This is a genomic window from Methylobacter psychrophilus, assembly GCF_025583945.1.
Classification (GTDB): domain Bacteria; phylum Pseudomonadota; class Gammaproteobacteria; order Methylococcales; family Methylomonadaceae; genus Methylobacter_C; species Methylobacter_C psychrophilus.
In genome coordinates, this window is sequence record NZ_JAOEGU010000013.1 from 1 (window position 1) to 57,671 (window position 57,671).

The following is a 57,671-nucleotide window of genomic DNA, read 5'->3' on the forward strand; positions in this document are numbered from 1 at the left end:
TTAAAGTGGCTTTATCGATGATACTCGCCGCGTTGTTGGCGTAGCTGACCGTGTAGTTGCCACCCAAGTTGCCGTCGTTCACCGTCACTGCATCTGTCGTTACCGTCTTGCCGGTGCCGGCATTGGCATTGGTGAAGGCAAACGTGCCGCCACTGAGGCTGTCAAGCGTACTGTTATTGGCGTTGGTATACAGCATGCCACTCGTGACAATTGCCGTACCCGCTGCTGCCAACGAGCCATCGTACGTCTTGGTTACAGCACTGGTACCAAGCGTTAAAGCGGCCTTGTTGATGGTCGCATTTGTACTCGCAGTAGTAGTTGACAAAATGTAATTGCCCGCATCCGTACCATCTAAGCTAATGCCTGAAATATTGACGACAGTCGGGGTGATGTTGGCATTTGCACTGGAGAATACTCCAGTGGCACCGCTGGCTACTGTCAGCACATCATTCGTGAACATCCCTGTAAATCCAGCTGAACCAGATTGGAGCGTTGCAGCAGTCGTTCCATTATACGTCTTGTCATCCGCCGTGATCCCGGTCACTGCACTGATGGTGGCTTTAGTAATATTGCCGATATTGGCACTGAGTGCAGTCGAACCAGCCGCAAGTTGATAACCGTAGACTGCAACGGCTCCAGAACTCGCTGACATAATAAGAGGATTTACCGTGATATTTTTGGCTACACCAACATTTTTGCTGTTAAAAGTACCGGCTGTGCTTAATATCACGGCATCACCGCTATCAGCTACCTGCCCGGATACGCTGTAGTTATCCTGAGTCAACGTTGCAATAGCAAATGAATCGTAGGCACGTGCTACGGTTCCCGTGAGCGTAACAGTCAGTTCAGGTGCCAAGGCGTACAGCAAGCCATTGCCAGTACCCAGAACGCTGGATGAGCCATAAATTGCGTTGTACTGTTTGAAGTTGGAACTCAAGCCACCTAGAGTGTCGCTAGCGGGTGCTGTTGACCAGACTTGCCAATTACCGGTGCCTACCGTCAAAGCTGATGCCCCGACGTTGTTAATAAAATTGGCAGCCGATGCCAGTGTGATATCCGCAGCTCCATTTACTGAAATACCCTTGTTCAGCATCAGGTTGCCGCTTGTTGTGTGCAGTGCCACGCTATTGGCACCCACCGCAATGCCATCGACAGCACTGGCAGTACCGACCGACAGCGACTGGTTGTTGGTAAACGCCAGGCCACCGTTCAGAGTGGCTGCCAAAATACCAACTCGATTGGCATTGTTCAGCGTGACCGCACCCGCATTACGCAACAGCAAAGAATCCGCTTGCACGATAGTATTGCTTGCCTGGGTAATGGCCAAACTACTAGTCGAACTATCCAGTTCAACAATTACATTCCTTGCGTTAATATTCCCCAGTACAAGTGGCGTACCTTCACGCAAGTGCACATCCATACCAATTGCCGTGGCTGACACAGTACCCGAGAAGATATTGGCAGCGTTGCTTAAATTCAACTTGCCGGCACCATTGATCACGGAAGCGGCATTCGTGGCGCTTTCCTGAACCAGGAAGTTGGCCGATGCCAGATTGACCGCACTACCCTGCAGAATACCAGTGGCAACCGCGATGCCCGAATTCGAATAGGTACCCTGAGTAGTGATCTTAACCAAACCACCAATGCTATTGGCCTCACCCAAAGTAATCGCTGCGCCGTTGTTCACTGCAGTAATACCCTTGCCGCCAGCATCACTGACCACTGTGATACCTGCTGCCAGATTAGCCGCCAAAATCGATGCCGTGTTTATCAATGTTCCATTGTCAGCAGATGCAACTAGGTCACCGTCGACATTCATGCTGAGAGTAATTACACCAAACAGCCGGATTTCATTGGCCGCTGAGGTTGCCGACCCACCACCAATCAAGTTATCAGGCGAGTTACCCTGAATAAATTGGCCAGTACCCGTGAGGTCAAAGCTGCCGCCTACTTGCAAGTAGGCATCAACGCCAGCACCATTGGCATCAGCCTTTTGAGTCACGTCACCGGTACTTTTCAACGCAAAATCACCCGCCACCAAACTATTGTCAAGCTTGGTGCCCGTTGCTGCTATATTCTGCAGCGCCACATCAGCTGCGTCGTAGGCCGTGGAATCAATCGTCAGATTGCCATTGATTAAAATTGGTGAATTAATTGCTTGAGTCAGCGCACCACCCACCTTGATGGATACATTAGACGCGCCAGCCCCATCAGAAATACCAACTATCTGCAAAGCGCCACTATCAATCTTACCTATCTCAACGCCATTCACGTCTACAAAGACAAGAGCAGCATCGCCGGACAACAGTGCTGCCAGGACATCAATATTGTTTCCAACATGGCTCATTGTGACATTGCCTGCTGACTTGATCGCCAGTTTAGCGGCCATGATGGGCGCAGAGCCACCTTGGGTAACAACCCCGGCAGACTCAATACGCAGTATATCCAAGGCATGGATACCACCCACGGCTGCAACAAAGTTTTGCCCCGCCGCGTTACCCGAAGTCAGACGAAGGCTGCGAGAGCTTACCCCATCGCCATCAACAGTGCTTCCAAAGCCGATTGCGTTGCCACTAGTTAGATCAGTAGTAGTCCCCAACGTTACCGCACCAGCATAGTTCTGGCTATCGGTCGTAGTAATCGTATCGGTGTTGATCTTGGTCGTACCGCTAACCGCCAAGGTGGTCAGGCCGGTAACGATATCTGTTGCTTGATTACCAAATACAGCATTGCCAGTGATAGCCAGACTATTTGTACCACCTGCAACCGTGCCATTTGTAGTAATGGTAGATCCGCTGAGCGTGGTGTTAGCGCCCAAGGTAATATTATCGCCAAAGGTCTGTGCGCCCGTGGTCGTGATCGCGCCACCGTTGATGGCTGTGTTACCAGCCGCATCCGTAGTCAGGCTGGCAAGTTCTTCGCCCGCCGTTGCGCTGCCCAATGCGCCACCAAACGTGGTGGTAGCACTGTCATTGACGGCCAAGCTACGGTTGGTGCCAGCGGATTTGAGCGAACCCGTAAAGGTAATACCTGCACCGGTTAAGGTGGTGTCGGCCCCCAAGGTGGCATTCTCGCCATAGCTCTGTATGCCGGACGTAGTGATTGCACCGCCATTGATTTCAACTGTGCCACCCACATTGGTGACGACACTGGCTGCCGTAACGGCGGACTGGAATTTGGTCGCACCTGTGCTGTTGACCGCCAACGCGCCCAACGTGCCATTCACTGCACCACCTACCGCACCAGTGAAGGTCACCGCGCCGCTACCTGCATTCACCGTCAGTGCATTAGCCGCAGATGCCAAGGAATTGACAGTACTACTGAACAGGATCGGATCGTCCGTCGCCGTCAGTGTGGTGCTGGTGCCCAGCGTCACTGCGCCGGTATAGGTTTGTGCATCGGCACTGGTAATCGTGTTGGTGTTGATCGCCGTGGTGCCGCTCACCGCCAAGGTGGTCAGGCCGGTAACGATATCTGTTACTGCATTACCGAACACGGCATCGCCAGTGATAGTCAGACTATTTGTACCACCTGCAACCGTGCCATTGGTAGTAATGGTAGATCCGCTGAGCGTGGTATTAGCGCCCAAGGTAATATTGTCGCCAAAGGTCTGTGCGCCCGTGGTCGTGATCGCGCCACCATTGATGGCTGTGTTACCAGCCGCATCCGTAGTCAGGCTGGCAAGTTCCTCACCCGATGTGCTGCTGCCCACCGCGCCAATAAATGCAGTAGTCCCACTGTCGTTTACGGTCAGATTACGGTTGGTACCATCGGATTTGACTATATCAGTGAATGTAATACCCGAGCCGCTGATAGTAGTATCAGACCCCAGCGTCACTGCACCACTATAGCCTTGGGTGTCACTGCTGGTCACGGTGTTGGTGTTAATGGCTGTGGTGCCACTCACTAACAGGGTGGTCAGGCCGGTAACGATATCTGTTGCTGCATTGCCGAACACGGCATCGCCAGCGATAGCCAAACTATGCGTACCGCCTGCAACCGTGCCATTTGTAGTAATGGTAGATCCGCTGAGCGTGGTATTAGCGCCCAAGGTAATATTGTCGCCAAAGGTCTGTGCGCCCGTAGTCGTGATCGCGCCACCGTTGATGGCTGTAGTGCCAAGTGCATTTGTAGTTAGACTGGCAAGTTTCTCACCAATCGTACCGCTGCCCACCGCGCCACCAAACGTGGTGGTAGCACTGTCGTTGACTGCCAAGCTACGGTTAATACCATCTGATTTGACTATATCAGTGAATGTAATACCCGAGCCGCTGACGGTGGTGTCAGCTCCCAGTGTCACTGCACCACTATAACCTTGAGTGCCACTGCTGGTCACTGCATTGGTGTTAACCAAGGTCGTGCCGCTAACCGCCAAGGTGGTCAGGCCGGTAACGATATCTGTTACTGCATCGCCGAACACAGCATCGCCAGCGATAGCCAGACTATGCGTACCGCCTGCAACCGTGCCATGCGTAGTAATGGTAGATCCGCTGAGCGTGGTGTTAGCGCCCAAGGTAATATTGTCACTATAGGCCTGTGTGCCCGTGGTACTGATTGCTCCGCCGTTGATGACTGTGTTACCAGCCGCATCTGTAGTCAAACTGGCAAGTTTCTCGCCAATCGTACTGCTGCCCACCGCGCCAGTAAACGTGGTGGTAGCGCTGTCGTTGACTGCCAAGCTACGGTTGGTGCCATCGGATTTGAGCGAACCCGTAAAGGTAATGCCTGCACCGCTTAGGATGGTGTTAGCTCCCAACGTGGCATTCTCGCCATAGGTCTGAATGCCGGACGTGGTGATTGCACCGCCATTAATTGCTACCGTGCCGCCCACATTGGTGATAACACTGGCTGCTGTAACGGCGCCATTAAATATAGTCGCCCCGGTGCTGTTGACTGCCAACGCGCCCAACGTGCCATTCGCCGCGCCACCTACCGCACCAGTGAAGGTCACCGCGCCAATGCCAGCGTTAATAGTCAGTGCATTGGCCGCAGAGGCCGAGGAATTGACGGTGCTGCTGAACAGGATTGGATCGTCCGTCGCCGTCAGTGTGGTGCTGGTACCCAGCGTTACGGCACCGGTATAGGTCTGCGCATCGGCGCTGTTAACCGTGTCGGTATTTATGATCGTAGCACCAGTCACCTCAAGGGTGGTCAAGCCGGTAACGATATCTGTTACTTGATTACCAAATACGGCATCGCCAATAACATGTAGGCTATGGCTGCCGCCTCCAACAGTGCCATTCGTGGTGATGATCGAACCCGTTAATGTGGTGTTATTTCCCAGCGTGAGCGCGTCGTTGTATGTCTGCGTTCCGGTAGTGGTAACCGTTTGACCATTGACTTGAACGGTACCCGCCGTGTCAGTGGTGAGCGAGGTTGCTGATACGGCTGCACTGAACTTTGTCAAGCCAGCGCTGTTTACTGTCAATACGTCAAGGGCATGTAACCCACCGACGATATCGCTGAAGGTTACGTTACCCGTACCCGAAGACAGGGTCAAATCACGCGCGGTGCTATCACTGTCCACTGTATTGGCAAATACGATGTTTCCAATCCCCGTGTCAGTACCCATTAACACATCGCCAGTGAGTGCAACGGCAGTGGCAAAGTTAATATTAGTATTGGTAGTATTGATGTTGCCGGCCAGTTGGTTGGCACCGATTCCATTCTGAGTGAAACCACCAGTCGCCGTTATGTCGCCAGCAGCTGCGGTGCTAAACAAACCCGCGTTGCCGACTTGCACATAACCACCGGCACCTACGCCCGCATTCACAGCAAGATTGTTACCGGTAAAAATCATATTACCGGACAGCGTTACAGGGCCACTCAGAGTCGTGCTGCCAGTACCGGCTTGTTGCGTCAAGCTGGCAGCGTTCACCGTACTATTTACGGTAACATCTTTGGCTGACACGATATTCAGCGCCCCAAGCGCTGAATTGTTACCAACTGCAGCGGCAAATGAGATATCCCCCGTACCTGCGGTGAGAGTCAAGCCACGAGCGGTACTATCACTGTTCAGGCTATTGGTAAAACTGATATTACCGGCACCCGAACCAGTTGCCAGGACTCGGTCGCCGCCAACGATCACGGCTGGACCGTTGATCTGGATAAATCCGCCTGCGGCAGCGGTGGAGCTGGTGTCTACAGAGCCTGAAATATTCACGCTGGAGCCGGTCAAGCTAACCGCACCACCGATGCCCGTGCCCTTACCCTGCGCCGTTGTCGAGCGTATCGTGAGGATACTGTTAGCATTCAGAGTAATCGAGCCTGCCGTTGCATCGGCCGCATTATTTACATCCCCGCTAGAGATTAACGTGCCCGTATCAATGGCGCCGCTGTTAGCGGTGGTTGCAATGGTAATGGTGCCACCATTCTTGTAAGTACCACTGGAATAAGTGATGTCCCCGGCCGTCGAAATCGTAACGCCGGAGGAATTAAAGCTACGCACCCCAGTCGCCGAAAAAGCCCCACCCTTGGTGATAATGACTTCTGTGGCAGAAACCCCAACGTCATTGCTACCAATATCGACAAATCCACCTTGTGTAGTGATGCCGTTGACGCCGCCTTCTCCACCGCCGACACCAAAGTTGGAGCCACTACGATAGGTGAAATTCTGTCCTACACCGTTTATCTTGGCGGCCACCTGAGCCACGGCATTACTGGTATTGAGCAGATTTGAAGTATTTAAAGCATTGACCAACAACAAGCCCGCACCGATTTGGTTGGTACCATTAAGCTGGCTAACCGCACCAGATAAAGCTGTCAACTTGACTTTGCCATCGGCACCAGTAACACCGGCTCCGTCGCCCAATGCACCGCGCGCGGTAATGGTTCCGTCCAGGCTGAGTGTATCGCCAGTAGCTGTCAGTGTGATATTACCCGCCGAACCGCCGCCACTACCAGTGGATCCGGCAGCAGCACTACCTGAGGTAAGGATATTACCAACAGTGAGATTGCCTGCAGTTGTGATACCGGTTGTGGTCAAAGTCACCGAACCACCAGCAGTGCTGGCGATACTACTCTGCGTATCAATGGTATACCCGGTCGAATTGATAGATGGCGCTAGAATAGTAATATCGGCGCCATTAGTCGTGATTCCGGTTGGATTCACTGCGCCAATCGTTAAATCCAAATAACTGGATAAATTAACAGCGCCTGTTGCATCCGAGGCAAAGGTGCTGATCTGATTAATCGGCGTACCTAGGGTGGCTGAGTTCAGGGTATAGGAACCGGTGCCTGACAGACCCAGCTTGGCTGAAACCACCGCCCCGGTCTGGACTACCGTAGCGCCTGCAGTAAGGATACTGCTACCGCCCGTTTCAATACTGCTGATGGAGAATCCATCGCTGTCGGTGAATCGAATCGTACCAGCCGGACCTGTGGTGTTGCCGGCAATGGCCGAATCGTCAGCATTACGCACCTTCAGAGTCAATGTATTGATGTCATTGGCCGCTGCGGTGAGCAGAATATCTGAACCGGTGGCATTAAGTGTCTTCGCTGTTAACGCATTCGCTACCACGGTACCATCGCCGAAAATCGTAGCATCCGTTGTAATCGCGCCATGGGCTGTCAAGGAGACATCGCCGGCAGTACTGATCTGACTAACCGCAAAATCATCGACATCGTTAAAGCTAATCACGCCGGAGCCAACATTATTATTGGCCGGGTTACGGCTCTGCAACTTAACCTTGTTCAGATCATTGCTGACGTTGGTCAACGTAATAGCGCCATTGTTGGCAGTCGTCACGCGCAGCGCATCCGCCAAAAGGACCGATCCTGATCCCACCTGCTGCACCAGGCCGATGGCATCTACCGTCAGCGTGTTATTGGTCGTGATATTTGCAAGATCAGCCGTACCGCCAGAGGTAATGGATATGGCACCGAGATTAGACTGGTAACGGTAATACTGACCCATCACGAAACCGCCAGTGCCACTGGCGACAACCGTAATTGTGCCGGCACTGCCCGTCTGTAACGTCAAAGGAGTGCCTGGGGCTCCTGTGGAGTGGGTAATAGTGGCACCACTAACGCCAATATTGCCGCTGGTTGAAATAATGCTCTTGGAAAGATTAACCTCTTTTTCTGCATTAATGGTCACATTGCCGGAACCGGTAGTGATGGCGTTGTTTACCTGTACATTTCCGGTTGTCGTTGTCGTCGCCGCATAGAGAACGATGTTTCCGCCAGTCGTAGTCAAGTTTCCAGGGGTAGAAAGATTGCCATCAAGGGAGCTGAGCTCAATGCTACCGCTGGTATTGGTAATGTCTTCAGGTGTCAGTACTAAAGACGAGCCAGCCCAAAGCTTGATAGATGTTGTGGGGGCAAGCTTGCCCGTGAGGGCATTCATACTGAGCTGATTAGCGTCCTGGAGACTAACTTGAGCACCAGTCGAGTTGAGTGTCACTTGGCCGCTAAAATCATTAAGGACGCTGAACAGGTCGATATTTGCAACACCACCATAAATATCGGCAGTGGTTGACTTAATACGCGAACCAACTTGCTGAGAAACACCAACACCACGCAAAGTAATGCCATAGCCAGTGCCACCACTAGCATCCAGGTTGTAGACATCAAAATCCAAGAGTCCATTGGTCGTCTGAATTTCTGTTGTGCCACCCACAGTGACATTACCCGTGAACTTCAGACCCGCCGTACCCGCACCACCCTGATCTTTGAGTGTCAACGCGCCAGTGGTGGTAAAGGTGCCCAGGTTATCGATGTTGGTCTTGTTCAGCGTGACGATACCAGCATTGCCGCTCAAGGTTTGGGCAGAAATAACGCTACTAACATCGTTGCCCGCAATAGTTCCGGTAAGTGGCTTGGCAATTGTCGACACACCATCCGTATTGGCAGGGATACCCAAGGCAACCGTGCCTTGGGTGGCCGAAATCGAATTGAAGGTAAGATTGCTGGCATTGACGATCTGAATCGCTGTGCTGCTGGCGTTATCCGTGGTCAATGCCCCCAGGAGGCTAATATTGTTGGCACCACCACCGTCAATACGAATGCTTCCTCCGATTGCCAAGGCCCCCTTACTGTCAGCATTGATGATTGAGCCTGCGGCCTGCGCGACACTTTCGCCGCCGAGGTAGATATCGCCTGCGCCAAGAACGTTCAAGGCACCCAGGTTAAAGACACCTGATGAACCACCGCCACTCTTTAGCGTGCGAACACGAATACCTCCAGCGCTGACAAGGTCTTGCGTTAAGATCAAACCATTGGTCGAGTCATAAATATCAAGGTCGTACTGAGTGTCGGCAACGTCACTGATATTGGCCGCGCCCAACTGAACGATTTTGTTACCGATATTGGCCAGCACGGCCGATCCGCCGATGGCGTTGATCGCCGTACCGACTTTCAGTGTGTTGATGTCAAGGCTCGTACCAGTGCTTTGTGTGATGTTGCCCGTGATTCGGCCGATCGTGGCTGTGTCGTCGCCCAAGACCAGACCGCCGCTGATGGCAACGATACTGGGCAGCACCAGATCGCTGGTACCCCGGATGGTGATCGCGGTCGCCGTTGCGTTGGCCGTCTGCACGGAGCCGGCCAGCGAAATGGTGCCCGACGCGGTGCCATCGTGACCGGTCAGGGTGATAGTGCCGCCGCCGTTTGTGCCTGTGCGGGCTGAGCCAGTGGCACCTCCTGTGGTTGTAATCTCGCTACCAAAACCTTGGTTAATACCTTGACCTGTCAAGGCAACGCTGGCGCCCCCAGTGGCCATTCCCCCTGCATAAACGTCATAACCGGTCAGATCAAGAAACCCGCCTTTGGTGCTGATGTTGATAGCGCCATGCGAGTTCTCAATGGTACCGGCCAGCGTCAGGCCACCACTGACGTCATTGACGCTGAAGGCCACTTGCGCTTCGTCATAAAGATAGAAGGGACCAAGGTTGGTGATGACGTTGTTGCCAGTCAGTGTGACTGCGCCACGCGCTGATGGCAAAGCTGAGCTGGGTGTGCCGCCGCTTTGATTGGCACCCGACAACGTACCACTAGTGAAAAGGATACCGCCAGTCTGATTAATGGTGCCGCTAGAGGTTAATTTGATGCCATCGTTGCCCGCAGTGACATTGCCGGCCAGTGTCAAGTTGCGTTTGTTGGTGCCATCCCAATAGGTCTTGATGGCCAACGAACCTGTCGCTAATAACGTGCCGCTACTGTTATTGCTAAAGCTGCCGGCGGAATTGATGGTGATATTATTGTTACCGCCAACGCCCGCTGAAACCGCAGCGTTGATCGTCGTCGTGTAGTTGGTATTCTGATTTGTATAGTTAGATGCGGAAGCAATGGTCACAGCACCGGTAGTGGTCAGTGTGCCGCCGCCGCTGGTACTGACATAGCCCTTAGACGAGGTTACCGTGATACCGCCACTTCCAGCGGAAATTGCTCCCTGAATATCGAGGGTGTAACCATAAGCACCGTCACTCCCGGTCAGCACAACCGATTTTCCTGTTGTGTTGGCGGCAACCGTGGCACCACTGCTGACCGTAAGACTGTTATAACTGTAGAGGCTTACATCGCCGGCTGTGGCTGTGACTGAACCAGTTGCACCGACCGTCAGAGAATTGTTTGTACTCCTAACACTAGCACCACCGGTGTTGGAAATAAGAGCCCCGTTAACAATCAGATTACGATCCTGGTTGTAAACGCTGAAACTTCCACCAGAAGTGAAATCGCCAATGCGGTAAAGCTGGTTCGTGTTGTTTAGCGTTACCGTTCCATTTACCAAACCGGTCAGGCTTACGGAATCGCTATTGGCACTTATATAGCTGGTCTGGGTAACGTTACCGGTCAGCGCTCCGGCAGTACCCGTCAGTGCGCCGCCAAGAATCAGCTTGCCGGTGTTATATATCTCAACCCGCTGAAGTTGAACATTATTGGCGTTCTGAATGACAATATTTTTACCAAGCGAATTGTTATAGAGGCGGTTGGTCAACGTAATGTTGCCGCCGCCAGCGTCGAGGATCAAATCGCCGCTGGCACCAAAATCAGCCCGAATGTCAGCCGAACTGGTGATGCCCGCAGCACCCGAACTCAATTGCACGCCTGCGCCATACATGTAACCAGACATTGTCATCGCACCTTTAGTCGTAGCCGTCAACAGGTTACTATAACCACCATTGGAGAAGTTACTCATGGCCAATCCGTTCGCTTCAGTGTCCTTGTCATAAATGGTGATGGCACCACCGCGTTCAACGTAGCCAATCGTTTGAATTTCGTTAGTGGTCACCGACAGATTAACGACACCGGAACCATCCAACTGACGAATATCGAGCGCACCTGTTTTTATATCAGTACCAGCAGTCTGGCCAATAACACCGTAAACCCTACGGTAATCAACGCCATTATGTTCGTGGTTGCCCAGTCGCAAACCACCCCGGGCACCACTGCTGCCAATGGTAATATTTGGCAGTGTCAGGTTAACCAGATCCGCCAAGGTCACTGCACTTACATTGGTACTCGTAGAAACAATCGATCCAGCCATCGTCACATTGCCACGTTGACTTAGACTGGAGTAGTCACTACCCCAAATTGTGATAAGACCAGTGCCGGATATAAGGGAGCCTGTATCTTGCGTGAGGCCCTTGCCCTGGAGGATCATATCCCCAGTGGTGGCGGTGATATTACGAGAGCCCAGCACCAGCGCCCCATTTCCGGTCATGATGGTAACGGCTGTTGCCGTCACGTCGCCCGTCAAGGCCATACCTGTCACCCGGCCTTTGGCACGCACATCAAGGCTGCTGCCGACTGCGAAACTACCCAACTGATCGATCACGTTTGCGGCACTGGTGATCGAAATAGAGCCAGTGGTAGCTGCCGACAAGGTCTTGATGTCAATCTGGTTGTCACTGTAGCTCCCATTGACATATTGATATAGCGACCCACTCACTGCATCATTCGCAGCCAGCCCGACGCTGACATTTCCCGCCGTAGCGCCACTAGTGGCAATGCTGGTGATATTTTTGAAGAGACCCGTTGTTGTCACCGAACCCGCGTTAGCCCCAGAAAGAGTCTCGACCAGCACATTACCGTTAGCCGCAGTGCCGGTAACCGTAAAAGTCAGACCCGCATCATTGCCAATACTGGTAATTTTGATCACTTTTGCCGTCAGCAGGCGAATCTCTGCGGTGGTGAGTGCAAGATTCGCGGAACTGCCAAGCGTCTGTGCGGCTGCCAGATTGGCATCGCCCGCAATCAACCCTATTTGGAAGGTACCGGTTTGGGTTTCCACAGAACGGAACTGAGCGGCATTGCCACCGCCGTCAACGTTAGTCACCAAAATAGAGGGCGTACCGTTGGAATCGTTGTCAGTCGAAATCAACCTCCCGTAGAGTGAAACCGCCGCGCCACCACCATCAATCCGAATCTTGCCGCTGCCACTATTGAGCACACTATTGGTTGGCGATTGTGTGATGCTTGTTCCCGTTAGCGTGAGACGACCATTGTTGGTGGTGATGTCGGTGTCGGTGCCCAACGTCAATGCGCCACCACCCGCTTTAAGGATTACTTCACCCCCAGCCGTAGTCAAATTGGCGTCACTATAAAAACTGATAGCCCCATTAGGCGTTGCTATGCTGATCGGCGCCAAAGCGTTGCTGACGCTGATGTTGCCGTAAACGTAAATAGACTCGTCGCCGGCGAAGTTATTCTTAGTACCCGTGGTTTTTATTTGGTAGCCCAAGGCACCGTCGTAGGTCTGACTATAATTACTATTTGAACCAACGTTAAGTCGACCGGTATTGTTCAGCGCCACAAAACTTTTGCCGGACAGATACTGACCAACAGTCAGATCGGTGCCCGACTGGAACAGGATATCGCCGAGACTGTTGGTCGTGATGCCGTTGCCGCCAAGGTCCCAGCCCACGGAAACAGCCCCGCCGCCCGCACCGTCAAACGTCAGGTTGTTGCGCTCGCTGGTGTTACTGTAAACATGACCACTGAAACTGATTGCACCGCTCCCCCGTATAAAGGTGGTGGCATCATCCAGATAGGTGTAGTTGGAGTTAAGGCTGACCGTGCCGTTGCCCGCCAACGTGTTGAGCGTGATGGCCCCTAAACCGTTGGCCACATCGCCCTCCCCCAGGCGAATCTGACTGGTGGCATTAACACTGATTCCGGCTGCCCCATCTGTGGTCACATTTTTTTCAATGTCGGTTCGTGTGGAACTGGTCACGCTGAGCGATTTCAGGGTCGCCTTTGCACCAATAATGCCGTTAAAAGTCACATTCCCTGTGCCCGCCGTTACCGCCAAGCTGCGAGAAGTTGCGTCAGAATCTACGGTTGAATCAATGTCGATATAGCCCGAGGTCTCTCCTGACGAGATAACCCGATCGGCCATCAGCACCACCGCTGTTTTCAGGTTGATATAGCCCCCCAGACCCTGGGTGGCCAAACCATACGGTAGGCCGCCAATCGCATTGAGATCGCCGTACAAATTAATATTGGTACTGCCCGTTGCACCCAGGATGATGCTGCCCGCGTTACCGCCGTTGCGGTTTGGATAGGAAGCATTCGTAGCGGCCAGGCCACCGCTGGTGGTGATTGCGCCGACATTGATGTCGCCGGTTGTGGCTGTCAAGGTAACGGCCGCCGCGTTACTACCAACGCCTAGCGTATTGCTGGCGCCAGTGGTGGTGATATCTTTCAAAGTCATACCCGTGGCCGCCGTGACGGTGACCAGACCTGAAGCGGTGCCTGTGTCAATGTCCGCAGTGGTGACAATGTTTGCCCCAGTGGACGCGGTCACTGCCCCTGTAGTAGAAATTAAATTGATGTTGCCGCCCTTGGTGCGTACCGCATCATTGAGGGCAATGCTGGCGCCCGTGATGGTCACGATGCCGCTGGCCTGGCCACCAGCAGCATCGTTGCCGGTGATGACATTGCCACTGGCACTATCAAAAATCAAGGCACCGGTATCCGTATTACCCAAAGTCATAGCCCCGCCACCACTCAGTGAGGTGACCGTTAATGGCCCATTGATATCGGCAATGCTGACGCCACCGGTGCCATCTGCTGCTGCGTTCAACGACGCTGCGGCAAATGTACCGCTGGACGTGATGGAGCCCGAGTTAGCCGCAGTGAGCAATGTCACCGCCCCACCGGCACTGACATTGCCCAGTACCAGGCTAATGGCATTGCTTAGCGCAATATTACCGGTGACTGTCGCGGTAATAACACCCGTCATTTGATTGCTGGCTGAGGTGAGGCTGATGTTGCCGCCTGAAACAAGACCCGTTGTGCCCCCAATGCGCAGAGCGGAGAGGCTGCCTTGGGTAATGTGGCTGCCGGCAATCAACTCCAACGAACCATCAAAGGACTGGATATTGGTGCTGGGATTTATCGTTATGGCACCCGCAGCATTCAACGTCAGTTTGTTCGTCGAGAACCAGCCAAGATTATTGGCAACCGTAATATTTCCGGCCTGCAATCCATCTGCCCCGGTACTTACAGTGACATTCGCTGAATCAAGCGCTGTTGCCAGCGTACTAACCTGTATTATGGAATCGTCAACCGTAGCGGTGAATGGTGAAAGTAATGTTTGTCCAGTTGATTGAATGGTAATGTTGTGGGGATCAAGCAATAAGTCCCCGGTTCTACCTTTCGCTGCCGTCAAATCGACTATGCCCTGAAAACCCAACCGTCCCTTGCCCGACACCTCGGCGAAACCACCATTACCTGCTTGCTCCCCACCTTTGGCAGTGATATGGCCTTGGTATTGGGTTGCATCATCTGCCCAAACAATAACCTTACCACCATCGCCATTTGTCGTCGCATCGGCACGGATAACTGCCCCCTTGGCAACGTTGGTGATCTTGGCGTTTTTAACCTCAGGATTCTTGCCCTGAAAATCACCACCGACCAGAACCTTACCACCTCCGTTATTACCAGAGGCATCAATCACACTGCTGGCTAACAGATCAACACGCTCACCAGTGGCGACGATGCTGCCGCCCTTATCACGGGTACCCCGAGCATCGATAGTAGCTGACACCTGTAGAGTATTCGTAGCATCGGCTTTGATCTGGCCTCCACTGGTACCGCTAGCGACAACGCTACCGGACAGTGTCACTGCATCGCCACTGACATTAATGTTGCCACCCGCTTGGGTAGCGCTGGAAACATCCAGTGTTCCGCTGTTGGTGACATCACCACCATCGAGCATAATCCGCCCGCCCTGTGCTGTCATTCCCTTGGCTTCAATTATGCCGCTGTTGTTGACGGCCGCTTTGGTCAGGCTGTCTATAGCTTTGGCGGTCAGGATCACGCTGCCGTTGTTGGCCTCGATCAGTTGTTGGTTATCGGCCAGAGCGTTAACTGCGCCCTTGTTGACACGCACGCTAACAAGGCCGGCACCATTAAAATCGATATCGACTTGTTCGCCAGCCGCCAGTACAGTGTTACCGTCAGGAGTTTTGATATTACCCTGATTTTGTACCACCGGCGCAATGAAAGCAACCATGCCGCCTTTTAGGGCTTCGATCTGGCCTTGGTTAAGTACGGCACCGGCAGCACTGTTGCCGCTAAACTGCAGTTTGCCATCTTTAAAATTCTGGTCACTGATGTCCAGCGTAGAGGCGACCAATCCGCCGACGTTAACCTGGCTGGTTTTGCCAAATACCACACCGGAGGGATTGACGATATACACCTGGCCGTTGGCACTGAGCTTACCCATGATCTGACTGGGATCTTGACTGGCAACCCTGTTAAGGACAGCACTGCTGGCAGATGGCTGGTCAAAAGTTACACTGGCATCTTTGCCGATATTAAAACTTTCCCAGTTGGCTATGAGTTTGTCACTGCCTTGCTGTACCTTCATGTCGGCACCATTTTGGCTGATACCGGCCTGGCCACTGACAATTTGGCCACCCGTAGGCAAGGCATTGGGCGGCGGCTCTATGGCGTAAGCCGCTGGCGCAGCCAATTGACCGCAAATCGACAGTAATAAGGCACCGGAAACACGCTTACCACGAGACATGACAATTTCTGACACAGGAACCCATGATTGGGTGAGTTCGTTCCAGACGAGGCTATAGACTTTGTTCATGAGGTTGTCCTTAAATTACTGTATGCGGTATGCGGTTTGAGGTGCGAGGTTTACAGCCCGCCTTTAAAAGCTGGTCTTCTTGCCTGATTTGTATTTTTGCTTGGAACCGGCATTGGGCTGCGTCGATTTTTGCGTGACCTCAGCAGGTAGATTAAGGTTATCAGGCCTGGCAAGGACATTTTGTAAATTACCCATGGAGAGCAGTTGCGCATAAGCCAAGCCTAAGGCATCAGCATGATGTAGTTTCAGCAGCTCGGCATCCGGCAAAGCTTTAAGCTTGGCTTCGTTGACGATTAAAAAACCATTAACCTCGCGAACCTCACCGCCGTCAGGCGGATTAAAGTTAAGATGGCCTTCTTCCAGTACCCCTGCGGCTTGCAATGCTTGCGCCATGGCACGGGTGCGTTCGTTGAAGGCCAGGTATTCCCTGGCGAAAGCCAGTGTATGCTCCAGACGCGGCGTGTGTTTTCCATTAGCGTCGATAAAAGATTGGCCTCCACTGCGTTTTAGCCAGTCCGGATTGTTATCGATACCGAGCAGGATGTCCTGATTGGCATCGTTACGAATGGCAATAAAGGGGTATTGCCGGACGTAAGCAGGGATGTAGGTATTAGGCCGCCATTGTTTATTAGCGGTCAAAAACCGGTTGAGGTTATCGCCTATGCCTACCACGGCAACCAGCGTAGGCGATTCCTTACCCTGACCCGGTATAAATACCAATGGATAATGGCCAATAGACAGAGCGAGCTCCTGTACCGCTAAGGGAATAACATTCGCTTTATCGGTAAATTCATAGTTGTCCGGTTGTTCAGGAAAATTGAGCGAACCATGTTGAGCGATATCGAATTGAACGATGTCATGATAAAACAGTGGTAAAGCATGCATAAGGCTATTCTCTATTGAAGGTGTAAAGGGATTATTAACGGTTGTGGGTTTAGAGCCGGTAGCACTCTGAACCGGACCGCAAAATAGTAGTGCGGCAGCGCATAGGCCAGTTGCCAGGCGCGTTTTTAAAACCATATGATGGTGTGGCATAAGGCTGTTCTCTATTATTGGGTGTAAAGAAATTTTTAGATCCGCTAGTGCTCGGAGCGCTGTCCGAGAATAGGATCCGTAGCGAGAGAAAGCAAAGTCAGATTTTTTGATCATTTGAGGCAAATAGTTGTTCTATTAAACGAAAATGAGAGAAAAATATGACCAAAATAGCTTTTCTGCAGTCGATTTTTTATTCTCGGACAGTCTCTTAAGCTATGGACAGTGAAATAGTAATACGTCAGCGCATAGATCGACTGCCAGGCGCTATTTTAAAGCCATACTATCCCTTGCAGCCAAAAACGGCTTTCGCTGGTAAGACCATCGGCGTTGACGCCGCCAATGCGGCTACGACCGGGGTTATCACCAATACTGTGAGCCCATGAGCTGCGCATAGCGAAATAGCCGGGCTTGATCAGACTAATACCCAAGCCTGCACCAGATATCATGTAGCTGTTGTCACCGCTGGCATTGGTGACCGGAACGCCGTTGGTATCATAATAGGATTGAACATTACCAAGATCATAAAAGGCTTGCGTCTGTATGGCACCGAGAACACTGATGTAGGGCACATCGTAGCGTAATTCCAGATTCAGCAACTGCGCACTGTCAGCGCCGGCTTCAGACACGGAATAAGCTCGCACGCCACTGGGACCACCAAGATAAATTTTTTCGGCGCTATCCAGATTATTAGCTGCTTGTTGACCACTAAAGGCACTGTAAAAGGTGACGTTTTCCCGTATTTTTTGTATCCGGCTAAGGTTGTAGTTGAATTTTCCAAAAGCACCTTGGGTGCGGTAAGTCGCGGCATCGATAGCTTCATCCTGTTTGACATCAGAGAGGTCAATGTCGCCTGCGGTAACGCCCAAGGCCCAGTTGGACAAACCACCACCAGCCCATTGATCAAGTACATCTCCGTTGACACCAAGAGTAGCCATTTGGTTGAATTTATTACGTAGTACCCCAAAGTCAGAATTATCACGCAAACGTTTATTGGTATAACCCAGACTGCTATAGATATTGACTGTGCGACTGCGTAGGAAAGGGTAACTAACGGTCGCGTTGGCCACTTGCGAGTCACCATTAAGACCGATGGCTTCACCCGGATCCAGGATGATGTTGTAATCGAGGACGGTGTAGCCTATGGCAAGATTAAGGCCGTCACTATTTAGTGGTGTCATGTAACTAAGATTACCGAGATAAATACCACTGGCGTAAGTGCCTTTCAGGCTGAGTTTATCGCCGTATCCGCTGAGGTCGTTAAGGTTAACCAAGATATTGGACTGCATCTCGCCAGTATAACGGTTGCCGTAGTTGTCCAGCCAGCCGGCACCATTAATCAATCGGGCTTCATCGACATCTACTACCACTTTGGTACTACCAGGAGCCTGGCCTGGCTCCATCCGGGCATGGGCGGAGATACCGTTAATATCGTTCATTAGCAAAATGGCGCGATTTAGATCCTCTTCCCGCAGCACCTCACCAGGTACGGCCGCCTGTTCGGCGATGGCTTTCAGGTAATCTTTGTCGATGCGTACACTCTTGCCATCTTTGGTTTCGATACTGTAGGCTTCGCCCTGACTGTCGATGTGGCTGGTAATAATGGCGATTTCGATAATACCGGCAGTGATGTCTTGTTTGGGTAGGTAGGCGCGAGCCAGCATCCAACCTTGTTTTTTTAGATTAAAGGTAACCAGATCAACTAGCGCTTGCAGACTGTTAAAATCCTGAGCTTTGCCGATGGCGTTAGCTACCCAACCCTGTAATTCCGCTTCTGTCACCAAGCTGACTTCGCCACTAAAACGAAACCGCTTGACGATAAAAGTGGCACCGGGTTGGGCTTTAGGGATTGGAGTAACGATATCTTGCTCTGCGGATGGAAGTTGTTGGGGAAGCTCTTTAGGTTGTTGCTGCTGCTGCTGATAGATAGAACCGGCATCGGGTACGACTGGCAATGCCAGTACAGGGCTGGCAAATGCACACAACAAAAGCAATTGTGTGGGTGTTGAGATATTACGAACGAGTGAACCAACTGCTAGTTGGCTAACGATTATAGGTTTGGAGTATCTAAGCATTATGTCCATTTAGTAAAGCTCTGTATGGTATTGAATATTCTTTTATTGGCTAAATAAAATTTTGCATAAAAATTTACGATGCAATTGTACAATAAACTGCAAATATAGAAATAAAAAATCGAATTTAATAGTAAAAATAGAAACAGATCCGTTCATGGCAGGTCTATAGAATCATTAATATCAACAGCAATATCAATAGCATATTTTCTTTATGACTCTAAAAACATTCATTATTTTTATGTACGAATCTAATATTACTACCGCAAACGTAGTCAATATATAAGTTAAAATTAAATATATAAATAATAAAGGCCAAGTACTATTTTGATAAAATTTGCAGAATTTCACAGCCTTATCAATAACTTAACCATGTCAACTATTTAAAAAAACCTTATTTAGCAGTAAATTTACCACTTCAAAAAGTCATTTTTTGCAATTCCAAGCACTAGGTGTGCTGTCCGAGAATAGGAACCGTAGCGAGGGAAAGCAATTTTGAGTCAGATTTTTTGATTATTTGAGGTAAATAGTTGTTCTATTAAACGAAAAATATGGCCAAAATAACTTTTCCGCAGTAAGTTTTCCATTCTCGGACAGTCTCCCAAGAAATCGGTTAGGCAGAATGCTGTTGATAAGTTAAAGTACTTGGTATAAGTTTCTACCCCGTGAAGCGATGCGAAAAACAAATAATGTTGGATTGTAAGAACAGCTCCCCCTCGGCTTCAGGATTTCCTACAGCAATGGCGGCGGGTTATTCAGTGTTAGCTGCCAAATTACGGCTGGTGCTGGTTTTTTCACGGAGAACAAATTTATCCCGTAAACATAGGTTTCCGAAATTGGCGCTCTGGATGATTACTTGTGCAATCTCATGCTTCATAGTGTGGCCATCTACTTGTATGGCCGATGTGCGTGAGCTTGCAGGACTCTGGTATCAAGTTTCGGAGGACTGGGTTTATAAGGGGCAGACCGATCTTGCTGTTGCAGGGCTCAAGCCGGTAGCTAAGGTGGAGTTGACCGGAGGCCATTTTTGGCAGCAGGTGGATTTCGACATCAATACTGCCGGCCGCCATGTACTGGATTTTAAGAATACCAGTACCATTGGATATTTTCGCCATATCATTCTTGATGCGCACCAACATCCGGTTGCCGATTTGCAAGGTGGCATCCAGAGTAGCGAGGTTAATTCGTTTTTCTTGCGGCATGGTCGTGAGTTCGACCTTCCCGCTGGTCATTATCGCCTACTGACCGAACTGAATTCCCCTTTCTTTCTGGCTGAGCCGCAACCTTATCTGGATATGTTGGATACTTACCGACAGGCAATCAAGCCGGGTAATGCCCTAACACTGATGTGTATGGGGATGTTTATGGGCTTGATTGTTTATTACGCGGCGCTGGCGATGGTGCGCCAACGCTTGGCAGAAGCATCGTACTCGACCTTCATCTTGGGTAATTTGTTGTTCAATGGCACGGCACTGCAAGTGTTCCCGGAACTGTTCGACCTGCACTGGATTTATCTGATCAGCTATCCCATCTTGTTTTCCAATTGCGCTTATATCCTGTTCGTGATGTCCTTATTGAAAATTCGGCATAACGATTATCCGCGCCTTTACACTGTCGGAGTAGTTTTATTGGCACTGCTGGTCGGACTGGTTGTACTGGCGATGGCCAGGCCGAACTGGTCGCTGGAGCTTGCTCGTTATGGTGTCGGAGTGTTCCTGATTTACGGTTTGATTGCCGGTATAGTGCGCTCGCTTAAAGGTAGCGTTACTGCGCGTCTTTATCTATGTGCCGTTGGAACGTTTTTTGTGTTGGGAATAACCACGATCTCGGTTAACAGCCTCAGTTTCTTTACCCTATATGTCGAACATCTGGGCCTTTTTTCGGTGTCGGTAGAGATCCTGCTACTGGCGCTGCTACAATCGTATCAGTTTGCCCAGCTTTTTCGTGAGAAGGAGTATGCGATAGAACAAATGGAGCTGAGTAATCGCATTTCCCGCACAGATGCCCTGACCGGTCTGCCCAACCGTTTAGCACTGGATCTAGCGCTGGAAAACTTGCCACAGCATGGCAGTCTGACCTTTATCGATATGGACGGTCTCAAGTATTACAACGACCAGTTCGGGCATGAGCGTGGCGATGGATTGCTGTGCACTTTCGCTATACACTTAAGTCAGCGCTTGGGAGACGCTGCCCAGGCACACCGTCTGGGCGGCGACGAGTTTGCCATTACCTGCGAGCAAGGGGATGTGCCGTGGGTCGAAAGGATGCTGACGCAGACTGTTGAAGACTTACGTGCCAGTGGGTTTGAGTTTGCCGGCGCCAGTTCCGGTTCGGCGCATATCCACGAAATTCAGGGCAAAGAAGATATTAAGCATATGGCTGATTGCCGAATGTATGCAAATAAGCGTTTGCGCAAGCTGAGCCGTTCTGGAGATCATGAAAATTAGATCTAACATATACTCCGCACGGTCACATTTTCGGTTTTCTGATCGGCCATTTTATCCGATAGCTGCGTTGCAAAAATAGTTACATAGCTAGCTATGCGCCTGTTTTTGCACCTTGCTCTCGAATAAAATAACTCGATCATAAATTCCGTAAACATGACCGCGCGAAGTATAACTAGCAGGAGAAGAGTAATGCATCGTGTTTGTGGTTTGGTTTGGCCGATCGTTTTATCGATCGTATTACCGCTTGTGGCGGCGTGGTTTGCTTATCCTGAAACGCATTTGCCGCCCGGTTTCGGGATTTTTCCACCGCTATTCGTGGACAACCCTCCCGGTTTCAATTTGGTAATCTTCGTTGCGCTGGCGCTAATCGAAGTTGCCATCATCTTCTTTCTGCTGTTTCCTGAATGGTTCGGCTTTAATATCCCGACCCCACCGCCCAAGCCTACCGCAGTTTCGTTCCCGGTGTGGTTTTGGATAGGCGCGGCGCTAACGCTATTTTTTTGGTGGCTGATGTGGAAACGGATCACACCGTTTGGCGACTTAGTCTATTACGCCTTTACGCCTTTGTGGTGGGGCTTTATTTTGGTGCTGGACGGGCTGGTATATCGCCGTAGTGGCGGTTATTCGCTACTGGCCGCGCGTCCCAAAACCCTGATTATCAGTGCCGTGGTTTCTTTGATCGGTTGGTTCTATTTCGAGTATTTCGATTATTTCGCGTTGGGCAATTGGTACTACCCCAACAGTACGATGCCGGAACTCAGTCATTCCACTGTCGTACTGCTGTACTTGACCGCCTATACCACAGTCTGGCCTGCCATCTTCGAGTGGTATACCTTGCTAAATACCTTTCCCTGTTTGGCTAGCCGTTATAGTAACGGCCCAAAAGTAACATTGCCTGGCGGGTTGCTGTTATGGGGCGGCTTCTTTCTTATCTTTGTCGTGGTGTTCTTTCCCTACCCCTTGTTTTGGGTAATGTGGATCGGGCCGTTGGCGATCTTCTCCGGACAACTGATCCGGAAAGGTATATGGAACCCGTTTACTACGATGGCAGAAGGCAACTGGGGGCCTGCCTTGCTGATGTCGCTTGGCGCCATGTTTAACGGTTTTTTCTGGGAATTATGGAATTGGGGTAGCGCTCATCCGGCACAACCGGTAACCAATCCTAATTATTGGATGTACGATATTCCTTACGTGAATGTTATCCATATTTTCGCAGAAATGCCGTTGCTTGGATACATGGGCTATATGCCTTTTGGTATACTGGCTTGGGCGATATTCATCTGGCTGGGAGCATTGTTTGGCTTTGACACCAAGCTGCTTAAGGGCGATCTGGATAAAGGTTGAAACAACGCAAGTAGGGATGGGGCGTTGCAGACTCATTTCCATTAGGAAAAAAATGCGGCCTATTGGATCGCATTAGACAAGGATATAGGGGTTCTAAGTTCTAAGCCCTAACCCCGGAAATTTTGGAATACCTGTTTTAATAAAAATAAGTGATTTTCCATTAATTTCACTATTAAAATCATACTCCCAATGAAAAAACGTCAAAACCAAATCAGATCTACGTCCAACGTCGAGCAAAAAAAATTAAAATAACGACTATGCTAAACACTATAAAGCCGCTGTTATTGCTTAGATGATTGACCCGAAGGCTTCCTTCGCTGTCAGATTTATATAGATTCTCAGATAAATAATTTCGTTGCTAACAGATACCATCGCTTGAAGGGAATAAGGATTGTTATCTATACAAGCTTACCGCAACGTGTTGCGGAAATTTAATTTCTGAAAATCCATACATGACAAACACACTATTCAACGCTTTTGGTTTTTACTATTTATGAAATGTATTCTGTGGGTATTATTAAGTTTCTCGTTATTTGCCATGCAAAGCAGTCACGCTGAAAACACCGCCCCACCTTTACAATGCGTGGCATTTAGCCCGTATGTCAATCAGCTCTCACCTCACCAAGGTGATGCCCCAAGCTCAGAGTTAATTGGCACATTGCTGGATACGCTCATTAATCAAACGCCGTTTCGTTGCATTATGACTTATGGTGTATTGGATGGGCTGGAGGCAATTTTCCCCGCTGCGAAGCAACGTGATTTTAAAGTTATTGCCATTTTATGGCTCGATGAAAATAAAACGAAAAATTCAGAATCGATTTCTCAGGGTATCGCGTTAGCGCGACAATACCCCGAAACAATTATTCGCTTAAGTTGTGGTTCGGAGGTCAGAACGCGAAACGCCTATGCGCTTGACGATGAAACTGATCGTTGCTTAAAGGCTCTTCGCGAGGCCAAAGTGCCGCAGCCTATTGGCGTAAATGATACCTGGTGGGAATGGTGCAATCAAACCTCGCCTTGTCAAAAAAATCATTTTAGCGATCAAGTCGATTGGATTGGCATTAATATTTTTCCTTGGTGGGAAAATCGGTATTTCGATGATTTATTCTGCCTTTCATCAGAACAAGCAGCGGATTTTCATTTGGCGCGTTGGCAAGATGTAACTAACGCCAATCCAACCAAAGAAGTCATTGTGACCGAATTTGGCTGGCCATCGGGCCCAAAAGATCAGTCTCAAATTGGCTTAAAAACCAATAAATCCTGCGGTGTTGCCAATAGAGAAAAACAACAACACGTTATAGAAACCACATTCAAAAAATTTGCAGAAAAAAGGGTTATAGGCATTGCTTTCGAGGCATTTTCAGAAATATGGAAGCCTACTGTAACTGATAGTAACTTTGAGCACTTTTGGGGATTATGTGACAATATGCCACCTTATACTTGTCATTTTGCATTCTGATAACAATCCTAAAAATCCAACGTAAACTGGCCTAAATTGCATATATAGATTTTCAGATAAATAATTTCTATGCTATCGGATACCATCCCTTTAAGGGATGTTATCCGTGCAAACCAAATCATCATGTTATGGAAGTTTAATTTCTGAAAGTCTATATGCACTCAGAAAGTTAACTTTTACATTGATAAAAAACAATTAGTCAAGCGTTATTTACAAGCCAAGAATAACAGTATATTAACTGGTAATTACATTCTGATAACCACGTATAGTGGAAATTTTCAGGTTAAATGCTGCGTTCCCACACAGAGCATGGGAACGACCATAGCGCGCAATTAATCAATTTTTTCCAGAGCTGGAACTTTGGCTTGAAGCAACTCCGTTAAAAGCTCAAGTTGAGCATTTAAATGAGGTATGGCAGGAATTTTCCAGGCTTTCCCTGTGATACGGGACAATATATTATTCAACCAAGGTCTATCCGATGTTGCTTGATGAATGATAAATCGGTAGGATTCACCATCGTTTAAAACAGCAAAGTCTTCGAGATAAATTTCAATCGTCTCTTTTTCACCATAGAGCCTTGTTTGAACGTAGACTTTTCGTGCTTCGAGGTCAAAATTAAACGCTGTTAATTCTGCAATGCCTTTAAGAATTATATTTGCCCCCCAAATGATCAATAGGTCTGGTGTCAGTTTTATTATTATTTTTAGTAAAGTAGATTTGATACTCATTTTTTAGTCTTTATTCGCTAACAGGATAAGATCTTTAATTTTAACCATTGTTTGCATGGTTGTGTTACAAATTTTATAAAATTCCAATATCGACTTTTGGTTACCCAGATTTATAGAAACCTGTGACCACTATTGAAAGCATCTATTAATTTTAGACATCGCGTGCATTAATTATGGCGACTTTCCATGAGTAAACTGCTATCGGTAAAAGCGGATAATTCAATTTAGCCTTCTGTTGATTTCAGTTGTAGTTGGCTGAGTTGATCAGCGTATGGCTGTCCAAGCAGGAAGTTAAAGTTACGAGAGCAAGCTCACTTGCCGGTTTTAACGAACATAATGCAGGCATTCTGGTCATCAAAGCCATAAATTTTCCAACCATCACCCTTGCATTGCCTCTCATTGGTAGCAGGTGTCAAAAGGAAAGCACGGAACTTATCGTTAACCAATCCATATCCGACAATTTGCCCATTATTATTGATGTCAAATGCCCAACTTAGCTTCCAGTCAGAATTTGGTCTAATCAACGTATTCAGATCAACTAGCTTTTTTTTGTCATAAAAAAAAGCATGCGCTTCAAATTTAATGCAAGGAACAAAACCCAAATTAGGATCATAACAAACATCATTATAGGGACTATATTTAACTCCAACAATTTGTCTCAGATCATTAATACCAAAAGGCACTGTTTCCGGACTATTCTTGGAACCAAGATCAGTAAAAACGCCATTACTGTAAAGGAAGCCATGGAAAGCACTTTGATCCTTGGTAAGAAACTCACCGACGATATCCCCATTGTTATTAATGTCTCTCGCATAACTTTCAGATTTGCTAAAGTCTAAAGGGGCTACCGGGTCAATGTCTTTCATAACACCATTAAGATAAAAAAAGGCATGGGCTCTGCCATTATCTGGACCAGAAGCAAATCCAACAATCCTACCCTTATTGTTAATAGCAGTCGCGCCACTATAACCTCCAAAAGAACCAATGTCGGTTACCGCACCATTGCTATATAGAAAGGCATGTCGATTAATATAATCGATATAAGAATACCCGACAGCTTGCCCGCTTTTATTAATAGAAGTAGCAACGCCATTGAAATTGTATGGGGTAATGCCACCAAGAGAATCAAGAATAGTAATTTTACTGGTTTTAATACTATATATGGCTGGGTAGTAAATACCGTTATTAATTACTCCGCTGGCAATTTCACCACCATTAATACTTGACGGTCCGACCGTCTGTATGCTTTCGCTATTTAGGGGATAAAGATCCTTTATTTTACCTTTGCTGTTGAGAAAGGAATGAGTTTCGGTATCCCCTATCAGTCTGGATGCCCCAATGACTTCTCCAGAATCACTAATACCGTAAGCAAAGCTTTCTGTTCCTCCCAATGTCCCCATATCAGTAATAAAATATTTTATGGATTTATCAGTACTAACCGGGTCTTTATTAATTCGGCCTTGAACAGACAACAAACTATTATCGTCTTCATTAATACTTCTATTGAGAATCACCATGTCGCTATTATCTCGTCTGTCGGTCGAGGCAGTGTTCGCTTTCAAATCTCTTAATAATCGATGACCTATTTTCGAGCGCCCACTAAATATAATGGTGCTAAAAGTGTAATCGTCTTTCAACGAAGTTAGATTCTTGCCTTGATCATAAATCCTTCCATCATCATAACCGGTCATGGCAATAGGTATTGGCATCACCTTTAGATCAGGATCTACTATAGACCCGGTACTACTTGAAAAAATACAGTTGGAATATGCAGTCAGAATTGTAAGAGTGATTAGAAGAGGAAATTTATTATTTATATATTTCATGGCGTAATCTCAAGTAGGAATGGTATTTGTAATTGATTCAGACAAAAAACCGAACTATCTTATGTTACTGTAACGCGGCCACACCAAGCAGTCCGGCTTGCCTGAATGAGGATACATAAATTTCTGTGCCTGGGAGACTGTGATAGATTTGGCATTAATCATTAGTGGTCGATAATTTGATTAATGACCATCTCTAACCTTTTTTAGCCCAAACCGGCAAAAAATGTGCGGCCTTCTTGGTCAGTTATTTAGGGACTTTTTAAACATTGTCGAAATAAAACGATTTCGCACAGCGGTTAAGATAATAGCAATATCAACGCTTGTAATGGGACACTGACGATCAACCAGTATTGGTGGGAAGATATAAAACGCCCCAATTTTTAATCATTAGGGAAAATCATAAAACTTAAAAATCAAATAAACAATACGTATAAATACCTACTCTAACCAGAAAAATAAGTCATTTAATTATTCACAAACCTTTTTTAATCAAAGCAATACTCGCCAAAGTATTGCTATCGAGTAACTCAAAACAAGTAGCCGTTTATAGAGTGTATTTATAATGACCCTCTCGTGTAACCTCTCATTTTTTAAGCGTAGCCGCCTCTTTTTTTTCTCGATTAAACGGCTAAAAATACAAAGTTAATCCTTAAAAAAATGGTCAAGCTTTTGACTATCTGCTTTGGCAAATAATCGAATCAGATTTTTAAGATTTTCATCCAAATTTTGTTCGAGCATGTTAACGTTTAAATTATCAATAATGGTTTTTTCCTGACTGGCAAGTTCAGAAAATTGCACCACAGCCTGATGTCGTTGATTGATAAATTCAAGTAACAAATCATGTGTTTCTGCCATATCGACTTTTGCTTCATAAACACCAGAGCGTGCCATTTTCAAAACCACAGCCAACATGTCAATGGCCAGAAATAACAACATAAAAATCAGAAAGATCAGTAAATTGTGCCAAGAAATACTATGGTCAGGAAAAATAAGTTGGTTAAGTATTTCTGTTTGAGTCAGCACGTCCGGCTTTAAATTAGTAATAACCGCCTCTTTTTCTGCACAGCGCCGACTCATGAGTTGTTGTTGCTCACTAAGTGATTCGATACCTTTTTGATCCAAATCACGCTGTTTCACACGCGTTGTTTTTAACTCATCACGTTCTTTCTCGCATTGCTTTTTTGAGGCTTGTTTGATTTCGATTAATTGGTTGGCACTTTTTTCATTAAGCTGACTGATCTGCCCTTCCAGTGCAACTATATCTTTGCCCAACCTGATACTGTCATCTTTGCGGTCACTTGCCTGACTTAACCATTTTTTGCATTGCGTACCTTTTTTACAGCCACTAACGCCGGTAAAGCCGGTGCCGGCAGTGCCTTTTTTTTCTTTCTCGGCATTATCAATAAATAGTGCTGCATCTTGGTCAGCTTGTATTTTCTTGGCTTTTAAAACGTCCAACTCTTGAGTCAACTTTTCAATGGCAGATATTTCTTCCTGACTTGAAACAAGCCCGCTATCGTTACAAATAGCGGGCTCAAAAAGTTGATTACTATTTTTTAAGTCACTACGAAGCGTGACCATTTTCTCGTCTAATAATCGAAGTTCGCTTTGAGGATTTTTTAAATCACATTGCAGCGCCAGATTATTGCGTTCAGTTTTAATGCGACCTTCGTTATAAGCGGCGTCTATACGTTCGCTAAATAACAGCAAAACAACCGGATGAGCAACAGTTACGGCAATAAGCAAAGCAATGGCAAACCTTAAGGAAAATTGCCCAAGCTTTCCCAAAAATGAAAAGCCTTTCCTGTAAGTTGCCAGTAATGCCCTATCCATCAGCAAAATCATGCATGACCAAACAAGGGCTACGGGGACGATAATATAAGTACTAAAATTTAAGGTGTAGAGCAAAAATGAAGCGGTAACAATCGCCAATAAAGCAGGAATTAAAACGGTTCCACCGAGTGCTGCATGTTTTTTTTGTTCTGATTCCGGGCAAGTTGCCAAAATACCTGGACTAACGCCTGACAACCAAATAAAAAGTCTTTCGAGTTTATTAACCGAAAGTTTGGCTTCAGATGAATTATTCCTTAAATCTGAATGTTCAAGCACCCCAGCCAAATACTTACATTCTTCCATCGAGACATCAAAGCCCTGTTCTTTGGCAAAATCATAAATAATTTGCTCCTGATAGTCATTAGGAATCGCTTGTAAAGTTTTAGTGAACAATTGAAAAAAATCAAAATCATGCCTGATTTTTTGATAAAAACGTTGTACTTCTCCAAGCGACATACTGTTAGTCTCCCTTTATTATCAGACTGAATTTAATTACTGACGTTACGCATGTATTCAAGGGAATCATTGCCTGCAACTGATTTAAAAAAACTGTAACCTATTGATATTTGTCTATAAACGCACAACATCATTAAGACGTTCTTTCCCACAACTAATTTACAGTGGGCAACATAAAAGATACTGGTTAATACCCATTATTGCTAAACAGCAAAAAAGCGTTACTCTTTATGCCCTTTTGTCAGCCAAAGAAAGGCCCCAAGGGCGATAAGCAAAAAACTGCTGCCAAAAAGTATGCCAACAGGATAATACAAATTTCCAGCCAATTCTAACTGGCTGTATTTTATAATCATTATTAATGCTTCCAAGACCAGCGCGATACAAACTGTACCGACAAATCGGGTGATTATCCTTCTTGTGTTGGAATAGGTATTCTCCTCTTCATCGGAAGAACTGTATTCTTTACTAATGCCGGCACCAAGTTCAAACATGGCCAAAGAAATAACAAATGTATTGATAGATTTTATTACTGTTGACATAAAATCTCCCTGAGGATTAATCATATAATCTGCAAAATTATAACTTGCTGAAATTATTAACAATATCGACAAGGCATGAAATATAACTGAAAATAATGTCCCTACAACTTTTTTATAGGTTATCAATATATAGCCTCTTTCTTATAGGTGAAAAACTTACTGATCATCTTCATATGGCACTTAACTCTAGTTGGTATTAGTTAATCCCAAATTAATGTATCGCATGAAGACAACTGTAAAATACAAAGATATAAACTCCATTCACCTGCATTCTGCAATGTTATAACTTAATGCCAGCTTAACCGGTTAATGCGAAGCAAACAGAAACTCCTCGAATTATTAACCGTATGAGCTTGCCGGAAACGTCACCACGCGCTACGTTTTGATAGTCTTATTCCTGCTTATCGCCTATTTAGTCGGTCTACCCACCATATCCAAAGCCAGAGCTTCAGCGACTTTAATACCATCAACAGCCGCTGAAAGAATTCCGCCGGCATAACCTGCACCTTCCCCGGCGGGATAAAGCCCTTGGGTATTGATGCTTTGAAAATATTCATTACGCTTGATTCTAATCGGTGATGAAGTGCGTGTTTCAACACCCGTCAACACGGCATCAGCCATGGCGAAGCCTTTTATTTTTTTATCAAAAGCCGGTAAAGCTTCACGAATGGCTGCTATGGCATAATCCGGCAAGGCCGAACTTAAATCGCCTAAATGTACGCCGGGTGTATAGGATGGGTGCACCGATCCAAAAGCGACAGAAGGTTTATTGGCGATAAAATCACCGACTAATTGCCCCGGTGCCTGATAGGTTTCTCCGCCCAATTTAAAAGCCCTGGCTTCCAACTGGCGCTGAAATTCCATGCCTGCCAACGGGTTACCCGGATAATCCTCAGGTGTAATACCAACCACGATACCGCTATTGGCATTACGCTCGTTACGGGAATATTGGCTCATACCATTGGTTACCACATGTCCTGCTTCTGACGTGGCCGCAACCACCGTGCCACCAGGGCACATACAAAAACTGTAAACCGAACGACCATTTTTACAGTGATGCACCAGTTTATAATCTGCCGCCCCCAGTAAAGGATGTCCGGCATTGGTGCCAAAACGGCAACTATCGATCAGTGATTGCGGATGCTCAATCCTGAAACCAATAGAAAAAGCTTTGGCTTCAATATAGACGCCTTGTTCATAAAGCATTTTAAAGGTGTCACGCGCACTATGCCCAACTGCCAGAACAATATGATGACTAAGGAGAGTTTCACCGCTGGCGAGCGTTACCCCACGTACCTGTCCATTTTCAATTTCTATTTTATCAACACGACTCTGAAAGCGAATCTCTCCACCTAATGATTCAATGGTGGCACGCATTTGTTCGACCATCGTGACCAATTTAAACGTCCCAATATGGGGTTTGCTGGCACGTAAAATTTCAGTGGGCGCACCCGCTTTTACAAATTCAGTTAGCACTTTGCGACCATATTGATTCGGATCTTTAATCTGGGTATAGAGTTTGCCGTCAGAAAAAGTACCGGCACCGCCCTCGCCAAACTGCACATTAGATTCAGGATTAAAAATGCCTTTGCGCCAAAGTCCAAAAGTATCTTTGGTGCGTTCACGTACTTCTTTACCCCGTTCCAGAATAATCGGATTAAAGCCCATCTGTGCCAGAATCAAACCGGCAAATAAACCGCAAGGACCGGTACCAATAACAATAGGTCTGCTGGTTAGTTTTTTGGGAGCCCGGGTTACAAAATGGTAGGTTGTATCAGGGGTTATAGAAACATGAGGGTCATCTTGCATCCGTGTTAAAATGGCCTCTTGATTTTTTGTTTCAACATCAAGCGTATAAACAAGACTGATCGCACTGCGCTTACGGGCATCATGGCCTTGCCGAAATACCGTATAGCTGATAAGTTCATCCATATTAATCCCTAAACGATTAAGTATCGCTGTTTTGATTGCGTCTTCCTGATGATCCAGTGGGAGTTTAAGTTCAGTAATTCTTAACATGTTTAATAGTCCAATAAAGCCCTTTTAAAAGGCTTTATGCTTTTCCAGAGTTAAAGTAATGGCAGTTGGCCAAGGAATTAATAAAGCCTTTTAACACTCACCGTCCGATACAGAGATTTTCTGTTTTTTCTTAATGGCCGATGTGGTGCAGGATTATTGTAAAGTCAGTCTTAGTATTGACACATTTTACATTAATCGTGTTTCTCTTGTTAGTTGCTCACTCTATATAACTGATTATTTGTCGGTATGAGCTAATGCATTACATCTTGATAAAAATATTTCCGGCTATTACTATTGGTTTTTACGTTGACTCCAAGCCATCTATTCGATTTTCTATAGCAATGAAAACGGTGTTTATGAATATAATTAGCACTTTTCAAAAAAAATTAATAGCCGACAGGTAGTGTAACAAGACCTAACCAGCTAAATAACAAAAGGAATAACTCAATGAAAACATCAAGATTACTCGTTATATTTTTTATTATTTTTCTTCCCGTTGGAACTGTATATGCAGAAATGACTCATGGTAGCCATGGCGGTAGCGGTAAAGGAAGTAGTAGCGCCGGTTCCTGTGAGAAAGCACGCCTGGCTAAATTTTCACCCCCACATTTGGCAACTGTCAGCCCTGAAGCCGGATTTTCTTTTTTGGCATTCAATATCGATAGACCCGAACAAATTACTGTCATGGTAAAGAATATTCCCGTTGAAGTCACTGCTGAGTTTAAAGATCCTTATTATCTGATTAAAGGCAAGATGCCTGCTTCTCTGGTTAATACCGCAGCCCGAATTAATATTAAGGTGAGTGCTAAATCCAGTCATTGTGAAGCTGAAGATGGCTGGCTATTAAAAGTGAATGATAAATAAATACTCTATGGCTCAACAAGTCATTAACAGTGCTTTAGTAAAAAGTTTCCGTTGATTAACCTGTCAGGCTTTTCTTCATTATCAATAATTGCTTAACTATTTTTATGTCCGCAAATAATCCCATTAAAAAATGTGCCGTCTATTGCCTGGCATTGCGTTTAGATATTAATGAATTAGCGAAACTGCTATCAGATTCGACGCTGATAAGGATCATTAAAGGCGCATTACTGATTGAAGACAATCACTCCTGGTCAGTAGTCTTCGATTATGGCGCCGTTGTGCACTGGAATGTCAGCGCAGAACAGCAGGTTAAACTGCATCAGCTATTACTAAATCATGCAGAAAACCCCCTAAGCGTCATAGAAGAAGATCATTTCACTTTCGCTCTTAATTGCCCCGGCACACGCATTATTGAAGACCATATTGAAATTGAGTCTTCGGATCCTATTTTGATATTTGCCTTATCTCAAGGTATGGCTCAATCGATTAAATTGGCCTCTTTTGAAACCAATGCCATAACAACAATCATCAATACCAACTACATTCCCAAGTCATTAGCTGAAAATGGTCGTATTAAATTAAGTCGTCACAACATAGCAAAAATACGTGGTCAATTATTTTTAACCAAAAGTGATATCATTTTAAATTATGACTTACTGGATACGCCTGATTTTTTTTGGGAATACCCGGAATATGAAGCCTTTTATAGTATCACTGCAAAATATCTGGAAATAGCTCCGCGCACACAAGTGTTATCGAAAAAGCTGGAAACTATCCATGAACTGTTTGAAATGTTGGCCGATGAGCAAAAGCATAGACATTCATCCATATTGGAGTGGATTATTATCTGGTTAATCGCTGTTGAAATCGGCATGACAATATACGACAAAGTATTCTAAAACCTATTAAAACCCGCACATTACACCTACTCCCCAAGGCTTTTTTTAATGCTCAGTTATCGACACTCGTTTCACGCAGGCAATTTTGCTGATGTTTTAAAGCATCTCATTTTAATAAACATTCTTGAGTATCTGGGTAAAAAAGAAAAACCTTTCACTTGTATCGATACGCATGCGGGTCCCGGAGATTACGCCCTGGATTCAGAATTTGCGTTAAAAAACAAGGAATTTGAAAATGGCATTACTCGGTTGTGGCAGCGTACCGACTTGCCTGACAGTGTTGCTCATTATGTCAAGGTTATCAAAGAATTTAATAACACAGAGACCTTAAGCCGTTATCCCGGCTCGCCTTTAATTATTAAACAATTTTTGCGTAACAAAGACTGTCTGTTTTTGTATGAACTGCATTCAACAGAAATACAGTTACTAACCGCTGCCGTCAACCGAGATCGGCGCATTAAAGTATTTCATGCCGATGGTTTAAAAAATTCCGTCGGTTTATTACCGCCTAAAGAACATCGGGGCTTGGTGCTTATCGATCCCTCTTATGAAATAAAAAGCGATTACGAGCAAGTCGTTGAGACCTTGATACAAATGCATAAACGTTTTGCAACAGGTACTTACGCTCTCTGGTATCCAGTTGTTGATCGCAGTCGCAATCAACAACTGGAAAAAGCCATAAAATCCAGTGGCCTAAAAAACGTACAGTTATTCGAATTGGGTATAAAAACCGATACGCACGAACACGGTATGACTGCCAGCGGTATGATTGTTGTTAATCCGCCATGGACATTAGCCCCCGAGATGCAACAGACACTGCCCTGGCTGGCTGATACTTTGGCTATTGAGGGTGCCGGCAAGTACCGAATAGAAACCCTTATGGGCGAATAATTGCTATTTCTTATAAAAAAACAATCACTGACAGATAACTCGCATGATCGTTAAATTTATGACCTTTGCGCTAGTCGGAGCTATCGGCACACTGGCACATTACTCGATTCTGTTCGTCCTGGTTGAAATCTACAAGGTTAACCCGATTTGGGGATCAGGTTATGGCGCTTTTGCGGGGTTGATTATCAACTATGTTTTAAACTATTCATTAACGTTTAAAAGCGGTCAGTCACATAAAAAAACCTTACCCAAGTTTACGTTAATCGCCTCACTTGGCTTCTGTTTAAATATCGTCTTGATGGCTTTTTTAACGCCTTATTTTTATTATCTTTATGCGCAAATATTAACCACAGGAGTCGTTCTCATCTGGAATTTTTTGGCCAACAGCTTATGGACTTTTCAAACAGATAATTCTAAAAATACGAGCGCTAAAAAGCCCCCGTTAATGCACCAAAAAACCGTTACCGGATTTGGCTTACGCCTTGCTAACTGGCTCAATAAAGTCAAGTATCGAGCCGCCTTGGCGTTAGCTATTATTCTGTTATTTATGGGCCTGGTTATCACTAATCAATTTTCTGCCATGGATTTTTTTAGGCTACACAAACAGGGAGTAACAAGCGGTACATTTTCAGATAAACAGTTTCTATTCCGAAAAATAATATCCCTTGAAGAGATGATGTCTGTAAACTTTATTTCATGGAAAAGCCTTGCCATTATCTGAAATCACTTTATTACAAAATAATTTGACTCATTCAAGTCAGAATTTTATAGGTATTCAAAAAATGATGTTGTCAGTAATTTACCCGAGACTGTCAAATTACGCCTTGAATTACTTAACAACTATGATACATTTGCGCTCTTTTACGCTCAAAGTGTTGCCATAAAATGATTGCCCGCGAACCAATCCATCTAATCATCAATGCTGATGACTATGGTTATTACCCCTGCATTAGTCAAGGTATACTCGACGCAGTTAGTTTGGGGGCGGTGACCGCAACCGGTATTATGGCAAATAGCCCAGACTTAAAAATACAACTGGAATGGCTTAATTCTGTTAAAGATCTGGATTTAGGTGTGCATCTCAACCTGACTTTCAGGCAGCCATTAACCGCTACCATGGCTGACAAACTAGCGCATTGGAATGGCTATTTTCCAAATGCTTATTTAATAACAGGGATGATCTTGGCCGGTAAAATCAGCATTCAGGATGTTCGCAGCGAATGGTCTGCACAGATTGAAGCCTGTCAGGGACAAAAATTACAATTTTTAAATTCCCATGAGCATATTCACATGTTGCCGGTTTTATTTCCGTTGACGTTGGAATTAGCCCGGAAATATGCAATACCTTATGTCCGCCTTACTCAAGCCGAATGGCTTACGCCTTTTGGTATTTCAGCACTGGTTCGCAATACCCTGTTGCAAGCGATGCAAGCCATCAATAAACCTCGACTCAACATAAAAACACCCCTATTTTTAGGCCTAAGCCAAAGTGGAAAGCTTGATTTCAATTATTTGGAAACGATTTTTTCAAAACTTAAACCGGGAAAACACTATGAACTGATGTGTCATCCAGGGCGATTTAACGCCAGTGAGATTTCAGATCCAAAGCTTATCTCTTACCATGATTGGGATGGTGAACTGGCATTATTACAAAGCCAAGAAATCCACGCCTTGTATAAAAAATTTGGCATCCGTTTGAGCCATTATCAATAGTAGAATTACTTTAGAACCATGAATTTAACCACTCAAGAAAGCCCGATAATCAGCGCCGTTATTCCTGCTCATAATGAAAGCCAAGGGATAACCGAAGCTATAAAGAAAATTGCCGGCATTTTAAGTGCCTGTGAAAGTGCCTGGGAAATCATCATTGTTGATGACGGTAGTAACGATCAAACCTATCAGAAAATATGTCAACTTTCCGAAGCTGAACCCAGAATTAAAGGTATTGCCCTAAGTCGTAATTTTGGCAAGGAAGCGGCAATGCTTGCGGGACTTGAGTATGCAAAGGGTGAGGCCGTTATCATTCTGGATGCCGACCTTCAGCATCCACCCGGTTTTATTCCTGAAATGATCGATAAATGGCGATCAGGCGCTCAAATTGTTCATGCTGTTAAACTAAGTCGCCAAGAAGATTCATTGGTAAAAAAAGCCTCCGCTTATTGCATCAATCAACTGATCTCAAGTCTGGGTGGCATTAATGTAAATAACTCTTCCGACTTCAAACTATTGGATAAAGAAATCGTCGAGATCATTGTTCATAGACTTCCAGAAAGGGAGCGATTTTTTCGTGGACTGACCAGTTGGTTGGGTTTTTCAGAAGCTTATATTTATTTCGACGTCGCCAGTCGCCAGGGCGATGAAAGTAAATGGTCTTTCTGGTCGCTATTGGAACTATCCATTACAGCACTGACCTCTTTCACATCTTTACCATTGAGAATTGTGACTTTTTTGGGATTTGTAACCTTGATACTGGGATTTTTCGTCGCTGGCGATACCATAATGTCTTCAATGAAAGGTCAAGCCGTTTCAGGCTTCGCTACTATTATTATTTGCCTGTTATTGATTGGTAGTTTTATTATGATTAGCTTAGGGATTATTGGTGAGTATATCGCCAAAATTTATGAAGAAGTTAAGGCCAGACCGCATTACCTTATTAAAGCCCGAGTAGGAATCGCCGACAGGAAACTCCTGTAACCAACATTACCCGTATACATTAAACCCTGATTTCTAACAGGTTATTTTATGATATATATTATAACTTAAAAAATAAGCATTTACATAACCTGACTGAATAACGTGAAAAATCAAACCATCATGGACGATCTGCTTAGGGTAATTAGGGATAATTCTTCCTCTATAACAAGCAATAAAGATAAGCGTGGCTTATTCGCTTTTTTTGCCATTTATTTAATTTCCTGGACCCTGCTGGCCATATTACTGCCGCTAGCTCCAGAACTGGATAATATCGAGCAGGTAGTGTGGTCACAAAGCTGGCAATGGGGATACCATAAGCACCCGCCGCTGCCCTCTGCATTACTGCATGCCTTAAATATCTTGTTCGGCGGACCGTCTATGGGGCTCACCGCACTGGCTGCGCAAAGTTGCAGTGTAATAGGACTGATTTATATTTGGCTGCTCGCCAAACAAATGCTGTCAGGAAAGATGGCAATCACTGCCGTATTGATTACATCATTAATTGCCTACCATAATTTCAGGGCATTTGCATTTAACCACAACACCGTTTCCTTACCGTTTACAGCGGCCGCATTGTATTACTTTTATAGTGCGCTCAAAAATCCTGCCCGAATCTCAAATTGGCTATTGTTGGGTCTTGTTTGCGGCTTGGCAATGGTCACCAAATATAGCATCGTCTTGGTACTGGCCAGTTTTTTTATCTATAGTATCTGGCAACGACTATGGACTGACTCTCGTGTACTTCGTGGCTTGCTAATCAGTAGCAGTGTGTTCGTCCTGGTCATCTCGCCTCATGTTGTCTGGCTTGCCGAGAACAACTGGCTGCCGTTTACCTACCTTCATGATAAGTTGACGGTATCAGAAAACAGACTAAGCATTCTCACAGGATTTCTTGGCAGCCAAATAATTCGCTTAAGTTTCATGTTACCCATGCTATTTGGGGTTTGGTACTTAAGCAAGAAAGGCGTTATTAAAATCATGACAACCAAATCATCCAAATTGCCTGAAGATGATCATGACCTAGGCTTTTTACTGACTGTATTATTAACACCACTGATTTTGGCCATGATGATGCCGGTATTAACTGGTGGGCCATTAAACAGCAACTGGGTTAGCGCATTTTTTCTTCCTGCGGGCATATTAATAACAAAATACTTTTTTCATCGCTTTGATGAAGATCAATTATTAAAATATGCCAGCTGGTTGACATGGCTAACGCAGGCTTTAATTCTGATTTTTTTCTTTCTGGCAGCCGTCACCTACCCAACTTGGGTTGGTAGTGCCGCGAGATTAAATTTCCCTAGCCAGGCCTTGGCGAATAAAGTCGATCAAATTTGGCATGAGCAGCAAAAACAGCCGTTAACAATCGTAATATCAGATTATTGGACCGGTGGTAATGTATTGCTGCATGTACGCCCGGAACCTACCTTGTTGATTGACAATATCCCTGAAGAATCTCCTTGGGTTAACACACATGACGTAGCCGCTTGCGGTGCTTTTGTCTTGATGCTTAAAACAGCTACGACTCCAGAGGCTTATGCCATATTATTCAGTCAAGCCGCTGTAAAAGGTGAGTTTTCGCTTAACTGGGGCCATCCACCACGAGGCAAAGTTTTACCTTATGTCTGGGCGATTATACCGCCCATTCCTGGTGCGCCAGCTTGCCAGTTTATCAAGTTAGCGGATAATTAAACGTCTCAGGTTTGTTATAAATAGCGCCAATCATCAGCGTACAGACTGCTTTTGCCCTAATTACTCTACTTGGCTGCACATTAACGTACATATTAATGCTACCATATGCGCTTTTTTAAAGTCGCTCGCGGATAGCGATTCTCGAAAGGTTAACTCGGTATGAAAAAGATTATTGTGATGTCAGGTGATATTGGCAGTGGAAAATCCTCTGTGGCAACGGCACTAAAACAGCTGACTGACTATGACATCATCGGCACTGGAACCATCCAGCGCGCCATTGCAAAAAGACGTGGGGTAACCACCCTGGAGCTGAATAAAATATCACAAACAGACCGTAGCATTGATGATGAAATCGATTCTTATGTGATTGAAACAGGCAAAACCAAAGATCACTTAATCCTTGATTCCAGACTGGCCTGGCACTTTATTCCGACTGCCTTTAAAGTCTTTTTATCGGTTGATCCGGTTGTTGGTGCCGAACGGGTATTTAATGCCTCACGCAATGACGAAAATAATCCTTCACTGGAAATAACGCTTGAAAATAACCTGAAGCGCCAAACAATCGAAGACCAACGTTTTAACCAACTATACAACATCAATTTTAGAAAATACGCTAATTACAACCTGATTATTGATACCTCCCATACCTCCCCTGAAACCATTGCAAAAAAAATAAGGGCTTGTTTTGATGACTGGTTAAGACAAGGTTTTTATTCATCACTATGGATAGCTCCCAGAAAATTATTACCAACACACGCTATAAAAGAGTTTATTGGTGATGCACCTAACAATGATGAACCTCAAGCCAATCAACCTGTGAATGTTTTTGTTTACAACGGTTTTATTTATATTCAGGATGGGCACCAGGAAGTCATTGCCGCCCACAAAGCCGGGATTGAGTTAATTTCTGCGAACATTTTAACTGAAGAACCCGTCGATGAATTGAGTCCGGGACTCACCGCCAGTGAAATTGCCAATAATGTCTCTTTATCAATGCTGCATGACTGGGAAGCAGCGTTAGGCTTTAAATACAGCAGTTACCCCGAAAAACTTTAAAAATATCACCACGAACGACTGCATGGATGCAGGAGGTAGAGCAATGCAGGAGCAATTGCCGACGACTGCATGGATGCAGGAGATAGAGCAATGCAGGAGCAATTGCCGAGACACGAAGAAAAACAGAAAACTTCGTGTCCTTCGTGTCTTCGTGGTGAATAATTTTTACCTTTCTACATCTCCGCCAGACCTTCCGATTTCTCAAGTTACATTGCTAACCCTACCTACGCGACTATTCCGAGAAACTTTAAAAAATATCACCACGAAGATCACGAAGAAAAACAGAAAACTTCGTGTCCTTCGTGTCTTCGTGATGAATAGCCTTTCTACATTTCCGCCAGAATATCCAGCGCTTCAGAAATTGTCGACACGGCATGAATTTCCAAGCCTTTAATCGGCGTTTTCGGGGCATTGGCTTTGGGAATGACTGCCTTTTTAAAACCGTGTTTTGCCGCATCATTAAGACGCGCATGACCATTGGCAACAGGCCTGATTTCACCGCTCAAACCAATTTCCCCAAAAAAGAACACATCATGCGGTATCACTTTATTTTTCAAACTGGAAACAATCCCGACCACAATCGCTAAATCAGAACTGGTTTCTGTGACTTTAATACCACCGACAACATTGGCATAAATTTCATCCTGTCCGGTAAAAACATTACCGTGCCGATAAAGTACCGCCAGCAACATGGCCAGACGATTTTGATCAAAGCCAACCGCCAATCGTCTTGGATTACCATATTGACATTCAGTAACCAAGGCCTGAATTTCCACCAATAAAGGCCGCGTACCTTCCCACAACACCGTTACCACGCTGCCGGATGACGGCTTTTCCGCCCGGTTTAAAAACATCGCCGAAGGATTTTTGACTTCTTTAAGCCCGGTACTGTCCATGGCAAAAAAGCCCAATTCGCCAACACTGCCAAAACGATTTTTATCGGCTCTTAACACCCGAAATCGCGCATCGTCCGTTGAACCCAACATCACCTGCGTATCGACAATATGGCTTAATGTCATCGGTCCCGCCAGCGATTGATCCTTGGTCACATGCCCGACCATAAAAATGGACACCTGATGTTTTTTTGCATATTGCGTCAGATAACTGGCCGATTCCCTGACTTGAGAAACCGAGCCTGGTGCAGAGTCGGTATCTTGAGTATGCATCACCTGAATTGAGTCAATCACCAAAATTTTGGGCTTTATTTCATCCAAAACGTCACAAATGCGCTGCACCGACGTTTCCATCAGCATCATCATTTTAGCGGCCGGCAGCTTTAAACGATGTGCTCTTTCAGCAATCTGCTGCAAGGATTCCTCACCTGACACATACAAAACACTAATCGAGCGATCGGCAATATTGGCAATCGCCTGTAATAACAGCGTGCTCTTTCCTGCCCCCGGTGCACCACCAATCAACACCACACTACCGGTAACAATACCTCCGCCTAAAACACGGTCAAATTCTGAAATACCGGTTGAAATACGTTCAGCTTGCGACAAATTGACATCAGATAATAATTTAACCTCGGAGCGACTCCCGGCGTAGCCTGTGCGACTGCTATGCTCTGTGGATGCTGACCCCAGCCTGATTTCCTTAATCGTATTCCATTCGCCGCAACTGGTACATTGCCCACCCCAACGCGGATAATCTGCGCCACATTGATCGCAAACAAACGCCGTTTTGATTTTTTTTGCCATTATTTACTTAACACCGTTACCTTTACTTTTTAATTAATTTCCGAGTTTAACAAAATAACTTCAATTTCTTCGGTTATTTCTTCCTGGCGATAGATTTGGGATTTTCGGCGCAGATTGACCGTTTCATCATCCAGATGTTTTACCGCCCCTTCCAAATGCTGTAAACGACGCTGGTTTTCGGCCATTAACGACAGGTAAAAAATCTCATGTAATACCGCAAACAGGTAATGATCGACCAAATCAGCAAAAAAATCGTCGGGCTCCAGATTAAGTAGCGGTGGGTTTCCATAAGCAGATAGTCGTTGTTGCTGCTGTGAAAAAGGTGGCAATATCTGCCTGCGGGTAATTTGACCTGTGCTGTTATCGTGATAAGTAACCGTCAACTGTAGTGTCGAGGTAGTCTTGTTCGCTTTATTAATATCGCCTTTGGCAACCGATAATAAACTGATGGTATCAATCAGACGATTAAGAATAATTGGTACTTCTTCTGCGACATTGGCACCGGCAATTGTAGCGATAACGTCAGGCGAATTATCTGCCAGCCGGTTACCAAGTCGACTGCCAATGGCAATAATGCCGGCATAAGTTTCGGTGTTAAGCGTATCAAGCAGGCTTTCGTTAAAATCACCACAAAAACCACGCTCGGCACCCACCAAAATACCAATAGATAGGGCATTTTTATCAATGACCGGTAACGGGTAAAAATCCAGAAAATCCATGGCCGCATTTTCAATATTAATCACCGCTTGACCCTGCATGGTTTGAAAACGCCCCAGTTTGTGAATTTCAATCAACGCCAGGTTTTTCATTGCATTTAAAATGCTGCGTATCTCCTCCATTTGAGCGATATGCAATTGTAGTTCACGGCTTTGGCTCATGGCTGTCCGGGGTCACTATTAAGCCACTCGCTGACGGTTTGCCGCCATTGTTCAGGACTGCTATCCAACGTTAAGTCGGTGCTGTTAATACCCTGACTAATAAGCCCCAGATAGCCCATAAGCTCTTTAGGCTCGGCCTTATTAAATAACCCGTCATTAAACGCCGTCAGCCAGGCTAATTGAAAAAGACTACCAAGCGGCGTCAAGCGGTCCTGTTTTAAAATTTCCCGTAACAGACGTCCGCGTTTAATCCGTACTTCCATAGAGGCTTCCAGACGTTGACCAAATCGGGTAAAAGATTCAAGTTCCAAAAACTGTAAATAATCCAGTTTCATTTGTCCGGCTTGATTGCTGATATTGGCATGTTGGGCATTGCCGCCTATGCGTGATACCGATTTAGTAATGTCGATAGCAGGACGAAACCCTGAAACAAACAGATCATTATCCAGATATATTTGTCCGTCGGTAATAGAAATAAGATTAGTTGGAATATAGGCGGCAATTTCGCCCTGCCTGGTTTCGACTATCGGCAATGCAGTCATGCTCCCGCCGCCGTTTTCAGCATTCAAACTGGTTGAGCGTTCCAATAAACGGGAGTGGATAAAAAAAATATCGCCGGGATAAGCCTCACGCCCTGGGGGTCTGCGTAACAACAAAGACAGCTCCCGATAAGTTCTGGCATGGGTCGATAAATCATCGTAAATAATCAGCGTATCCCTGCCCTGTGCCATCCAGTATTCAGCGAGTGCACAACCTGCAAATGGCGCGATATATTGTAAACCCGGCAAAGCACTGGCTTCAGCGACCACACAAACCGTGTAATCCAGCGCACCATGCTTACGCAAGGTTTCCAGAGTACTGACGACGGCCGAACGCTTCTGGCCAATCAGCACGTAAATACAAATAACATCTTGATTTTTTTGATTAATAACCGTGTCGATAGCAATTGAACTTCTGCCCAACCCTTCGTCACCCACAATCAATTGTCGCTGACCTTTGCCGATGGGAATGAGCGTATCAATAATTTTAATCCCGGTGTAGAGCGGTTTATTAACAAAATTCCGGGCAATAATGGCCGGCGAGCTTTTTTCCAGATTTTCACGACCTACCGGGGTTGGTGATGGCAGACCATCCAGCGGTGTTCCCAAGGGGTCAATAACCCGGCCTAAAAACTCATCCCCAACCGGTATACTGAGCGAATGTCGAGCAAGAAAAACAGTCGTACCTGACGTCAGGGTTTCGGTTTCATACAATAAAATAGCACCGATTCTGTCACGATTAAGGTCAAACACCATACCTCGACTACCATCGGCAAAAATCAGAATGTCTTCGATAGCTACTGAGGGCAAACCCTTAATCCAGCTAATCCCGTCACCAACGGCAACCACAGTACCTTGTTCAGTAACACGCAACCCCAACTGATAGTTAACCAGCCAATCTGCCTGTTTATCCAACAAATTGCTAAATATTTCAGGCTTACTCAGCGTCATTGGCAATCTCGGCAAAACCGATCAGCTCATGTTGCAGGTTGGCGTTTAAAACCCAGGCACCTATATCCATACGCACTCCGGCGATTAACTCTGCATCCTGATGATATTGAACATTAATTGGACTATTAATTAACAAACCAAGCTTTTGTTCCAACGGTAACCGCAACTCAGCCGTTAAAGGATAGGCGCTGGTTATTTTAATCGGCACCGATTTTTTGGTTCCTAATAATTGTAGACACAAGACACAGGCTGCCGGTAACGTCTTTAAGTTATCCAATAACAGGGCAAATAAGCGTGCCTCCAACTCAGGACTGGCTGATTTTTTTAGCAGTATTCCGGCAAAACGGGCACCGTTTTGTAATGCCTGCTTTTCGGTTTGACGTTGAATTTCTTCCTGCTGACGCTGGAGTGTTACCTTGTTTTTTTGCCGCTCCTGCTCAAGATCATTATTCAGTTGAACCAATTGTGCTTTTCTCTCGATGTCGATTTGCTGATGCAGAGCAGTAAAAGCCCCTTGTTTTTCCTGCTCCCACAGCTTTTGGCGATTTTCATAAAGGCTGCGCTGTTCTTCCGCCTGCTGTTGCAGGGTTTTTGCATCGGCAAGCGCTTGATCAATAAATTGCTTACGCCTGGCAATAACTTCCAGCAAAGGTTTATAAAAAAGGCGCTGCAAAATCCAGATCAGAATCAGGAAATTGATGATTTCAAGGATAAAGGTGGATAAGTTGAATTCCATAGACTTTAAGTATTGAATAAAAAATTTTTCACCACGAACGACTGCACGAAGAACAGGCTAAAGGCACAAGGCTAAAGGTAAAAATCTGATTTCCAACGGTCACTCTTTGCCTTTTGCCTTGTATCTTTATTTAATAATGTATTCAAGCAATGGATTTCTGAATAAGACAATCAAGATAATCACTAGGCAATAAATCGCCAGTGATTCAATCATGGCCAAACCGATAAACAAGGTACGCATAATTGAACGTTCCGATTCCGGTTGCCGGGATAAGGCATCAAGCGCACTACTGATGGCTTTACCCATGGCCAACGCAGGTAACATGACTCCCAAAGCGATGCCGATAATTGCCGCAACGCTGGAACCCAAAACAATCAAGGCGATATCAGACATAATTTACTCCGATGAATTAAGTTGTTGGGATTGCATGGCTCCTGCCAAATAAATGAGTGCCAGCATACCGAAGATATAGGCCTGCACCAGCGCTTCAATAATATGTAACATCAAAATGGGAATCGGTGCGAGAAAGCCTGCCACCAGTAAAATCAACATCGCGGCCATTTCCAGACTCATCATATTGCCAAATAACCGAATCGCCAGCGCCAGAGTACGGGTAAATTCACTAATAAGATGAAAAGGCAGCAAAATCGGACTGGGTGTGAGGTAATGATGCAGATAATTTTTTAATCCCAGTGTTTTTATGCCAAACCAGTGTACCGAAAAAAAGACTAAAACAGCCAGTGCCGAGGTTACCGAAAGGTCGCGGGTAGGTGAATCCAGACCAGGAATTAAACCCACCAGATTGGCAATGATCAGAAACAGCCAAAGGGAAGCGATAAAAGGCATTATTTGCCGGCCATGCTCAGGCGCGACAGCGATTATGGCATCATCGATAGCTGCGACAATGCCTTCCACCATAATTTGTAAAGAATTGGGCAACATCTCCAGGTACCGGGTTGAAAACCAGGCTATCACCGTAATGACCGCCATAATTCCCCATGTGGTAATGATTGGTGCACCAATGACTACGGGTCCTAAAGCAAATGAAAATTCATGATCCATGATTCAGTCTCATTTATCTTGAAAGCCCTTTTCAAAGCAGAGGGCTTTACTCTATTTATCTTTAATCAGAAAATACACGTTAAAAATCCCGATAACCAGACCGGTAAACAATAAACTTAAGGTCCAACGTGTTGAGTAACCTTCCAGCAAACCATCCAGCCAATGCCCCAGATAAACGCCGCTAACAATGGGTAACACCATGACCAGACCCAAGGTGCCGATATAAACCGTTTGTGATAACAAATTCGGCCTGTCATGTTCCGCTTTTTTAATGCGTTTAAGCTGACTTTCAATCTTTTTTTTGAGGTGCTGTTGATTATTCATAATCACTATAAAAAGGCGGTAGAAAAACCTGTTTACCGTTCCCGGTATCTAACAGCAATGCTACTCTGATTACAATAAAGTGCTACCTCAAATAAAAAATATAGCTATAGTCTTTCAGAAATTAAATTTTGAGCCCGTACGGATAACATCCCTTGAAGGGATGGTATCCGTTAGCATCGAAATTATTTATCTGAAAGTCTATATACTCGATGTTCAAGTTTTTTTAGCTTGACTGGGACGAACCTAGATAAATCAAGATGTTTTCGTCAATAGACTTAAGTGCCACATGATCTCAATCATGGCTGTAAGGCTTGATTGAATGTGCTTCTCTAAAATCAAGAATTAAAAACTTGAACATCGAGTATATAAATATTCATGCTTGCCATACTGTTTTACGTTTAAGCCCCAACATGCGCTTAAAAATCGCCTGTTCCATACGATGCAGACTTTCCCGCGTCGCCTGCAAATTTTCTTCCTCGGTTATTAATTGCTGTTCCAATAAGGTACTGATCCGTTCAATATCGGTATCTAGCAAAAAATGTCGTGTGCTAATCGTTAACTCGTTATTGTTAAAATAAATGACAGCGCCGGGCAGAGCCAAATACTGCCAATCGTCTGCTCCCAAACTAAAACGCGCCAAGCCAAAAACCAGTGTGGTCATAAACCGTGCATGATTAGGCTTAATTCCAAAATACCCCGAGGCATCTTCACCGATAAAAGAAGTAACGCCGGCAATATGCTGCTCATGAGTTGCATCAAACAGATTTAATACAAATGAGTGCATTAACTTTCCTGCATGGAGCCACGCATATAGCATTGCTCTTCAGATAAATCATCATGGTCACCTGCCAAGAAAGCTTCGCAATCTGTCAACGTCTGTTCCAGCGGCACTGACACGCCGGTTTGTTTGGTGTGCCGAGCCAACACCGAAAATGGCTGGGTAAGATAACGTTGCAATTTACGGGCACGCATCACGACTTTGCGATCAATCTCGGATAATTCTTCAATACCCAACATGGCAATAATATCTTCCAGTTCATGATAACGTGCAAGATGCTCACGGACGCTTTGAGCTACCGTATAATGGCGATCACCCAGCGTATGCTTATCCATCAATTTACTACTTGAGCGCAAAGGATCGACAGCCGGATAAATACCTTTACTGGCCTGATCTCTGGACAAAATAACGGTCGTATCCAGATGACTCAATATGGCACTAACCGCAGGATCGGTCATATCATCAGCAGGTACATAAACGGCTTGCACCGAAGTAATGGCGCCTTGTCTCGTGGACAGGATTCTATCCTCCAATTCTGCAACTTCAGTAGTCAGTGTTGGCTGATAACCCACCGTAGCAGGCATACGCCCAAGCAGACTGGATATTTCGCTGCCAGCCTGAACAAAACGAAAAACATTATCGACGACAAACAAGACTTCTTTATGCAAAGTATCGCGCAGATATTCGGCATAAGTTAAGGCCGACAAACCAACGCGAAAACGCACACCGGGCGATTCATCCATTTGCCCGAAGACCATCAAGGTATCCTGCATAACTCCCGCTTGCTGCATTTCGCGCCACAACTCGTGAGCTTCGCGGATACGTTCGCCAATCCCGGCAAAAACGGAAACCCCTTTATGAATGGCAGAAACCGCATGAATAAATTCCATAACCAGAACGGTTTTCCCTACCCCTGCCCCACCGAATAAACCGGTTTTTCCGCCTTTAACAAAAGGACATAATAAATCGATGACTTTAATACCCGTCTCCAAAATCCCGCTGATTCCTATGGCTTCGGATAATGGCAACGGTTTCGCATGAATGTTGCGAAATTCATTTGTTACCAAGACTGGCAACCCGTCCAGCGGTTCGCCAAAGATATTTAACAAGCGGCCCAGACATTGTTCCGATACCGGAATCTGCAAGGGTGCACCGGTATCATAAATAATGATGCCCCGACTTAAACCTGCCGTGCCATGCAAGGTAATTGCCCTGACATGACGTTCATCAAGATGTTGATGAACCTCAAACAGATAGCAGCCGTGATCAAAGCAAGTACATAAAGCCTGACGTAATGGTGGCAACTGCGTGCAATCAATAATTACCACCGGACCATGAACTTCAACAATGGTACCGATAGCTTGCCGGTTTTCTGGTGGCGTCGATAAATTATTCAAGGTTACACACTTTGTGTTGTTACAAAAATAATGGTTTAACGATTATAAAGAATGGGCTTTGCTAAAATCAAATACCGCCTATCTACTGTATACTGGATTTGATCCCATGCCACAAAATATTCTGCACATTGAATCCTGAAACAAAACAAGAAAATAATCAAGCAACATAAATAATGGATATAATATTTAAAGAATACTGCAAGGTTGTCTGGCAGAAAAAAGGCTATTTCTTTATGGCTTTATTGGCTCTGGGTTGCTCCATTACACTGGATTTATCAGCCCCTGTTTACTATAAAAACATTGCCAATGGACTAGCGGCACCTTATTCCGAAGCGACGTTGGCGTTGTTACTGGAAAATTTAAAACAGATTGGTTTTATTTATGCCGGTGTCTGGGTATCATGGCGGTTACTTGAAATCGCCATTATTCCACTTGATGGCGGCGGTATTAATCTATTGGAAAAACGCTGTTTTGATGTCCTTAAAAAACAAAAATATGTTTTTTTCGAGAACAGTTTTTCAGGCAGTTTAATCAAACAAGCCAATCGTTTTTCACGCTCCTTTGAAACCATTATGGACTGGTTTTTATTCCAGTTTTACATGAATATTCTGGCGATAGTCATTTCATTCACCATCTTTTACCAGCAACAACCCGAATTTGCATTCTACTTTCTGATCTGGGTTGGGCTTTTTATCAGTTGGAATATCGTCTATTCAATCTGGAAAATGCGTTTTGACCAATCCGTTTCAGAAGCCGATTCCATTGTTGGCGGCGTGTATTCCGATGCCATCAGCAATATTTTTATCGTCAAAAGCTTTGCCATGGAAGCCAATGAACAGGCACGTATCAACAAAGCGTCGGATTTTGTTTATAAAAAGAAGAAAATAGCCTGGCTGTTTACCTTTATTTCTTTTGCCGTACAAGGCATCATGACTTTTGGTATTGAATTACTGTTGGTTTATTTAATGATCCAAAAATGGACAACCGGTATTTTTCAGGTCGGTGAGTTTGTTTTGTTCCAGTCGATTATGCTCATCCTGATCCAGCGTTTATGGGAGTTTGGTCGTAATTTCAGAACTTTCTTTACCGCTTTGGCTGATGCGTCCGAAATGGCCGAGATTTTCAGACGGGACGATATTGAAGCAGACACCGATTATGCACTTCCGCTCACTATCAACAAGGGCGCAATCAGCTTTAACAATCTCTGTTTTACCTATAATGAAACAAATACCCGCCAGACACCGCTATTTAAAGATTTCTCCTTAACGATAAAAGCCGGTGAAAAAATCGCCATAGTCGGTCAATCCGGTTCAGGTAAATCAACCTTAACCAAACTACTATTTCGCTTTCTTGATCCCCAAAAAGGCACGGTAACTTTTGATGGTATTGATGCCAAAGCCTTTACTTTAGAAACTTTGCGTCAACAAATATCCATGGTGCCTCAGCAACCTGATTTATTCCATCGTTCAATACGCGATAATATTACCCTGGGTGCCAATATTTCAGAAGCGCAGCTTATTGCTGTTGCCCAAAAATCCCGTTGCCTGGAGTTTATCAATGGTTTGCCTGATACCTTTGATACTCTGGTGGGAGAACGCGGCGTAAAGCTTTCGGGAGGTGAAAGACAACGTATTGCTATTGCCCGTGCCTTTCTCGAAGATGCACCTATCGTGGTGTTGGATGAAGCAACCAGTGCACTGGATTCACTCACCGAAAAACAAATACAGGTCGCTATTTTTGAACTGATAAAACATAAAACGGCGATTGTTATCGCCCATCGACTATCAACTATCTTAAAAATGGATCGTATTATCGTTCTGGAAAAAGGCCACATCATCGAACAAGGTACGCATCAACAATTACTTATCAAAAAAGGTAAATATTACGCCATGTGGCAGCATCAAAGTGGAGACTTTCTGGTTGATTAACCGTATTTTTTATCATAACAAGATAATATCATTAAATTGATATCCCTATAGGAATCCTGACTATTAAAAGTTAAAATAGTTATAAATAATCGTTTTAATTTTTTGCACTTAAAAATTTTCCTATCCAGATAGAGGCGAGTAAAAATAAAAATGATTTCTGGCAAATATTTTATCAGCAACATTTATATAGCTGCCGTTATTGGAACGGCGGCTATCTTGTTTATTTTAAAAGAGCTCCAATTTGTCTTTGGCGGTTCACCGCCGCTACTATTCTTTTTAGTTGTAATCACTTTCACTGCCTGGCATGGAGGACTAAAAGCAGGACTTTTCTTTACCGCGTTAGCGACAGTAGCAAGTGATTACTTTTTACTTGAACCTTACGGCTCGTTTTATGTTGGTCAGGCCAGCGAAATACTACGTATTATATTTTTGATTACTCTGGGTGTAATATCCAGCTTGGTCATTACACGCTTACACAATAAGGAAAAACAGGTATTACAACAGGTTATCGAACGAGAAAAGCAACTTAAGCAGGAAATCAGTGTACGTAAACAAGCCGAGGCGACTTTATATAAAAGCCAGCAAGATCTCAACCACGCCCAAGCCGTCGCTCATATCGGCAGTTGGCGCATTGATGTCAGCAATAATGCCCTTGAGTGGTCTGATGAAACTTTTCGGATTTTTGACGTACCCAAAGATACGCCTTTAACGTATCAATTATTTCTTGATTTTGTTCATCCGGCAGACCGGCAATTAGTTGATGCCGCATGGACATCTGCACTTACCGGCAAACCGTACGATATTAAACACCGAATTATAGTTGGTCAGAACGTCAAATGGGTGCGTGAACGAGCTGAACTTGAAGTTAATGAACAGGGAGCTTTGCTCAGCGGTTTCGGTACAGCTGAAGATATTACCGATATTAAAAACAGCCAGAAAGCCTTGCGACAGGAACGAGCCTTCCTCAGACAAGTCATTGATGCGGTACCCAGTGTCATTTCAGCAATTCTCATTATGGGAAAATATAGTAAATCAAAGGGTTATAACAATAACAAGCCTCTAACGTTGATGAGATTGGCTTGTGATAAAGATTTTATATTTTATGAAAGCTAAAATCCGGTCATAAACCTGCTCTAAATTTGCTTTTTCCATCCTCATCAGCGATGTCTGCGGAAAAAAAGACCAAGCCTCAAAAATATTAATTTTATCTGTTTGATTTTATTAGTATTATCATAATGAGAATTGCTGGTGTCATTTTTGTCAAAGATAAACAGGGACGATTCCTGTTAGGTAATCAGGCGTTGGCCGAGTCTTATGGTACCAGCCCTGAAGGTTTAATCGGACTAACCGAAGCGGACTTCAATGCCAATTCCGATGAAGTGACCCGCTTTTATAAAAATGACCTCCTCGTTATAAGCAGTCGCCTGTCTAAAATTATCCCGGATGAAAAAGTCACCCATACCGACGGCTCTGTACACTGGTACAACACCATTAAAATCCCGTTAATTGACGACGATAAGTGCAACAAAGTACTGGTTGTAGCAACCAATATTACCGAACACAAGCGTGCTACACAAGCACTACACCTGGCAAATCGACGTAAAGATGAATTTCTGGCGATGCTCGCCCACGAACTTCGCAATCCTCTGGCACCCATCCGTAATGCCGTACAGTTGTTAAAAATACAGGCTATTAAAGATCCCAAGCTGTTATGGAGCTGTAATACTATCGACCGTCAAGTCACTCATATGACCCGATTACTTGATGATCTGCTGGATGTCGCTCGTATCATGCAAGGTAAAATCAGACTGAATATCGAGTATCTTGAGCTTACCGATATTGTCAATAATGCCTTAGAAACCAGTCATTCCCTGATTGAGTCTCGTGGACAAGAATTAATTATTTCACCATCTATGCATTCGCAATGGATCAATGTCGATCGGATTCGATTGGCACAAGTCTTGTCCAATCTACTGAACAACGCCGCCAAGTATACCGATGACGGCGGTAAAATCACCTTAAACATAAGGCGAGAAGATACCGAGATCGTCATTGAAATCAGGGACACCGGTATTGGTATCGCCCCCGATATCCTGCCGCATATCTTCGATCTCTTTACTCAAGCTGATCATTCCCTGGCCCATTCTCAAGGTGGACTAGGCCTTGGTTTGACACTGGTACGCCAGCTGGTTGAAATACATGGCGGAACAGTCACCGCCGCCAGCGATGGCATCGGTAAAGGCAGTTCATTTACAGTGCGGTTGCCCGCATCAACGATAAATTTATCAGCGACCAAATCCGTACCAACACAACCCTCGTTACCCTTATCAAAACTGCGAATTTTAATCGTGGATGACTATGCAGAAGCCGCCGAAAGCCTGAAGATGGTATTGGAAATCGAAGGGCATGAAATTAAAATAGCCGATTGTGGCATGAAGGCAATCGAACAGGCACAAATTTTCCAGCCGCAAGTCGTACTATTGGATATTGGCCTACCCGATCTGAACGGTTATGAGGTTGCCAAACGACTACGAGCATTACCGGAAACCAGAAAGGCAACCTTAATCGCCTTAACCGGTTACGGAAAACCTGAAGGCCTTGATCTTTTAAAATCTACGGGGTTTAATCATTACCTGCTTAAGCCGATAGATTTTGACAAGTTATCCAGTCTCTTGGCATCGACACTAAATGTGCGTTCCGATAAAACATTATGCTAATATTTGCCTAAAATCCGTAGCTATAGACTTTCAGATAAATAATTTCGATGCTAACGGATACCATCCCTTCAAGGGATGGTATCCGTACGGGCTCAAAATTTAATGTAATGGAAATTTAATTTCTGAAAGGCTATAGAGATTTTAAGCAATTCATAAAATAAGGGGCGTATGAATATGAGCTACAACAAAAAATTTATGGTTAAACCCGGTGAAAAAATTCATCTGGACAAAATTGATCCTGCCTATACTGACCAGCATGAGTCTCATGAAAAGGCACTGCCGAAGATACAGGAACACGTTGCCCGTATGGACAAACTACAGTATCTGCTTTATGCCGATGGTGACCAGTCACTGCTGGTGGTATTGCAGGCACTTGATGCCGCCGGTAAAGATGGCGTAATACGGCATTTATTTAGTGGTATGAACCCGCAGGGAACCTCCGTATTCGGTTTCAAGCAACCCAGCAAGGAAGAAGCGGCCCATGATTTTCTCTGGCGGGCACACCAGCGTACTCCGGGCAAGGGCGAAATAGTCATTTTTAATCGTTCCCACTATGAGGATGTTCTGGTTGTACGGGTGCACAAGTTGGCGAAAAAATCAGTCTGGTCAAAACGCTACGACTTGATAAACGATTTTGAAAAAATGCTCTCAAGTAACGGCACCCGGATTCTGAAGTTTTTTCTGCACATCAGCCCCGAAGAACAACTGGAACGTTTCAAACAGCGCCTCGATGATCCTGCCAGAAACTGGAAAATTACCGATGCCGACTACTCTGAACGCGAATTGTGGCCGAAATATATCGCAGCCTACGAAGATGCCTTGGAACAAACCAGCACCCAACACGCACCGTGGTACATTATTCCCGCAAACCACAAATGGTTTCGTAATCTTGCCATTTCAGAAATTATTGCCGATACGCTTGACGAGATGGGCCTAAAACTACCCCCTACACATGTGGACATGGAAGCCATTCGTAACAAGTACCATATTGCCGAGCAGAAACAGGCCGGTAAAGGGAATGGACAGCTTGATAAAAATAGCAAACCTTAAAAATGTGGCTTTACTCGCTAACACTCACGGGTAGGCAACAAAACATACCCCCTCGAAGATGGCGATGCGGCTGATTTTTTTCTCAAGTCTTCGACCGTTAGAGCGGAGTGGCATCATGCGCGATGCCCTTGCCGGTTTGACTCTGGCAGCGATGAACATTCCGCAGGTGCTGGGCTATACCCGAATCGCCGGCACGCCAGCAGTAACCGGCCTCTACACGGCATTGCTGCCGTTGCTTATGTTTGCCATCTTCGGCTCCTCGCGCCATCTCGTGGTTGCTGCCGATTCAGCCACTGCAGCTATTTTCTCCAGTGGCCTGTCCGGTATGGCACCGCAAGCCAGCGTGAAATATATGACGTTAGTCTGCATGGTCGCACTTCTAACTGCTGCGCTCCTGTTGCTGGCCCGAATTTTCAAGCTGGGCTTTCTCGCTGATTTTCTCTCACGTACCGTATTGATTGGTTTTCTTACCGGTGTCGGCTTCCAGATCATCATCGCCATGCTGGGAGAAATGTCCGGCATACCCGTCAATGCGCACAAAACGATTGTACAACTTCAACAAATTGTCGATGGACTACCACAGGTAAATTTGCCTACACTCGGCATATCAGCGCTGGTGATAACTAGTATCCTTGGCTGTCGCCACTTTCTGCCCAAATTGCCTATACCCCTGATTGTAGTGATGGCAGGTATCGGTGCCAGCCATGCTTACAATTTTTCCGGCTACGGCATCGCCGTTATCGGACCGGTGCCTGGTGGATTACCGTCACTAAGTTTTCCTGCCGTGAGCTGGGACGAATTACTTAAACTTGTCCCTATCGCCTTATCCTGCTTTGTTATTATTATTGCCCAAAGTGCAGCAACTTCGCGTGTTTTTGCAGTCCGTCATCACGAACGAGTCGATGAGGATGCTGATATTCTGGGCTTGGCGGCGGCAAATACGGCGGCGGCCTTATCCGGTGCTTTCGTGGTCAACGGCAGCCCTACCCAAACCGCGATGGCTGACCTCGCCGGTGCTCGCAGCCAAATGGCACAGCTCGTGTTTGCCGGTATCGTATTACTGGTACTATTGTTCTTTACCGGACCACTACAATACCTGCCCCGCAGTGTACTCGCCGGCATTGTTTTTACTATTGCTATCGGGTTGATTGATTTTAAAAGCTTGCGCGACATTCGTAGCGAAAGTCCGGGCGAGTTCAATCTGGCTATTATTACGGCTGTTGTAGTGGCATTGGTCGGGCTTGAACAAGGTATCTTGCTCGCGGTAACACTATCGCTACTCCGGCATGTTCGCCACAGCTATCGTCCACATACCATGGTACTAATACCCGATAATAGCGGTAGGTGGTTACCCACTTCGGCACTACCCGGTGTTGAGACAGAGCCCGGCCTGGTTGTTTATCGATTCGGTGCCGATTTGTTTTATGCCAACGACAACCGCTTCGCTGATGAAGTACGTGCGCTAATAGAACATGCCCCAACCCCGGTACGTTGGTTTATCGTTGATGCCGGCGCGATGACTGATATTGATTACTCCGCCGCACGCTCTTTGCTGGATTTGTGCACCGATCTAAAGCGCTATGGTGTTACCTTGGTTTTTGGTCGCGTCAATACTTACCTCAGAGCCGATATGAATCGCCATGGCATTACATCGGTAATTGGCGACGAGTTTATTTTTTCGACATTACACGAAGCGATTGCGCTAAGACAACAAGCGAATACCTAAGGCAATATCCGGCGCCACGCTATAAAAACCAGTAAACCTCTAAAAAATAGTTGAATACACTACCTGCTTAAATAAAAAAGTAAAACTCCTGGTTATTGTGACCTCACTTGTCACTGTTTTTCACGCGCCGCAAACAAGGCTACCAAAATAGCCAATAATGCGCTTTTTTTTATGCCAACCCAGTTGTAAAAAAAACCACACCTTAAAAAACAAGCACCTGGACCGGATTTTTCTTAGTGTTTTTTTCTGCTCTAAAAAACGATTGTCTTTTCTTAAAAACACTATATATTGTGTCAATAATTTAAAAAACATCTACATATAGATTCTAAAGCCTAAGTCCTACAAGCACCTAAGGTGCTGATTTATGGTTTCTTTTCACTTGTTTAAGCCACTACGGCCAGGAATATCACTCATGTCAGCACATCTTCATGCCATCGCCAATACCGTCACGGAAATCCCTTTTCAAGACGCTTCAATGGATATTTGGGATACAAAATATCGCTTAAAAAGCAAAGATGGTGTCGCCCTTGATGGCTCTATTGATGAAACTTATCAACGGGTTGCCAAAGCACTTTCCGGCGTAGAAAAAGGCAAAAATAAACAGGAACAATATTACAAAGAATTTCTCTGGGCATTGCGTCAGGGCGTTATCCCTGCAGGCCGTATTATTTCCAATGCCGGTGCATTAGCGCATAAACCGGCTACCTCAACCATTAACTGCACCGTTTCCGGTACTATCGCCGATTCCATGGATGATATTCTGGGTAAAGTGCATGAAGCGGGATTGACGCTTAAAGCCGGTTGCGGGATTGGCTATGAATTTTCAACCCTCAGACCCAAAGATGCCTATGTTTCCGGTGCCGGCGCTTATACCTCGGGGCCGCTATCGTTTATGGATATTTATGACAAGATGTGTTTTACCGTCTCGTCAGCCGGTGGAAGGCGCGGCGCACAAATGGCCACTTTTGATATCGGTCATCCTGATGTTGTGGAATTTATTCGCGCCAAACGTGAAAATGGCCGTTTACGCCAATTTAACCTATCGCTGCTAATTACCACTGAATTTATGCAGGCGGTAAAAAATGACCTGCCTTGGCCGCTATCATTTCCGGTAACCGAAAAAGAAGTCCAACTGGATAAGCTCGACTTAACTGATAAAACTAAAATCCTCTGGCGTGAACTACCTGCCACAGATGGCTATGTCATTAATAATGATGGTCTCATTGCCTGCAAAATAACCAAAACCATTCCCGCGCGTCGGTTGTGGGACATTATTATGAGTTCCACTTACGATTATGCCGAACCGGGATTTATTCTGATCGACAAAGTTAACGAAATGAATAATAACTGGTTTTGTGAAAAAATTCGCGCGACCAATCCTTGTGTAACTGGTGATACCTGGGTTCAGACAGAACAAGGACCCAGGCAAATTAACGCCATTTTAGGCGAGCAAATCAGCGTATTGGTCGATGGTAAATTACATCAGTCAGGCATTGAGGGCTTCTTCAAAACAGCAACAAAAAACGTTCTTAGCTTAAAAACAAAGGAAGGTTTCAACCTGCGTCTTACCAATGATCACCAAGTACGTAAAATAACCCGCCTGGATCGTTATAATCTTGAAACAGAATGGTGTGCAGCCGATCAACTTAATGCTGGCGATCAGGTATTACTAAATGACCATCGTCAACATGCTCACTGGAAAGGAAAATACAGCGAGAATCAAGGTTATTTAGTCGGGTTACTAATCGGCGATGGTACGTTAAAAGAAGATAAAGCCGTTTTGTCTGTCTGGAAAAGTGCACAAGTTATGAATAGCGACATCAATTTATTAAATTCTGGCGTTGATGCCATTATGGATAAGGTCATGACCGCCACTGCCGAGTTTACTACCCGTAGTGATTTTAAAGGTTGGTCTGAAATAGCCGGAAGAAACGAATACAGACTCAGTTTTTCCGGACTAAAAACGCTGGCTGAAGAGCTGGGTATGTC

The 57,671-nt window shown here is 45.5% G+C and carries 34 protein-coding genes (1 of these 34 running past the window's edge); 17 read left to right on the top strand and 17 right to left on the bottom strand.

Annotated elements, in window-relative coordinates; translation table 11 throughout:
* From N7974_RS08380 to N7974_RS08390, 3 genes are all read right to left on the bottom strand, one after another.
* Positions 1-16,045: filamentous hemagglutinin N-terminal domain-containing protein (locus N7974_RS08380; RefSeq protein WP_262965172.1), on the bottom strand; the 16,045-nt coding region annotated here is incomplete at its 3' end.
* Between the two features lie 63 nt (positions 16,046-16,108).
* Positions 16,109-17,080 carry a SapC family protein gene (locus N7974_RS08385; protein WP_262965173.1) on the bottom strand — a complete coding sequence of 324 codons (972 nt, stop codon included), beginning with the start codon at positions 17,078-17,080 and terminating at the stop codon, positions 16,109-16,111.
* A gap of 269 nt (positions 17,081-17,349) precedes the next feature.
* Entirely contained in the window at positions 17,350-19,161 is a 1,812-nt protein-coding gene (locus N7974_RS08390; RefSeq protein ID WP_262965174.1) for a ShlB/FhaC/HecB family hemolysin secretion/activation protein, read from the bottom strand.
* 866 nt (positions 19,162-20,027) lie between these two features.
* Between N7974_RS08390 and N7974_RS08395 the strand changes: the two genes are divergently transcribed.
* From N7974_RS08395 to N7974_RS08405, 3 genes are all read left to right on the top strand, one after another.
* On the top strand, positions 20,028-21,596 hold the full coding sequence (locus N7974_RS08395) for a sensor domain-containing diguanylate cyclase (RefSeq protein WP_262965175.1): 1,569 nt from the start codon (positions 20,028-20,030) through the stop codon (positions 21,594-21,596).
* Between the two features lie 189 nt (positions 21,597-21,785).
* The gene (locus N7974_RS08400) at positions 21,786-22,940 is read left to right on the top strand and encodes a mechanosensitive ion channel protein MscS (RefSeq protein WP_262965176.1); all 1,155 of its coding nucleotides are present in this window, start codon (positions 21,786-21,788) and stop codon (positions 22,938-22,940) included.
* Positions 22,941-23,433: 493 nt separating this feature from the next.
* Positions 23,434-24,399: a glycoside hydrolase family 17 protein gene (locus tag N7974_RS08405; protein ID WP_262965177.1), complete on the top strand. Its 966-nt coding sequence runs from the start codon at positions 23,434-23,436 to the stop codon at positions 24,397-24,399.
* Positions 24,400-24,731: 332 nt separating this feature from the next.
* On the opposite strand, the gene N7974_RS08410 is transcribed toward N7974_RS08405, so the two are convergent.
* The 5 genes from N7974_RS08410 to N7974_RS08430 all read right to left on the bottom strand — a co-directional run bounded on the left by N7974_RS08410 (position 24,732) and on the right by N7974_RS08430 (position 31,800).
* Positions 24,732-25,127: a hypothetical protein gene (locus N7974_RS08410; RefSeq protein ID WP_262965178.1), complete on the bottom strand. Its 396-nt coding sequence runs from the start codon at positions 25,125-25,127 to the stop codon at positions 24,732-24,734.
* Between the two features lie 311 nt (positions 25,128-25,438).
* A complete protein-coding gene (locus N7974_RS08415) occupies positions 25,439-26,953 on the bottom strand; it encodes a DUF3466 family protein (protein ID WP_262965179.1) in 1,515 nt (504 codons plus the stop codon).
* Positions 26,954-27,595: 642 nt separating this feature from the next.
* A complete protein-coding gene (locus N7974_RS08420) occupies positions 27,596-29,242 on the bottom strand; it encodes a DUF4407 domain-containing protein (protein ID WP_262965180.1) in 1,647 nt (548 codons plus the stop codon).
* A 221-nt stretch (positions 29,243-29,463) separates the two neighbouring features.
* Positions 29,464-29,907 carry a hypothetical protein gene (locus tag N7974_RS08425; RefSeq protein WP_262965181.1) on the bottom strand — a complete coding sequence of 148 codons (444 nt, stop codon included), beginning with the start codon at positions 29,905-29,907 and terminating at the stop codon, positions 29,464-29,466.
* A 282-nt stretch (positions 29,908-30,189) separates the two neighbouring features.
* Positions 30,190-31,800: an NAD(P)/FAD-dependent oxidoreductase gene (locus N7974_RS08430; RefSeq protein ID WP_262965182.1), complete on the bottom strand. Its 1,611-nt coding sequence runs from the start codon at positions 31,798-31,800 to the stop codon at positions 30,190-30,192.
* Between the two features lie 447 nt (positions 31,801-32,247).
* Between N7974_RS08430 and N7974_RS08435 the strand changes: the two genes are divergently transcribed.
* The 8 genes from N7974_RS08435 (at position 32,248) to N7974_RS08470 (ending at position 39,896) form a co-directional block, all read left to right on the top strand.
* Entirely contained in the window at positions 32,248-32,664 is a 417-nt protein-coding gene (locus N7974_RS08435; RefSeq protein WP_262965183.1) for a hypothetical protein, read from the top strand.
* A 104-nt stretch (positions 32,665-32,768) separates the two neighbouring features.
* Entirely contained in the window at positions 32,769-33,563 is a 795-nt protein-coding gene (locus N7974_RS08440) for an RMD1 family protein (protein WP_262965184.1), read from the top strand.
* Between the two features lie 48 nt (positions 33,564-33,611).
* A complete protein-coding gene (locus N7974_RS08445) occupies positions 33,612-34,454 on the top strand; it encodes a 23S rRNA (adenine(2030)-N(6))-methyltransferase RlmJ (protein ID WP_262965185.1) in 843 nt (280 codons plus the stop codon).
* A 43-nt stretch (positions 34,455-34,497) separates the two neighbouring features.
* A complete protein-coding gene (locus tag N7974_RS08450) occupies positions 34,498-35,175 on the top strand; it encodes a GtrA family protein (protein WP_262965186.1) in 678 nt (225 codons plus the stop codon).
* 164 nt (positions 35,176-35,339) lie between these two features.
* Positions 35,340-36,167 (top strand): carbohydrate deacetylase, encoded by an 828-nt coding sequence (locus N7974_RS08455; RefSeq protein WP_262965187.1) that lies wholly within the window; start codon positions 35,340-35,342, stop codon positions 36,165-36,167.
* An 18-nt stretch (positions 36,168-36,185) separates the two neighbouring features.
* Positions 36,186-37,148 (top strand): glycosyltransferase family 2 protein, encoded by a 963-nt coding sequence (locus N7974_RS08460; protein ID WP_262965188.1) that lies wholly within the window; start codon positions 36,186-36,188, stop codon positions 37,146-37,148.
* A 102-nt stretch (positions 37,149-37,250) separates the two neighbouring features.
* The gene (locus N7974_RS08465; RefSeq protein WP_262965189.1) at positions 37,251-38,840 is read left to right on the top strand and encodes a glycosyltransferase family 39 protein; all 1,590 of its coding nucleotides are present in this window, start codon (positions 37,251-37,253) and stop codon (positions 38,838-38,840) included.
* 159 nt (positions 38,841-38,999) lie between these two features.
* Positions 39,000-39,896 carry a cytidylate kinase family protein gene (locus N7974_RS08470; protein ID WP_262965190.1) on the top strand — a complete coding sequence of 299 codons (897 nt, stop codon included), beginning with the start codon at positions 39,000-39,002 and terminating at the stop codon, positions 39,894-39,896.
* Positions 39,897-40,222: 326 nt separating this feature from the next.
* Here the strand turns inward: N7974_RS08470 and radA are convergent, their stop codons facing one another.
* The 9 genes from radA to atpD all read right to left on the bottom strand — a co-directional run bounded on the left by radA (position 40,223) and on the right by atpD (position 48,261).
* On the bottom strand, positions 40,223-41,596 hold the full coding sequence (gene radA / locus N7974_RS08475; protein WP_262965191.1) for a DNA repair protein RadA: 1,374 nt from the start codon (positions 41,594-41,596) through the stop codon (positions 40,223-40,225).
* Between the two features lie 29 nt (positions 41,597-41,625).
* The gene (locus N7974_RS08480) at positions 41,626-42,474 is read right to left on the bottom strand and encodes a F0F1 ATP synthase subunit gamma (RefSeq protein ID WP_262965192.1); all 849 of its coding nucleotides are present in this window, start codon (positions 42,472-42,474) and stop codon (positions 41,626-41,628) included.
* Positions 42,471-43,964 (bottom strand): F0F1 ATP synthase subunit alpha, encoded by a 1,494-nt coding sequence (locus N7974_RS08485; protein ID WP_262965193.1) that lies wholly within the window; start codon positions 43,962-43,964, stop codon positions 42,471-42,473. Before N7974_RS08485 ends, N7974_RS08480 begins: the two co-directional genes overlap by 4 nt.
* On the bottom strand, positions 43,951-44,700 hold the full coding sequence (locus N7974_RS08490; RefSeq protein WP_262965194.1) for a F0F1 ATP synthase subunit delta: 750 nt from the start codon (positions 44,698-44,700) through the stop codon (positions 43,951-43,953). Before N7974_RS08490 ends, N7974_RS08485 begins: the two co-directional genes overlap by 14 nt.
* Before the next feature lie 126 nt (positions 44,701-44,826).
* Positions 44,827-45,093: an ATP synthase subunit c family protein gene (locus N7974_RS08495; RefSeq protein ID WP_262965195.1), complete on the bottom strand. Its 267-nt coding sequence runs from the start codon at positions 45,091-45,093 to the stop codon at positions 44,827-44,829.
* Positions 45,094-45,096: 3 nt separating this feature from the next.
* Entirely contained in the window at positions 45,097-45,762 is a 666-nt protein-coding gene (locus N7974_RS08500) for a F0F1 ATP synthase subunit A (protein WP_262965196.1), read from the bottom strand.
* Positions 45,763-45,813: 51 nt separating this feature from the next.
* A complete protein-coding gene (locus tag N7974_RS08505) occupies positions 45,814-46,086 on the bottom strand; it encodes an AtpZ/AtpI family protein (protein WP_262965197.1) in 273 nt (90 codons plus the stop codon).
* Between the two features lie 373 nt (positions 46,087-46,459).
* Entirely contained in the window at positions 46,460-46,870 is a 411-nt protein-coding gene (locus N7974_RS08510) for a F0F1 ATP synthase subunit epsilon (RefSeq protein WP_262965198.1), read from the bottom strand.
* Entirely contained in the window at positions 46,870-48,261 is a 1,392-nt protein-coding gene (atpD, locus tag N7974_RS08515) for a F0F1 ATP synthase subunit beta (RefSeq protein ID WP_262965199.1), read from the bottom strand. Before atpD ends, N7974_RS08510 begins: the two co-directional genes overlap by 1 nt.
* A 173-nt stretch (positions 48,262-48,434) precedes the next feature.
* On the opposite strand from atpD, the gene N7974_RS08520 reads away from it, so the two are divergent.
* From N7974_RS08520 to N7974_RS08545, 6 genes are all read left to right on the top strand, one after another.
* Complete coding sequence (locus tag N7974_RS08520) at positions 48,435-50,189, top strand: ABC transporter ATP-binding protein (RefSeq protein ID WP_262965200.1); 1,755 nt, start codon at positions 48,435-48,437, stop codon at positions 50,187-50,189.
* 150 nt (positions 50,190-50,339) lie between these two features.
* Positions 50,340-51,302 (top strand): DUF4118 domain-containing protein, encoded by a 963-nt coding sequence (locus N7974_RS08525; protein ID WP_262965201.1) that lies wholly within the window; start codon positions 50,340-50,342, stop codon positions 51,300-51,302.
* A gap of 122 nt (positions 51,303-51,424) precedes the next feature.
* Complete coding sequence (locus N7974_RS08530) at positions 51,425-52,906, top strand: hybrid sensor histidine kinase/response regulator (protein ID WP_262965202.1); 1,482 nt, start codon at positions 51,425-51,427, stop codon at positions 52,904-52,906.
* 174 nt (positions 52,907-53,080) lie between these two features.
* Entirely contained in the window at positions 53,081-53,956 is an 876-nt protein-coding gene (locus tag N7974_RS08535) for a polyphosphate kinase 2 family protein (RefSeq protein ID WP_262965203.1), read from the top strand.
* Between the two features lie 115 nt (positions 53,957-54,071).
* Positions 54,072-55,682: a SulP family inorganic anion transporter gene (locus tag N7974_RS08540; protein WP_262965204.1), complete on the top strand. Its 1,611-nt coding sequence runs from the start codon at positions 54,072-54,074 to the stop codon at positions 55,680-55,682.
* 412 nt (positions 55,683-56,094) lie between these two features.
* Positions 56,095-57,671 carry the start of an LAGLIDADG family homing endonuclease gene (locus N7974_RS08545; RefSeq protein WP_262965205.1) on the top strand. Its footprint extends 1,705 nt past the window's final position, so the window shows 1,577 of its 3,282 coding nt (coding positions 1-1,577); the start codon lies at positions 56,095-56,097; its stop codon lies beyond the right edge, outside the window.

Excerpts from the sequence above, each read along its gene's own strand:
- N7974_RS08405 (WP_262965177.1), top strand. The coding sequence starts at position 23,434 with ATGAAATGTATTCTGTGGGTATTATTAAGTTTCTCGTTATTTGCCATG.
- N7974_RS08520 (WP_262965200.1), top strand. The coding sequence starts at position 48,435 with ATGGATATAATATTTAAAGAATACTGCAAGGTTGTCTGGCAGAAAAAA.
- N7974_RS08500 (WP_262965196.1), bottom strand. The coding sequence starts at position 45,762 with ATGGATCATGAATTTTCATTTGCTTTAGGACCCGTAGTCATTGGTGCA.
- N7974_RS08415 (WP_262965179.1), bottom strand. The coding sequence starts at position 26,953 with ATGAAATATATAAATAATAAATTTCCTCTTCTAATCACTCTTACAATT.
- N7974_RS08455 (WP_262965187.1), top strand. The coding sequence starts at position 35,340 with ATGATTGCCCGCGAACCAATCCATCTAATCATCAATGCTGATGACTAT.
- N7974_RS08460 (WP_262965188.1), top strand. The coding sequence starts at position 36,186 with ATGAATTTAACCACTCAAGAAAGCCCGATAATCAGCGCCGTTATTCCT.
- N7974_RS08480 (WP_262965192.1), bottom strand. The coding sequence starts at position 42,474 with ATGAGCCAAAGCCGTGAACTACAATTGCATATCGCTCAAATGGAGGAG.
- N7974_RS08505 (WP_262965197.1), bottom strand. The coding sequence starts at position 46,086 with ATGAATAATCAACAGCACCTCAAAAAAAAGATTGAAAGTCAGCTTAAA.
- N7974_RS08450 (WP_262965186.1), top strand. The coding sequence starts at position 34,498 with ATGATCGTTAAATTTATGACCTTTGCGCTAGTCGGAGCTATCGGCACA.
- N7974_RS08440 (WP_262965184.1), top strand. The coding sequence starts at position 32,769 with ATGTCCGCAAATAATCCCATTAAAAAATGTGCCGTCTATTGCCTGGCA.
- N7974_RS08485 (WP_262965193.1), bottom strand. The coding sequence starts at position 43,964 with ATGACGCTGAGTAAGCCTGAAATATTTAGCAATTTGTTGGATAAACAG.
- N7974_RS08535 (WP_262965203.1), top strand. The coding sequence starts at position 53,081 with ATGAGCTACAACAAAAAATTTATGGTTAAACCCGGTGAAAAAATTCAT.
- N7974_RS08445 (WP_262965185.1), top strand. The coding sequence starts at position 33,612 with ATGCTCAGTTATCGACACTCGTTTCACGCAGGCAATTTTGCTGATGTT.
- N7974_RS08435 (WP_262965183.1), top strand. The coding sequence starts at position 32,248 with ATGAAAACATCAAGATTACTCGTTATATTTTTTATTATTTTTCTTCCC.
- N7974_RS08495 (WP_262965195.1), bottom strand. The coding sequence starts at position 45,093 with ATGTCTGATATCGCCTTGATTGTTTTGGGTTCCAGCGTTGCGGCAATT.
- N7974_RS08470 (WP_262965190.1), top strand. The coding sequence starts at position 39,000 with ATGAAAAAGATTATTGTGATGTCAGGTGATATTGGCAGTGGAAAATCC.
- N7974_RS08510 (WP_262965198.1), bottom strand. The coding sequence starts at position 46,870 with ATGCACTCATTTGTATTAAATCTGTTTGATGCAACTCATGAGCAGCAT.
- N7974_RS08525 (WP_262965201.1), top strand. The coding sequence starts at position 50,340 with ATGATTTCTGGCAAATATTTTATCAGCAACATTTATATAGCTGCCGTT.
- N7974_RS08530 (WP_262965202.1), top strand. The coding sequence starts at position 51,425 with ATGAGAATTGCTGGTGTCATTTTTGTCAAAGATAAACAGGGACGATTC.
- N7974_RS08410 (WP_262965178.1), bottom strand. The coding sequence starts at position 25,127 with ATGAGTATCAAATCTACTTTACTAAAAATAATAATAAAACTGACACCA.
- N7974_RS08490 (WP_262965194.1), bottom strand. The coding sequence starts at position 44,700 with ATGGAATTCAACTTATCCACCTTTATCCTTGAAATCATCAATTTCCTG.
- N7974_RS08420 (WP_262965180.1), bottom strand. The coding sequence starts at position 29,242 with ATGTCGCTTGGAGAAGTACAACGTTTTTATCAAAAAATCAGGCATGAT.
- radA (WP_262965191.1), bottom strand. The coding sequence starts at position 41,596 with ATGGCAAAAAAAATCAAAACGGCGTTTGTTTGCGATCAATGTGGCGCA.
- N7974_RS08400 (WP_262965176.1), top strand. The coding sequence starts at position 21,786 with ATGCATCGTGTTTGTGGTTTGGTTTGGCCGATCGTTTTATCGATCGTA.
- N7974_RS08430 (WP_262965182.1), bottom strand. The coding sequence starts at position 31,800 with ATGTTAAGAATTACTGAACTTAAACTCCCACTGGATCATCAGGAAGAC.
- N7974_RS08385 (WP_262965173.1), bottom strand. The coding sequence starts at position 17,080 with ATGCCACACCATCATATGGTTTTAAAAACGCGCCTGGCAACTGGCCTA.
- N7974_RS08540 (WP_262965204.1), top strand. The coding sequence starts at position 54,072 with ATGCGCGATGCCCTTGCCGGTTTGACTCTGGCAGCGATGAACATTCCG.
- N7974_RS08390 (WP_262965174.1), bottom strand. The coding sequence starts at position 19,161 with ATGGACATAATGCTTAGATACTCCAAACCTATAATCGTTAGCCAACTA.